Source organism: Acinetobacter sp. YH12142, assembly GCF_013418435.1.
GTDB classification, from domain to species: domain Bacteria; phylum Pseudomonadota; class Gammaproteobacteria; order Pseudomonadales; family Moraxellaceae; genus Acinetobacter; species Acinetobacter amyesii.
The window spans coordinates 173,015-230,685 of sequence record NZ_VPCB01000007.1 but is presented as its reverse complement, the minus strand read 5'-3'; the positions used below and the strand labels follow the sequence as shown (position 1 = coordinate 230,685).

The following is a 57,671-nucleotide window of genomic DNA, read 5'->3' as shown; positions in this document are numbered from 1 at the left end:
AAACGTACAGGTGAACAAGGTAATCGGACGAAGGCTGCTCAATCGCGTCCTTCAAATACCAAGAAGCGTCCTGAGCGTGGTCAAATTTTGACGCAGCATACTGGTCTGCCGCCGCGTGAAACGGGTGAAGCGAAAAAACCTTTTGGCGGTTCGAAACCCAAAGGAAAATCGAAGCCTAAATCACGCGCTTAAAATGATGAAATAAAAAAAGACACTTCGGTGTCTTTTTTTATGGCTGATATGCTCGGCAGCATCAGACAGTTTGCATTTTTATATGTTGTTACAAGCTTAATGCCATATGTGCGTCGGTTATCTCAATGAAATACGAGCAAAATTTGACAGCTTATCGGAATTGTCAGACAGTGAGAGGAAATGCACTTGCTGTCGTTTTAGCGAATGATCTAAAGTATCAATATATAGCAATGGATGCTATTACTCTGAACGAAGTGGCATGTGATGTTTGACGCTTTAAGTTTGCAACTTTTTGTCAGTTTAAATACGTATTGTGTGAAAGTTAGAGTTATTTTTTTTAATAGGAAATTAAAAAAATAATACTGGTTGTATACTTCGTATTCATAAGAAGTATGTCAAAAACCAAAAATATAAGAAATATAAAGGATTATGAGATGACTATATACATAGTAATAGGGAGTATTTTACTCTTCTGTGTGCTCATAATGGCTTGGAAAAGTTTAGAAGGTGATTCTAAGCAACAAGATAGCGCATTGAAACAACGTGCTATTTTCAACATTAATGAGCAATTAACCTACACGCGTTTAAAAGAAATTTTGCCTAAGCATACGATCCTCGCGCATGTGTCTTTTGATGCACTGTTGACCACGAAATATTATCGTACGCGGAACAAGTATCGAAATATGGTGGCGGACTTTGTCGTCTTAGATGAACAGCATCAGATCTTGGCGATCGTCGCTTTAGATGATCCAATGGTGCTAAAACGGATGCAGCAGTCGCAATATCAAGATGCTTTGCTTGCTTTGGCAGGCTATCGGGTCATTCGTTATGATGATGTGCCTGAGTACGTTCAATTACGCGAAGATTTCTTAAATGAGCAGCGTGTACAAGCGCCATTTGTACCGGTTAATGATTTGAAAAAATATCATTTATATTCAGATTTGGAACGTAAAAAGATCAAAATTATTGGATCTTAGGGATTCAAAGAGCAAAGCCTTTTGCAAAAAAAAGCGTGTCTTTAGACATGCTTTTTTTTAATGGTTATTTAGGCTTAATGATTATTCAGGCTTAACGGCTACGACGGTTAATTCTACCAGTACACGCGGGTCGTATAATTTGGCTTCAACACAAGTTCTGGGTAATGCTTCAATGTCTGACACCCACGCATCCCATACTTCATTAAATGCTGCATAATCCTGTTCAATATCTTTCAGATAAATGGTCACTGACATAATCTTGCTTTTATCTGTACCGGCATCTGCAAGAAATTGATCAATGATCTCAAATGTTTGCTGTGTTTGTCCTTTGATGTCTAAATCAAGGTCTGTTGCCAATTGACCTGCCAAATGGACCAATTGACCAGAAATAGCGATTTCGGAAAAGCGTTTTGAAACATGCAGGCGTTGGATGGTCATGTGGAATATCCTGAAAGCAAAAAGGTCACTTAATCTTGAGTTTTAGGCATTGTAGCGGCAACAAAGGCCGTCAATAAACAGCCGACAGCAAGGTAGATTGCCACATAATGCCATGAACCATCACCCAAAATCACCAAAGCTGCTGCAATCATTGGGGTAAAGCCACCACCGATAATACTGGCCACTTGATAGCCGACACCTGCGCCACTATAGCGATAGGCGGTACCAAACAGGGAGGTGAAAATCGGTTGGTGTACACTCACCACCATATCATGGGCAATATTGGCAAGGAAAATCGCACCGACAATAATTAGCCAAGTATTTTGTGCATCAAGGGCCATGAAGAAGGGAAAAGCTGAAAGCGCACCAATCAATCCACCCAGCACGCACATTTTACGATGATCAAATCGATCTGCTAGCCACGCAAAGAGGGGAATGCTGAAACAGCTAATGGCACCAACCATTAAGGTGATATTGAGGAAGAACTGTTTGTCCATGCCCAATTGAGCGGTGGAATAATTCAGTGCAAAGTTCGTCACCAAATACATGGTGAGTAACTCGGTCAGGCGCAGCGCAATAATGTAGAAAAAGGCTTTGGGGTGTTGGCTAATTGCTTGCAGAATCGGTAATTTTTGCGGCGTTTGTTGAGCTTTGACCACATGGTCGACGAATTCTTGAGATTCGTCTTGATCACGTCGAATCCACATCGCGATAGCCAGCAAGATAATACTGGCAATAAAGGGAATTCGCCATGCCCAATCAGCAAAAGCATCTTCGCCCAAAGTGGCAATAATCAAAGACACAGCGCCTGTTGCAAGAACAAGTCCTACGCCATAGCCAATTTGTACACCACTGCTGTAAAAGGCTTTTTTGCCTTTCGGGGCATTTTCTACAGCCATCAGGGCAGCGCCGCCCCATTCTCCACCAACCGCAAAACCCTGTATTGCTCGAAGTGTCACGAGCAGGATCGGGGCCCACCAACCGATGGCCGCAAAATTGGGTAATAAACCAATGCCGACCGTCGAAATACCCATCAGGATGACGGTGAGCACCAACATTTTCTTACGACCCAGCTTGTCACCAAAATGTCCAAACACAATGCCGCCTAAGGGGCGGAACAAGAAGCCAACGCCAAAGGTCGCCAAGGCAGCAAGTGTGCCCATATTGTTGCCAATACTGGGGAAAAACTGATCTTTGAAAATGAGTGCGGCAACAATGCCATAAAGTAAAAAATCGTACCAATCGACTACGGCACCAATGAAGCTACTTAATGCGGCTTTACGAGCGCGTTGTTCTTGATTTTGTGAAATATTTTGAGGATTTGGAGCAGATTTTTCAGAAGGCATACAGCGGGGTATTCCATGATTGACAACAGAGTTGCCCTGTAATATTCGGATTTGATCGTCACGCCAATCACAGGACAGCATGCTGAAAGTAAAGGTGATTTTCAGCATCTCAGCGCATACACGGATAATGTAGTGCGCTGATAGAGTACTCTAATTTTAGGCTTTGTGAATAGCTAATTGCTTTAATTTTGTTCTTCTGCCTAAATCTTAAGCAAATATGATCTTCTTGAAGTTTTTAGAGCAGCGAAAGTTGTGCTTCTTGGTTTTGCGCACTTAATTGATAGACCCCTACGCCAATCAGGCGAAATTGATCTTCCTCAGAAATATGCATTTCATGCAGTAATTGCTGTAACACCTGCGCAAGGTCTTCACGATGATTCAGTGACGTTTTAAAACTCTTACTGTGCTGTAGCACTTGGAAATTCTTCAGTTTTAATTTGGCCGATACACCACGTGCGCTTAACTGCTTTTTTTCTAAACTAGACCAAACTTGGTCAATCAGTTTGGGCCAATAGGGCCGACATTGGCTCAGGGTGAGATCATCATCAAAAGTGGTTTCTTTGGAAATCTGTTGACGCTCGCGGCTAGATTGGACCGGTCGTTCATCAATCCCTTGCGCATACAGATAGAGTTGCCGTCCATATTTACCGAAATGATGAATCAGAACGGCTTCTTCAATTTGTTGTAAATCACCCAATGTATTGAGTTGCATGGCTTTTAATTTTTCTTGAGTGACTCTTCCCACACCGGGAATTTTTTTCAGTGCCAAGTTATGGATGAAATGCAGAACTTGTGATGGTTTGATAATACAAATGCCATTGGGTTTGTTCCAATCAGAAGCGACTTTAGCCAAAAATTTATTGGGCGCGACACCTGCGGAGGCAGTTAAACCAGTTCTTTGTAAAATCTCTGCCTGAATTCGCATAGCGACTTCGGTGGCGCTCGGAATGTGTTGTAAATTTTCTGTGACGTCCAAATAAGCTTCGTCTAAAGATAGCGGCTCAATCAGAGACGTATAGCGTTGAAAAATGGCATGAATTTGCGCCGAAACAGCACGATATTTTTCAAAATTAGGTTCGATCACCACGACCTGTGGACAGAGTTTACGGGCCTGTGCCATTGACATTGCTGAGCGTAAACCAAATTCACGTGCAGGATAGGACGCGGCACAGATGACCGCACGAGGGTGATGTGAAGACACAACAACAGGAAGCTGTTTGAGTTCGGGGCGTTCCCGCAGCTCTACTGATGCAAAGAATGCATCCATGTCGATATGTATGATTTTCCTCATGCCTAGATAAATCAGTGCCTAAAAATTGAATTTCAGTATCGCACAGTCAATCCAGCGCTTTCCTCAATTTTTTAACTCGAACGACACAGGTTGACTGAGTAAAACCACCTTGGTGTTTTGAGCTGCTGCCGACTGTATCAATAGATTTAGGCTTTGAGGAGTGTCATCGGCAAAGCGAGGTAAAAATTCGAGCTCTGGATTCAGTGGTTTGAAAAAATTATCCCAGTGAATTGGAATCACGGTGCTGGGTTTAAGAGTCGCTAAGGTTTCTTTGAAATATTGCTGTTGAAATGCTGCCGTTTGCTTGGAAAGCTGAGCGATGCCTAAAAATAAAGTATTGACTTTTAGTTTTTGCAACTGTTTGGGCACAGCACCTGTACTGGCTTTGACTAAACTGTAATGTGGCCCATGTTGGATGAGATAGTCATATGATCCACCTTCTTTAAACTGACTAAAATGTGCAGGGAGTTGCAGTGGCTGCGAAATTTCTTCCCCCAAATCATCATTAACGGCCGTTGGCGGAGTATGTTGCGAGGGGATGGCAGTAATGGTGAATTTACCGATTTGCATCGGTTGCCAAGCTTGAACTTCGTGTAATTGTGATTCAGCGATTGGCATCGCCCGTGCAATATTTAAGGTACTTTTAGAGCCGACAATCATGGCTTTAGGGAGCTGGTGGGCCAACATTGGAATATCGAGCGCATGATCATAATGTGAATGAGTCACGAAAATAGCACGAGTGCGTTTTAAGTCGTATTGGTCGATATAGCTATGTAATAAAGGCTGATCACTTTGGATTTGAGTAAATACGGTCCGACTGAGTGAAGGTCGACTAAAGAAGCCGTCTATGAGAATTTGCTCTTGGCCATCGTCAAAAAGTAAGGTGGAAACGCCAAAGAACTTCACGTGATAGAGCGCTGCTGAGTGTGTATATGTAGTGCTTTGTGCGGGATGTTGATAATGCCACGTTTTAAACACTGCCAAGGTCCCTGAAGGTTGGATCAAATATGCCAATATCCCGATGGCGAGGATCATAAAGACTGAAAATATAATAAGAAAAATTTTTAAAATACGCATCCTGCGACTCAGTTTTCATGGATTATTTGCTTCGATGTTGTCCTGAGTCGGTGAATAAATCAATGGGGTTTGATCGGGAAAACGCCATTTTTGTCTAAAAAATCAGTCCATGCCTTATCATCACCTGAAAATACATTTAAATCGACAGTGGTCGAGATACCTTGAATTTGTCCTTGATTGGTATGTTGCCAAATCAGCCATTTCGGATTGTTTTTTAGATCGGGTGGGCCTTTATACTCACGGACCCACAGCGGCGTCTGTTTAAACTCGCCAGCTAAGACAATATTATAAAAAGACTTCGAGGTATAAAAAATCGGTTGTTTGCCATAATGGTGGTGCAAGCGATCATGCATATAAGTGATTTCTTTGAGTAACTGCTCTTTGCTGTAGGTGTTAATGCAGTTGGTGTCATATTCCAAATCAATCACGGGAGGAAGGGCATCGGCTTTTTTCGGCACGGAAGCAATAAAATTTTCTGCCTGAATTTTGCCATCACGGCACAGACGGTAAAAATGATAGGCCCCAACTAAAAAGCCGTTTTCCCGTGCTTGTAACCAGTTATCTTGAAATTTCCGATCTTTAAAATCACCACCCTCTGTGGCTTTAAGATAAACGAATTGGTATTTTTTAGGTGAAATTTTTGACCATTGAATATCTTTTTGATGATGGGAAACATCAAAGCCTTTTACGGGATATTCTTCTGCAGACGCAGGGCGATGCGGCATAACGGCTAAATAACCCAGTCCTGCCACCACCAAGACGCCGCTGATAGCGCTGAGTGCAATAATCGGGCTGTATTTTTTGAGTGAACTTTTTGTGGTACGTGATTTGGCTTTTTTAGGCATGAAAATGTATCCAAGTATCTCTTTTATCATAACCCTTTAATGGCTGATCTGTCATAGATTTGCCCGATGACACGGATTTAGACATCCACATGTTTAGGAATCTGCCAAAAAATCGCTGCGGTAATCAGGTTAATGCAGCCGAGTAAAATCAAGGTGCTATGGAATGCTGTTTCGATTTGTGCAGCACCATAATAGGCCGTAAACACGTTGACTAAAGTCCCAGCCAAAGCCACACCGATACTCATCGACACCATCATAATCATCGACAAGAAACTGTTGCCACTGCTGGCATCTTGTTGGGGTAAATCTTTGAGGGTTAAGGTATTCATCGAAACGAATTGCAGCGAATTTAAAATACCAAAAATAAAAAAGTGTAAGGCACGTAACCACGTGGGGGTCTCAGCCGTAGAGAGCGCAAAACTGCAAATACAAGCGCCGACCAAGAAGGTATTTACCAATAACACTTTGCGATAGCCAAAGCGTTGAATAATTTGACGAATAATCGGTTTAGATGCCAATGAGCCGAGTACAGTCGGTATCATCAATAACCCTGTGATAAATGGCTCAAAGCCAAAAGCCACTTGTAGCATTAAGGGAATCAAAAATGGCATGGCATTGCCGCCAAGGCGGGCAAAGAAGTTGCCGATAATGCCGATGGCATAGATCCGATTTTGAAATAATTTACTGCGAAACAGCGCATTGGCGTGGGTATGTGCATGAAAGGCATAGATCAAACTGGCGATGATCCCCGCAGCGACTAATAGCAGGCTCCACCATAGCGGCAGATGCGGGCTGGCAAAGTTTTCAATGCCTAACGATAAACCCACCATGGCGATGACCAATAAGAAAAAACCCATAAAGTCGAAGCGTTGTACGCTCGGTTCGGTCACATTGGGCATGGCTTTAAAGGTAATAAGTACTCCTAACAGTCCCATTGGAATGTTTATTAAAAAGATCCAATGCCATGTTGCGACTTCCACCATCCAACCGCCAAGGGTAGGACCAATTAAGGGGCCCATTAAACCAGCAAGGCTCATCAGACTCATAGCCGATAAAAACTGTGTCCGAGGAATCACTTTGAGCATCGCCAAACGCCCAACAGGCAGCAGTAATGCGCCACCTATACCTTGAATTACCCGATAAACCAGCAGCTCATTCAGGCTATTGGCCATGCCGCAGCCTAGCGATGCTAACGTAAAAATAATAATGGCTGTGAAATACGTATTTCGTACACCAAAACGATCGGCCAACCAACCACTTAAAGGAATACACGCCGCAACGGACAAGACATAGGCCACGACCACACTATGCATTTGTAGCGGGTCTTCGCCCAAACTTCTTGCCATCGCTGGGATTGCTGTATTGACGATGGTCGTATCCAGCCCTTGCATAAAAAAGCCAATAGAGACCAATAGCACAAGAAGTCTAAATTCGGGTTGTAAAGCCTGATGCGTTGGCGTGCTATTCATAAGTCAATAAAGCTGAGATTTTTAAACAGTTTAAATGAATATTGCCATTCGGATGTAGTAAAAGCTTTGCATAATTGAGCCAAAAAATTGCAAGAAAAATGCAATGAAAGTTTCATCTCTATGCAACCTAATGTTTATAAATTGGTCATATTTTAATAAAAGACGAATGAAAACATGAAACTACAAGTTTCGGCACTGATGTGGTTAAACAAGGCGATTTAGGGCCCGAAGGTCTGATTTTTATTGCGGCCAAAGATTCGCCCAATGCTCAACCTTTGTTGGTGGTTGGAAATGAAGTGAGCGGTAGCACGGCGGTTTATCAGATTAAATTGAAATAATTAAAGTTTAAAGCAATTGTTTTATTTGAGGTTTTTATTTTAGTGTCGAGAAAAGCACGGCACGAAATTGTATGAACGCCAGATAAACTGTCATAATGCGCTCAAGTCCTTCATTTATTGGAGGGCTTTTTCTTTATGGCAAAGGTGTTTTGTTTTCATGACAATCGAAATTCTGATGGTCATAGGCTTCTGTCTCGCGGCCTATTCTATTGTCGGTAATGATGTGCCACAGACATTGGGAACCTTTATTTCATCCAATGCGCATCGCCCTTGGTGGCTGTTGTGGATCTATGTCAGCAGTATTCTAGCCATTGTATTGGTTTATGGTTGGTACAGTTCTGGCGTGGGGGATGCATCTTATGGTCGTTTAGAAACGATTCCATTTCCCGCAGAAGGGGTAACGTGGCTCTATATTGTGCCACCGATCTTACTGATCATTTTGACTCGCTACGGAATCCCGGTCAGCACCACATTCTTAGTGTTAACGATTTTCTCTCCGAGTAGTCTCGGGTCGATGTTAACCAAGTCCATGATGGGTTATGCGGTAGCTTTTGTTGTCGCAATTATTGTTTATCGTTTTGTGATTAAAGGCATCTCGGTTTATTTCAGTAAAACACGTGATGAAACACCCTCGAATATTTGGGTGGGACTACAGTGGGTTTCGACGGCATTTTTATGGAGTCAGTGGCTGATTCAGGATTTGGCCAATATTTTTGTCTACGTCCCTCGTCAGGTGCCGCTGGAGTTCCTGATTTTTGCAATTGTGGTGTTTATCGTACTACTTGGGATCATTTTGTACCAACGTGGTGGGGCGATTCAGGGCATTATCGACACCAAAACGGGTGTGGCTGATATTCGCTCGGCAACCATTATTGACTTTATGTATGCCTTGATTTTATTGGTGTTCAAAGAGTGGAGTAATATTCCAATGAGTACCACTTGGGTGTTCTTGGGCTTACTTGCAGGACGTGAATTTGCCATGTCCATGCATTTACATGAAGTGAATAAATATCGAACTTCACGAAATGTCAGCAAAGATGCGATGAAATTGATGCTTGGTTTGTTGATGAGTATTTTCTTAGCGACAACCTTGCCATGGTTCTATCGTGTGGTGTCGGGTTAAGTCGGCACGATATAGATTTGAAGTAGGACATCGAGTAATAAAAAAGGGGAATGATTTATTCCCCTTTTTGACATTCAAAATACAGTTAGACCACGAAATTTTTCGGGCAATCTAAATTTTTCAGTGCACTAAAGATCTGCTTCGAAGAATTACATACGATCAGTTTGGCACGATGCTGCGGCGGCAAGAAACCTTCAGCGACCGCATGGTCTAATTGTGCAATCAGTGCATCATAGAAGCCATTGACGTTATAAAGCATCATCGGCTTTTGGTGTTGATTCAACTGTCCCCAAGTGGCGATTTCTAAAATTTCTTCGAATGTACCGAGACCACCGGGCAGGGCAACAAAGGCACTGGCACGTTCTGCCATCATGGCTTTACGCTCATGCATACTGCGCACGACGTGTAGTTCAGTCAAATGATTATGTGCAATTTCATAATCCAACATAAACTCAGGAATCACACCCACGGCTTCGCCGCCATGTTCGACCACAGCATCAGCGACTTGCCCCATTAGGCCAATACTGGCGCCACCATAGACCAGACCAAAACCATGTTCAGCCAAGCCTTGCGCTAATGCGATGGCTTTTTCTTGATAAATTGGATTGTTACCAGAGCGGGAGCCGCAATACAGTGCGATTAAAGGTTGTGTTGTAGCAGGAGAAGGATTACCACGTTTTTCTGTCATTTTTAATCCGCTATTCATTACGTTTTAATTTTACCTTAGCATGTTATTTTTTATGACACTACATTGGCAGCTAAATATGACAATTTAATGTCATCATTGGGTTTAAATTCTTCCATACAGAGATTGTACTTTGGTAAAAAAGGGTGAATTTTTACCTTAACTTGCTATACTTAAAACTTCATTTTAAGCTAAAGAACCGTCATGGGTAGTGGTTGTTGTCACTCAGCACACATCAAAATATTAGAAAGAACGCCATTAAAAGCGTTTGCGCATGTCCAATGCATTTCATTTTCAAATCAGCATGATCTACGTGTGAATAACATTCAGGAGATACAACCATGATCTTTGAATGGATGTCCGATCCTTCTGCATGGGTGGGTTTATTAACACTGGTGGTGCTTGAGATTGTTTTAGGTATCGATAACCTGGTTTTTATTGCGATTCTTGCGGAAAAATTACCGCCAGAACAGCGTAATACCGCACGGATTGTCGGCTTATTGCTTGCACTGTGTATGCGATTGGTCTTACTGGCCTCAATTGCATGGGTGGTGACTCTAACCAACCCACTGTTCCATATTTTCGACCATCCATTTTCCGGTCGAGATCTAATTTTACTGTTTGGTGGGGTGTTCTTGCTATTTAAAGGCACCATGGAACTGCGTGAACGTCTTGAAAACAAGCCGATGCTAAAGGAAGAAAATCCTGTGCATGCGACGTTTTGGATGGTGATTGTGCAGATTGTGGTGCTCGATGCCGTGTTCTCGCTCGATAGCGTGATTACCGCTGTCGGGATGGTGAAACACCTTTCTGTCATGATGATTGCGGTCATTATTGCTGTCGGCATTATGCTGTGGGCATCTAAACCACTGATGAACTTCGTGAACCGTCACCCAACGGTGGTGATTCTGTGCCTGTGCTTCTTGATGATGATTGGTTTCTCGCTCTTAGTCGAAGGCTTTGGTTTCCACATTCCAAAAGGCTACTTATACGCAGCCATTGGTTTCTCCGTCCTGATTGAGTTCTTGAACCAAACCATGCGTCATAATCAGGAAAAAATGGTGACAACCACAGACTTACGTTATCGCACTGCCTCAGCGGTGATGCGTATGCTCGGTGGGAAAAATGTTGCAGACAATCAAAATGAAAATGAAGATGTGCTTGCAACACGTGCCTTTGCTGATGAAGTCTTTGATGAAGACAACGGTGTTTACCACAGTGTCATGGTGCAAGGTGTACTGGGTTTATCTGAACGTCCAGTGAAGTCGGTGATGACACCTCGTCCTGAACTGGAATGGATTGACTTGGATGAAGCGCCTGAGGCGATTCGTGCTCAATTACTCAGTACCACGCATTCACGTTTGATTGTGGCACACGGTGAGTTAGACAATATCGCGGGTGCGGTACTGACTCATAAAGTCATGAATGACTATATTGAAACAGGCGTACTCGATTTTGAAAAGCATCTCCGTGAGCCTGTGGTGGTACATGAAAATGCACAAGTCTTGATGGTGATGGAGCAACTGCGTCAAGCGCCGTTACAAATGGCCTTAGTGTTGAACGAATACGGTTCAATTGAAGGGATTGCTACACCGATTGATGTCTTAGAAGCGATTGCTGGTGAGTTCCCCGATGAAGATGAACCTGAGACGGCAGCAGAAAGTCTCGATGATGGTTCATTGTTACTCGATGGCTCAACCGACATTCGTCATGTGTCTTTATTGTTGGGTCGTGATTTGGTGGATGATGCTGAACAGTATTCAACTCTGTCCGGATATATCTTATTCCATTTGGGTCGTTTACCAGCCAATGGTGAAAAATTCAAAGCGGATGAACACATTTTTGAAGTGGTTACGATGGATGGTCATAAGATCGAAAAAGTGCATGTCATTCCCATGCCAACTGAAGATTAAGTTGCGTATCGGGGGGTAATCTATATAGATCACTGATGTTACGCACGTAAAAGTAATTACGCATTTTTAAAATGATTTTTAAGTCTATTCGACGGAGTCTTACATCTAGGGTTTAAATAAAGGGATTAGCCTTCGGCTGGAGGTACTTTTGTTTCGGCAAAAGTACCCAAAACCATTGTCATCCGCAAAACTCGTTCACTACCGTCAAATTATTCAAAGCATTGCAAAAACATTTTTGATTAGAAGTAGTCCTGTCTCAAACACTTGCGGATGACCTTACCGTGTATCATTCTTTTATTTGAATCGATACGGATCTACTGATGAAAATTGTGTGGAAAGATCCGTTAAAATAGCCTGCATTGTCAGGCTATTTTTTATGGAAACAAACATGTCACAAGTCCAATGTCCATGTGGCAAAGGTGAGTATGCCAACTGTTGTCAGCCCTTACATGCGGGGCGTGAAAATGCACAGAGCGCAGAGCAGTTGATGCGTTCACGTTATAGTGCTTTTGCACAGCATGAGATTGATTATATTGTACAAACAACTGCGCTTGGACAGCAGCAAGCCTTAGATGTCAGTGCCATTGCAGCGTGGAGTCAGGCCAATCAGTGGTTAAAGCTTGAGGTTGTCCAAGCCCAAGAAAAACTCGATAAAAACCATGCTCAAGTTGAATTTAAAGCCCATTATCACGATGGGCAGCAAGCGCAGGTACATCATGAAATTTCACACTTTGTGAAGTTCGAGCAACGCTGGTATTTCCTTGATCCGACCACAGAGATGCAAATCACCATGAAGCAGCCGTGTATTTGTGGTTCTGGACGAAAATTTAAACAATGTTGTGCGCAATTTTTATAACATTTGAGCAGATTTAGCTTAGAATAGCGCGCATCTCAACCCTCAGTGGAAGAAGGGCGATGTTACTTACCGTTATTTATATTATCGCAATCACGGCAGAAGCAATGACAGGTGCATTGTCTGCGGGTCGGCGGAGTATGGACTGGTTTGGGGTAACATTGATTGCCTGTGTCACGGCACTGGGGGGCGGTTCGGTTCGTGATGTGCTACTTGGGCACTATCCACTGACGTGGGTTAAGCATCCTGAATATCTCATGCTGACCTGCTTTGCTGCATTTGTCACCATCCTGATTGCAAAGTGGATGCGTCATCTGCGTAATATCTTCTTGGTTCTCGATGCCTTGGGTCTCATTGGTTTTACCATCATTGGCTGTCAAATCGCTTTAGAAATGGGACATGGTTTTGTCGTTTCTGCGGTAGCAGGGGTACTAACGGGCGTCTCTGGCGGTATTTTACGAGACATCCTGTGTAACGATGTCCCGCTGGTGTTCCGTCGTGAACTTTATGCCAGTATTTCTTTTGTGTCCGTGATTTGTTATTGGCTCTGCATTGAGATTGGCTTATCGCTAGAATTGACCGTCATTGCGACGCTCATTTTCGGTTTCACCTTACGTCTGATCGCCATTTACTTTGGCTTAGAAATGCCTAAATTTATTTATAAAGATGATGATGATCAGTCAGTATCTTCAAAAGATTTGTCATAGCCGCGTTGCTATAACATCACATTAAAATGCTGAAAAGGCGGATCAATGGTCGGTCTTTTGCATGGATCTATACTAAAAAACGCAAAATCATACATCCTGTTGGGAAAGCAGTGTTCATCCTTCCACCAGTTCAGAGATCTTGTTATGGACTTAGTCTCACGTATACAACGCTTACCCATCGGTAAGTTTCACTACACTTTACTTTGGGTTATTGGCCTTGGCTGGATGTTTGATGCCATGGATACGGGACTCATTTCCTTTATCTTAGCGAAAATGGCTGAAGATTGGGCCATGACGCCAAATGATAAAAGTTGGGTGGTTTCGATTGGTTTTGTTGGGATGGCGATCGGCGCGGTGTTTTCTGGAGGACTGGCAGATCGCTTCGGCCGAAAAACAGTCTTTGCATGGACATTGGTGATTTATAGCTTAGCCACCGCTGCATGTGCGTTTGCACCTAATCTAACTTGGTTGTTGGTATTTCGTTTTATTGTCGGCTTAGGTTTAGGTGGACAACTCCCAGTCGCGGTGACTTTGGTCAGTGAATATATTCCAGCGCATGTGCGTGGCCGTTTTATTGTCTTACTAGAAAGTTTTTGGGGACTGGGCTGGTTGGTTGCTGCATTGGTCTCACGCTTTATTATTCCTGATTTTGGCTGGCATGCAGCGTTCTTGATTGGCGGTATTCCTGCGTTATATGCGATCGTGATTTGGAAAATGGTGCCCGAATCGGTGCCTTATTTGATTAACCGTGGACGTTTTGATGAAGCACATGCATTGGTGAAAAAGATTGAAGCCAAATGTGGTGTGCAAGTGGTTGAAATCTTTGAGGTCAAACCGGTTGCAGAAAAGCACAACATCAGTTTTTCACAGTTGTGGTCAGGCATTTTTGCACGTCGTACTTTAATGCTGTGGCTCATTTGGTTCGGTATCGTCTTTTCTTATTACGGTATTTTTACGTGGTTGCCAAGTTTATTGGTTAAAGAAGGCTACACCATTGTTCAATCCTTTGAATATGTTTTGGTCATGATTTTGGCACAATTACCGGGTTATATTGCAGCTGCATGGTTGGTCGAAAAATTAGGTCGTAAAGCTACGTTGGCGGGCTTCATTGGGATGTGTGCCATTTCGGCATATTTCTTCGGTCAGTCTGGCAGTGTGACAGAGATTGTGATTTGGGGCTGTTTAATGTCCTTCTTTAATCTCGGTGCTTGGGGCGTACTTTACACCTATACACCAGAACAATACCCGGCCAATATTCGTGCCTTTGGTTCGGGCTGGGCGGGTGCCATTGGTCGGATCGGGGGCATTGCCGCGCCTTTTGCTGTGACACATATGATGGATATGGATCATGGTTTTAGCTATGTCTTTATGATGTTTACTGCAGTCTTAATTGCAGTTGCTGTGGTGATTTTGGTTTTAGGTGAAGAAACCAAGGGCAAAACTTTAGAATCCATCGGTCTATAAAGACTGTTGAATTTTTAGTTGATCATGGTGAATAAAATGGATATTTTTACGCCATAAGACACAATTTGTCGCAGAGTGTTAGATCATCCCCTTGTATAGGGGACACCTGCGACATAGCATAAGAACCCAATAAAGAACGAACAATTTAGGATTACAGGTTGTTATGACAAGCCTTGCGCATCATGCGACAGAAAACCGTTCCGTAGCAGAATTTACCGAACAAGCATATCTCAACTACGCCATGTACGTGATTATGGATCGTGCATTGCCACATATCAGTGATGGTCTAAAACCCGTTCAGCGTCGTATCGTCTATGCGATGAGTGAACTCGGGTTAAAGCCAACGGGTAAGCCAAAAAAATCTGCACGTACGGTTGGTGATGTACTGGGTAAATACCATCCTCACGGTGACTTAGCTTGTTATGAAGCCATGGTCCTCATGGCGCAGCCGTTTAGTTATCGCTATCCATTTATTGAAGGTCAGGGAAACTGGGGCTCACCAGATGATCCGAAATCCTTCGCAGCAATGCGATATACCGAAGCAAAACTGTCTGCGTATAGTGATTTATTATTGTCTGAGTTAGGACAAGGGACTTGTGATTGGCAGGATAACTTTGATGGTTCGATGAAAGAGCCAGTGAATTTACCGGCACGTGTTCCAAATATTTTACTCAACGGCACAACGGGTATTGCAGTGGGTATGGCAACCGATATTCCACCGCACAACTTACGTGAAGTGGTGAAGGGCACCATCGCCTTAATTCGCAATCCAAACTTAACCGATGAGAAAGTCGCAGAATATATTCCTGCACCTGATTTGCCTACACGTGCGGAAATTATTAGTTCTCCAGAAGAATTACTTAAAATTCAAACCACGGGTCGCGGTAGTTATCGAACTCGTGCTGTGTACAGTATTGAGAAAAATGAAATCGTGATTACGGAGTTACCGTATCAGGTTTCAGGTTCGAAAGTGATCACGCAGATTGCAGATCAAATGCAGGCGAAGAAGTTGCCATTGGTCACGGACTTACGTGATGAGTCAGATCATAAAAACCCAACACGTTTAGTGATTGTCCTACGCTCAAACCGTATTGATGCTGAATCGGTGATGAGTCATCTATTTGCAACCACCGATCTAGAGTCGAGCTATCGTGTCAATATGAACATGATTGGCGCCGATGGTCGTCCGCAAGTGAAATCGATCCGCCGTATTTTGTTGGAATGGATCGAAATCCGTAAAAATACCGTAACACGTCGTTTGACTTATCATCTGAATAAAATTGAAAAACGATTACATATACTTGCAGGCTTGATCATTGCCTATCTGAATATTGATGAAGTGATTCGTATTATTCGTGAAGAAGATCAGCCTAAACCTGTGTTAATGACGCATTTTAATATCGATGAAATTCAAGCCGAAGCCATTTTAGAACTCAAGTTACGTCATTTGGCAAAACTTGAAGAAATGGAAATGCGCCGTGAACAAGAAGAATTGGAAGCCAAAGCTGCCATTATTCGTGAACAACTGGCGAATCCTGAATCATTAAAAGCCTTGATCATTAATGAACTGAAAGAAGATGCGAAGAAATTTGGTGATGACCGCCGTTCTCCAATTGTGAAACGTGCAGAAGCCCATGCGATTAATGAACAAGATATGCTTCCTGCAGATCCTGTGACTGTGGTGTTGTCTGAAGCGGGTTGGATTCGCTCGGCGAAAGGTCATGAAGTCGATGCTGAGAACTTAAATTTCCGTGCAGGTGACCAATATCTCAGCCATGCACAAGGTAAATCAAATCAACGTGTTTATGTCTTAGATGATGCCGGTCGTAGCTATGCTTTGGGCATCAATACTTTACCATCCGCGCGTGGTTTAGGTGAGCCTCTGAGTTCTAAGCTTGCACCTGCAAGTGGTGTTGGCTTTAAACAAGTGTTTATTGCTGAAGATGAAACAGAAGTCTTGGCAATGAGTAGTAAAGGCTATGGCTTTAAAACCCAAGCGAAAAATCTCGATACCAATGCCAAAGCGGGTAAAGCCTTCCTTAGCTTGTCTGAAGGGGCGGCGGTTATGAATTTAACGGCGATTGAGAATGGAACACATCTTGCACTCCTCAGTTCTGCGGGGCGTTTGCTGTTGGTTGAACTTGATGAATTACCAGTGCTGAATAAGGGTAAAGGTAATAAATTGATACAACTTGAGGCAAAAGATCAAATTGTATCCATGACAACTTTGAATTTAAATGAAATAATTCAAGTGCTTGCAGGTAATCAACAATTAAAGCTTAAAGGCGACGATCTGCAAAAATATGTGGGCAAACGTGCATCGAAAGGTGTGTTGTTACCACGTGGATATCAAAAAGCAAATAAACTGTTCATTCAAAGATAATACTAGCATCCATGGAACGAAATACGTTATATATGCTGTTATTCGTGAAATGGATGCAATATTAAGCACAAACAAGTTAAATAATGACCGCTTAATATTGAAAAAAAACAGTTGGATTATTAAGGATTACGACAGGAGAATTGGGCGTTATGGAAAAGATTTGGTTCGCTGAATACCAAAAGACAGGGATTCCAGAAACTGTAGAATTACCCGCAGAAAATACCTCATTGGTCGATATTTTTGAGCGTAATTTCCAGAAGTTTGGCTCAAGAGATGCCTTTATCTTTATGGATAAAGTCTTAACTTTTAAAGAACTTGATGAAGCTAGCCGTAAATTTGCAACTTATTTGCAAAGTTTAGGTTTGGCCAAAGGTTCACGCGTTGCAGTCATGATGCCGAACGTTCTTCAATATCCTGTTGTCGCATTGGGTGTATTCCGTGCTGGCCTGGTATTGGTCAACGTGAATCCACTGTATACCTCTCGTGAACTTGAGCATCAATTGAATGACTCTGGAACAGAAGCTCTTGTTATTATTGAAAACTTTGCATCTGTTTACCAAGCGATTATTGGTAAAACCCCAGTAAAACACGTGATCGTGGCATCTGTGGGTGACATGCTTGGTACGCTGAAAGGTACATTGGTTAACTTTGTATTACGTTCAGTACGTAAACAAATTCCAGCTTGGAACATTCCAGGTCATATTCGCTTTAATGCAGCAATGTCTAAAGTGAGTGCAAACAATTACAAACGTCCAAACTTAACTTTAAGTGATACTGCTGTACTTCAGTATACCGGTGGTACAACTGGCGTATCTAAAGGCGCAGAATTGACCCATCGTAACCTTGTGTCAAACATGTTGCAGTGTGATGGTATTTTCCAAAGTAAATTTGGTCAGCAAGATGGTCAGCCAGATGATCGTATCTTCTGTGCATTACCGCTGTATCACATCTTTGCATTTATGGTGTGTGCACTTTACGGTATGTACAAAGGTCAGGCAAACGTATTGATTCCTAACCCGCGTGACCTACCTGCGGTAATGAAAGAATTACGTAAATACCAACCTTCATTCTTCCCAGCAGTGAACACATTGTTCAATGCTTTGGTGAACAATGAAGAGTTCAAGCAACTTGACCACAGTAAGCTAAAAATGGCGATGGGTGGTGGTATGGCAGTGCTTCCTTCGACTGCAGAAGCGTGGAAGAAAGTTACAGGTACCAATATTATCGAAGGTTATGGTTTATCAGAAACTTCACCTGTTGCAACCGCAAACCCTCCAGCATCAATGGAATTCAGCGGTACGATTGGTATTCCATTGCCACTGACTGAAGTTGCTATTTTAGATGATGATGGCAATGAAGTTGCTCAAGGTGAGCAAGGTGAAATTTCGATTCGTGGTCCTCAAGTCATGAAAGGCTATTGGAACCGTCCAGATGAAACTGCCAAAGTAATGACGGCGGACGGTTTCTTCCGTACAGGTGACATTGGTGTCATGGATCCACGCGGTTATGTGAAGATTGTAGACCGTAAAAAAGACATGATTTTGGTGTCTGGCTTCAACGTTTATCCTTCTGAAATTGAAGAAGTTGTTGCAAAACATCCAAAAGTACTAGAAGTTGCTGCGATTGGTGTTCCTGATGAAAAATCAGGTGAAGTACCTAAATTATTCGTTGTGAAAAAAGATCCATCTTTAACGACTGAAGAAGTTTTGGCATTCGCAAAAGAAAACTTAACTGGCTATAAGCGTCCACGTTATGTTGAATTTATGGATGAATTACCAAAATCGAACGTTGGTAAAATTCTACGTAAAGATTTGCGTAAAACCGCATAATACGATGCATAAAAAAAGCGCCTTCGGGCGCTTTTTTTATCGCTTTAAATTTAGATCATTAAATTTTACCTTTATTCATCGACCAGCGATCAAAGTAGCGACGTCCTACACCAAAAACACCCAAGAAAATAAACATCGCGCCGAACTGACGACTAAAGCCGGATTGGTTATAGCTGCCATAGGTTAAAATATTGTCAACTAAGCAATATAGGGCAATGACAATGACCCAATGCCAAAGGGGAAGTTGCTTGATGGAAACTGCATAGAATGCAATCCACATGATGACAAAGCTGAATACAGTCGACCAGACATTTAAGTTGGCGCAAATCACAGCAAGTAAAAATGCAGTCACTGGAATGACGATTTTTAAGACACGATCGACGCGAAGCTGATGGCGTTTTTGCTCTTCAAGAACTTCAAATAATTGATCTTGATCAGAAGTGCTCATAGAGGATCCTTTCATCTGCCGATTATAAAAACACTATATTTAACAAAAATTATTCACGAAATGCCATGGTATTATAGCAGCCATAAAATCTTCCTGAGAAAAAACACATGCACAGCATCAGTGGGATCATCTATCTCATTTTGGCCGCTTGTTTATTGCCATATGTATTTACATTTATTGCGAAGCGAGCTGCAGGTTTTAAGTCGAGTGATAATCAAAATCCACGTGAAGTTTTAGCGCGCTCTACAGGATTGGCGAGCCGCGCACATGCAGTGCAGCAAAATAGTTTTGAAAGTTTACCTTTATTTATTGCGGCTATTCTAATGGCTGAATACATGGTGATTCATCAACAATACATCATGACCTTTGGGATTGCCTATCTCGTTTTACGCGTTATTTATGGGCTATGTTATTTAGCCAATTGGGCAACTTTACGTTCAATTATTTGGACCTTGTCGATGTTATGCCCAATTTGTCTGATGTTATTGGTCATTAAATTAAGCTAAATGTTCTGCTTGATGATTAAATTATCAGCATGATCGCTAAAATCACAAAAAAAGCGATAAAACCGTTATAATTGTGCCGGATTAAAAGATTTAACTTTGTTTAAAGAGTGATGCTATGAGCTACAGCAATATCCCAGCGGGTAAAGATGCACCAAACGACATCTATGTCATTATTGAAATTCCTGCAAATGCAGCACCAATCAAATACGAAATCGATAAAGATTCTGATGCGTTATTTGTAGACCGTTTCATGGGTACTGCAATGTTCTACCCAGCGAACTATGGTTATGTTCCAAATACATTATCTTTGGATGGTGACCCACTAGACGTACTTGTGGTAACTCCACATCCAGTAGAGCCAGGTTCTGTAATTCGTTGCCGTCCTGTTGGTAAATTGAACATGGAAGATGACGGTGGTGTTGACGCAAAACTCGTTGCGGTTCCACACGACAAATTGACTCCGCTTTATAAAGATGTTCAAGAATATACAGATCTTCCTGCATTATTGATCAATCAAATTGAACATTTCTTCCAACACTACAAAGACTTAGAACCTGGTAAATGGGTTAAGTTAAGTGGTTGGGAAGGTGCTGATGTTGCGAAACAAGAAGTACTTAGCTCAATTGAAGCTTACAAAGCTGCGAACAAATAATATTGTTTTAAGCTGAGCATCGTTTTTATATGAAAACGATGCTCATAAAAAAAACCTGCACAGTGTGCAGGTTTTTTTTCGCTATCTTAGAGTAGCTGCGAAATTAAAATAATTTCACAGGGATGTCTAAGAATAAACGCCATTCGTTTGTATCACCGATATAGTTACCAGCTTGGTAGTTATCACTTGCGCGGTAGTAAGAATGACGTACACGTAAGCTTGCTTCCTTAGCAAAACCAGATTGAACAGTATATTTCACTTGGTTAAAGAATTCGCGCTCTTGACCTTCTTTTGCTGAATTGTTGACTTTAATATCCCAGCCATAAACGAATGCAGAAGTCCAGTTCAAGCCTGGCACACCATAATCAGTAAAGTTTAAGTTATATTGAACTTGTGCCGATTTTTCATGGTTCCCCACAAAGTCAGATAAGTATGAGTTAGCTACATAGATTGACTGTGCGCCATCAGCATTTTCGCCATAGTCATAACCAGTGTTGCCTGTATTTTGTTGGTAAGCCAGCATGACTGAGTGAGCGCCTTGGTTTAATGTACCTGCAAGAGACCAGATGCTATTGCTGCGGCCGTCAATATTTTTATTACCAATTGTTGAAGAATAAGTTCCAGCTTGCTCGTCCCATTCAGTATGGTAGCCATTGAAGTCTACATTTAAAGAGCGTTTTTCAGCTAAAGGCAATGTGTAGTTTGCATTGATGTAGTGACGTTCAAGCGCATCTTCACTGTCTAAGCCATAGTAAGATGCATTAAGCTGATCGTTAAATTTGTACTTTGCACCCCAAACGATTGCATTATCTAGATGACGGCCATCAGTATTGATTTGATCTGAATATTGATTCTCTGTGAATTTACCAGCAACCAATTCTAGATTTTCAATTTCACGGCTTTTCGCAAGAACACCAGTGAAATATTCTGGAACCATACGTGCTGTATTAGACGCAAGTACAGGAAGATCTAGAACTTGGGTACCGTATTCAACAGTTGTATTTGATACTCGTGCTTTAACGCTAGCTCCGCCACGCGCCCAATGGTTATAGGCGTCTACATCACCATTTGCATCTTTAGCTCCGCCGTTATGAAGCGGAATCATGCCATTGCCAGCATTATCATTGCTGCCTAATTTGAATGAAGCATCGCCAGTAACATTGGCACCAAAACCGATAATACCTTTTGTAAAACCAGATTCAAGTTTTACAATCGCAGACTGAGCAGCTGAGCTGGTATCTGTTACTCGTTTTACTGCACCAGTATCATTGTCAATGTAATTGGTTTTGTCACGGTTGATGTAACCTGTACGGAATAATACAGAGCCTTCGGCATCTTCCACAAAGCCTTTAGATTCGCTTTGTTCGCTAGCAAAAGCAGTAGAAATAAGAGCAGCGTTTACTAATACTGCAAGTGTTAGTTGTTGAGCTTTAAGCATTGGGAGAGAGCCTCATGCAAATTTGGTTAATATGTAGTGCGATTGTATATTTTTTCTTAAAAAAATCACTATTTTTAATGCGCTTATTACACTAAAGTTAGAAAACATTCAGATCATCGGTCAATCTGTAATAAGCAAATGTTTCGTATGTTATTGTTGTTTAACAAATAGTTTATTTAAATTGAATATATATTAAGCTAAAGAGAAGTTTCTTCATTGCTTATCATAAAAAAATATAAAAAACGGTAAAAACTTTCATTTAACTTGCTGATTTATCATTACTCTTCGCGACAATTTGTGCTGAATCTAAATTCGTATTTTGATCAAAAAGTATAAAAACTGCTGAGGTGCATGGCATCAATGTTCAGGCTAAGTAAGCACTGTTGGCGTATTTTTAGTAAATAGAGAATGACTTTTAGCGAAGTCGTCAGAAATGTTTTCCTTAAAAATCTAGCTCAATAAAAGATGATAATAATCGTGATAAATACATATAAATTAAAACATTAAATCATTGTTAAAGACTGGAACACGATAAAAGATATTTTATGAATCAAAAGCTTATTTTTTACTATTTTATATAATCTTAGCTTTGTTTTTAAATGATTTAATTGATCAAAATAAGAAAAAAGGGGCTATACAGTGCGGTAAAATCGATTAAAATCGGCGCTAAATTTTACTCAACCCAATCCACGATCGATCCGATGTGGGGACTAAACATGATTCAATTTTATAAAAAAGCAATTTTAAGTATTTTAGTGACCCTAGGTACAGTCCCTGCATTTGCAGAACAAACTGAACAAGCCACAACTGCACAAGGGAATTGGTCTGGAAGTTTGGGCGTGGTAAACAAATATGTGTACCGTGCGAGTGAAGAAAATGATCAAGCGGCATTACAAGCCGGACTTGAATATGCACACAACAGTGGGCTGTTCGCGGGCTATTGGGGTTCTACACTCAACTATGACCCTACGAACGACAGTCAGTCACATGGTTTTGAACATGATTTCTATGTTGGATATGGACGTGAACTGAATGAAGATTGGAGCTATAAGTCACAAGTGATGGCCTATGTCTATCAAGGTGGCGGTTCAGTGTATAACGACGACCGCTCTGAAAAGCGTCGCACAACGGGCGTCGAATTTATTCAGGACATAAGTTATAAAGATTTAACTGCAAGCATGGCTGTATTGTTGTCTGATGTTAATTATGGCAACGCAGGAGATGTATATCTGAATGCTACTTATAGCTATGCATTACCTTATGATGTTTCATTAAATTCATCGCTTGGTGTTTCTGTTTTTAATGACAGTCGTGATGACAGCCTATTAACAACTACAGAAGATGTGGTGTTCACTGAAGCACGTTTAGGCTTGAGTAAACCGATTGTAGATACTGGGTTTGAAATTGCTGCTGATTATGTATGGGGCGGTAAAGATCGTGAAGGCGAGCAATTAGACGATAACGTTGTGGTTGGATTGACCTATTCTTTCTAACATTAACGAGTTGACCGTATTTGGTCATATTCTTGAAAGTGCATAATGGTGATTGTGCACTTTTTTTATGCATTTTTGAGATCGGTGTAGAAAAAATATACTCAAAAAAGCGCATTTTTAAAATCCTGTTACAACTATCAACCCGAAGATTTAAATAATCTGAATAGTTAACAATCGGCATTCTAAAAAAAAATTTAGAGAAAAATAGTTAAATAGAGTAATTAAAAAATAACAAATAAAAACAGTATCTTATATGTTTTATGAAAGCCAAAATCGTGACCTTTATAAAAAAAATATGTGTATATTTTTAAACATGGCACAGCGCTTGCTAATACCTCATTGAGTTCAACGAAATAACCAAAAAATACGTCGTCGCACGATGTGGGGGAACAAACCATGAAATTTGCACTTAAAGCTTTATCAATCGCTGTACTTGGAGCAGCATCGACGTTTACATTTGCTGAAGCACCTGCTTCAGAGCATTCTGTATCTGGAAATATCGGCGTACTGTCTAGCTATAATTTACGTGGTATTACCAATGTGCCTGAAAATAAAGATGCGACAATCCAAGGTGGTTTGGATTATAGCCATGCATCAGGCTTCTATGCAGGTTGGTGGGGTTCAACATTAAACTATGGTGATGACCTACCGAATGGTTTTGAAAATGATTTTTATGCGGGCTATAACGGTTCAATTAATGATGATCTTGGTTACACAGCAGGTCTAACTTACTACTATTACTATGATATTGATACAAGTGATGCAAACGGTTTAGAAACAATGCTTGGGCTAAGCTATAAAGATTTTGGCTTAACAGCGCAAACTTTGCTTGAAGATGTTTCATGGGGTAATGCAGGTGATACTTATATCAAAGCATCATATAGCTATGCACTTCCTAAAGACTTCAGTCTAGATACCGCGCTTGGTTTATATGCATATCAAGATTCAGGTGATTTTGAAGATAATTTAGGAACAACAGAAAGCTTTGGTTTCCGTCACTTTGATATTGGTCTAAGCAAGCCTTTAGCAGATACAGGTGTTACCGCAAGCATGAATTACACAGTTGGTGGTTATGACCGTGCGGATGAAAAACAAAAGAATAAAGTCGTATTTGGTTTGAAATACGAATTCTAATTTTAAAGAGCATTAAAAATGGCGACCTTAGGTCGCCATTTTTTTAAGTATTGAGCTGGCTTCGATAGGACAGCGCTTCAGAAACGTGCTGAGCTTGAATGTGTTCACTTTGAGCCAAGTCGGCAATGGTTCTGGCAACACGTAACACCCGATGATAGGCACGCGCAGATAAATTCATTCTCTGCTGGGCTAACTGTAAAATATTCTGTGCAGTAGCATCCAAAACTGCTTGTTGCTCCAATTGCGTCGGCGTCAGTGCCATATTGGATTTTTGCTGACGTTCTATTTGTAACGCATAAGCTTGTATAACACGATGCCTAACCGTACTTGAGCTTTCAACCTCTTGCGAACTTTGTAATTCATGCGCTGCCAGTGGCGGGACATCTATATGTAAATCAATACGATCTAATAATGGACCTGAAATACGGTTTTGATAGCGTTTAATACTTTCAGCACTACATTGACAGCGGCTGTCTTGGTTGAAGGCATAGCCACATGGGCAAGGATTCATCGCCGCAATCAGTTGAAAATTTGCAGGGAAAGTGATTTGACGAGAAGCCCTTGAAATCACAATTTCTTTGGATTCGAGTGGTTGCCGTAATACCTCCAACACCTTTCGATCAAATTCAGGCAGCTCATCTAAAAATAAAACCCCTAAATGTGCCAAGGTGATTTCACCCGGTTTAGGATTTGATCCTCCACCGACGAGGGCAATCGCAGATGCCGTATGGTGTGGCGCACGAAATGGACGTTGCCCAAAATGATGATTTGCACCTGCAATGGAATAAATACTCGCGACTTGCAAATTTTCTTGCATATCTAAGGGGGGCAGAATACTAGCCAAACGCGAGGCGAGTAGAGTTTTGCCTGTGCCCGGAGGGCCACGAAATAGTAGGGAGTGACCGCCTGCAGCCGCAATTTCTAAAGCACGACGTGGTCTGAGTTGACCTTTCACATCAGATAAATCAAAGGGATAACTGTGTTGATTGGCTGACGATGTCGAGGGATGGCTACTGATTAAGGCTGAACGACTTAAATGTTCACACACATCCTTAAGATGCTGTGCAGGAAAGACTTGGAACTCCGGCAGTTGTGCCGCTTCATCGGCATTGGGTGCCGGTAGAATCAGATGATGCCCGATATGCTGACAGGCAATGGCTATACTTAAGATGCCACTGACAGGTCGTAAATAACCATCAAGTGCCAATTCTCCAATAAATTCAAAACCATCTGTTGCATTTTCAGGAAGTTGTCCCGACGCGATCAGAATCCCTAAAGCAATGGCGAGATCTAAACGTGAACCATCTTTGGGTAAATCTGCGGGTGCTAGATTAATGGTCAGACGTTTGGTCGGAAACTGAAAGCCGCTATTAATAATCGCAGAGCGGACACGGTCTTTACTTTCACGGACGGCGGCCTCAGGTAGGCCCACAATGGTCAATGACGGTAGGCCTTGGCTGACATGAACTTCAACTTCAATTTGGGGTGCATTTAAGCCGAGCAAACCCCGAGTATAGATTTTGGCAAAAGACATATTATTGTTCCGTTATGGTGCATTATTTTTAATCGTTATGCGTCTTTTGTTGCACTAAAAAGGTGCTTATTTTTTGTTCTGAATTTTTTGTTCGAGTTCTTCGACGTGTTTCAACAATTCATTTAAACGTAAATTGGCATTATTCAGTGCAGTACGTTGGCGTTCGATTTCTTCTTTAGATACGAGATCCATTTTGCTCACAGCTTCATTGAGTAAGCTGCGAAGATTATGTTCGACGTCTTTTTTCGGCTGATCGATTTGTTCTAATATCGCTTGTAATAAGGTTTCAATCATTGTTTTGACCATCCTCAGTGAATTGGTGGCAGCAGTTTAACATCGCCACATTCATGACCATAGTGCTTTTATTTAAATATGCGTTTAATCGATCAGTAAAATCGTAATTCTTCTAGTAAAAACGTCTATTTTTATAAGCATACGCAAGATTATCCGTATAAAATAGGTTATAAAGAAATCTCATGCTGGGCTGACTATTTTCCCCCGACTGTAGTCATATTGGCATGAAAATTGAACATAAAACCTTACAGGTGAAATAAGCCGAAGGAAAACAAAACATGAAGCTCGTAACTGCAATTGTAAAACCTTTTAAATTAGATGACGTGCGTGAAGCACTCTCTGAAAATGGTGTTCAAGGGATCACTGTCACTGAAGTTAAAGGCTTCGGTCGCCAGAAAGGTCACACTGAACTTTATCGTGGTGCTGAATATGTGGTTGATTTCTTACCAAAAGTAAAAATCGAAATCGCAATCAGTGATGAAATGGTCGATACCGTAATTGAATCAATTACTCGTGTTGCAAGCACAGGAAAAATTGGCGACGGTAAAATTTTTGTAAGCAATCTGGAACAAGTCATCCGTATCCGTACTGGTGAAACAGGTGCAGATGCCGTTTAAAAAATTGGCATGAAGTTTGCTGAGTAGCTAATAACTCAGAAAATCAGGTCGGGGGATACGAATGAAAAAAATGCTAATTGCACTCGGCTTGTCCAGTGCACTTTTAGGTGGTTCTGTTGCGTGGGCTGAAGAAAGCGCAACAGCACCTACAGAAGAAGTCACAGTAGTTGATACTGCAAATACAACAACGCTAAATACAACAGAAGCTGCAGTTCCAGTTGAAGCAGCGCCAGCACCTGCAGAACCAGCACCTACAGAAGAAGAACCTAAGCTCGATACAGGTGATACAGCATGGATTTTAGTATCCACTGCACTTGTTCTACTTATGACAATTCCCGGTTTAGCATTGTTTTACGGCGGTATGGTCCGTAAGAAAAATGTACTCAGCACCATGGCACACAGTTTTGTTGCTGCGGGTGTCGTGAGTTTAACGTGGGTGATTGTGGGTTATACCTTAGCATTTGGTGAAGGCAATGCCTTTATCGGTAGCTTAGACAAATTTATGTTGTCGGGTATCACTACAGAAGCGTTGACGGGTACGATTCCAGAGATTCTTTTTGTTATTTTCCAAATGACATTTGCCATTATTACCGTTGCCATTATTAGTGGTTCGATTGCAGAACGTATGAAATTCGGTGCTTTTGTTGCGTTCATCGCAATTTGGAGTGTCGTGGTTTATGCACCAATTACTCACTGGGTATGGGGCGGTGGTTGGTTAGGTAACGACGGTGCGCTTGATTTTGCGGGTGGTACAGTAGTTCACATCAACTCGGGTGTTGCGGGTCTCGTTGCAGCGTACATGCTTGGTAAACGTATGGGGCTTGGCCGTGAATCTATGGCGCCACATAACCTAACTTTAACCGTCATCGGTGCAAGCCTTGTATGGGTAGGTTGGTTTGGTTTCAACGGTGGTTCTGCACTGGGTGCAAATGGTTCCGCTGGTTATGCATTGGTGGTAACACAAGTTGCAGCAGCGGCAGCAGCAGTGGCATGGTTAATTACTGAAAAAGTGGTTCGTGGTAAAGCGTCTGTTTTGGGTGGTGCTTCTGGTGCAGTAGCAGGTCTTGTGGTGATTACACCTGCGGCAGGTTTCGTAACAGTTGGTGGTGCTTTAGCGATGGGTCTGATCGGTGGTGTGGTTTGCTTCTGGGGGATTACTGCGCTGAAACGTGCGTTGAAAGCGGATGACTCTTTGGATGCGTTTGGTCTACATGGTGTCGGTGGTATCGTGGGTGCGATCCTTACAGCATTCTTTGCCAGCGAATTCATCATGGGTGATAAAGCACCGAGCGACTTAATGCATCAATTATGGGTTCAAGTCGAAGGCGTACTAGCGACTATTGCTTACTCAGCAGTGATGACATTCATTATCTTGAAAGTGATTGATCTAGTGATTGGCATCCGTGTTGAAGCTGATGACGAACGTATGGGTCTAGACTTAAGTCAACATGGTGAACGTGTAGAATAATAAGATCACAGTAAATCAATATATTGTGTAAAACAGCCCGAAAGGGCTGTTTTTTTTCCATATCTAGCGTAAAGCTCTACAAATTTCAAAATTTTTGCTACACTCTAAATCCATTCGGATTTGTTCAATTTAACCGCTATGCATTGTCCATTTTGCAACGCTGAAGACAGTAAAGTGATTGACTCACGTCTTGCTGCTGAAGGCTGTCAGATACGCCGCCGCCGTGAATGTATTAGTTGCGGTGAACGTTTTACAACTTTTGAAAGCTATGAAGTGGTGATGCCGCGTGTCATCAAGTCTGATTCAAAGAGTGAACCTTTTGATGAAGCCAAGCTCCGCCGCTCGCTCATGCATGCCTTGCAAAAGCGTCCAGTAACGCAAGAGCAAATTGAAACGGTACTCAGTGATATTCAATTGCAAATTCGCCGTTTGGGTGAACGTGACGTGAAATCACGCACCATTGGTGAAATTGTCATGCAGTCTTTGTTTGCTTTAGATCATGTGGCTTATGTACGTTTTGCTTCTGTGTATCAAGACTTCCAAGATGTAGAAGCTTTTCGTCGTCAAATTGAACAAATGCAGCAGCGTGAGCACTAATGCACATCTGCTTCCATTTTTATCATGAGTGATTACATGTCTGAGTTAGATCAAGTGCCTTTGCAGCAGCATCAACAGTGGATGCGGCGCGCAATTGCATTGGCACAGCAGGGGCAATACAGCACTCGTCCCAATCCCAATGTGGGCTGTGTAATTGTCAAAGACGGTCAATTGGTTGGTGAAGGCTTTCATCCCAAAGCGGGTCAGCCGCATGCCGAAGTCTTTGCAATGCGTGATGCAGGTGAGGCCGCACGTGGCGCAACCGCTTATGTGACTTTAGAGCCTTGCGCACACTATGGACGTACGCCACCTTGTGCCAAAGGTTTGGTAGAAGCAGGTGTTGCTCAAGTCGTTGTAGCATGTCCCGATCCGAATCCATTGGTTGCGGGTAAAGGTGTACAAATCCTACGTGATGCTGGCATTGAAGTGATCACAGGTATTTGTGAAGCAGAAGCGCATCAATTGAACTTGGGCTTTTTAAAAGCCATGGCGACGGGCATGCCTTATGTCCGGCTCAAAGTCGCATCGAGCCTGGATGGGCGTACTGCCATGGCCTCGGGTGAGTCTAAATGGATTACCGGTGCAATGGCGCGACAAGATGTACAGCATTGGCGTGCGATCTCTGGTGCCGTAATCACTGGGATTGAAACTGTATTAGCTGATGATTGCTTACTCAACGTACGTCAGCTCGATGACGATGTTGACATGCGTAACGTGGTTCAGCCGAAACGTATCGTGCTAGATCGTCAAGGCCGCTTGCCATTAACCGCAAAAATATTGCAGCAACCTGAAACCGTGATGGTCATGGGGCCATATCGTCAGGAACTTGCTGACTTGGGCGTGGTACAATTTGAAATTCAGCCCTTGGCCGATCTGTTAGCAGTTTGTGTTCAACAGTTCCAAATTTATGATGTCCTTGTGGAAGCTGGTGCGACACTTTCGACCGCTTTCTTACAAGAACATTTGATCGATGAAATGATCAGTTATGTTGCACCGACCTTGTTGGGTCAGTCAGCACGTGCGATGTTTAATGCGGAATTTGACCGCATGGCAGAGCAGCTTCGATTTAAGCTGAAAGATGTCACTCAATTGGGTGATGACATTCGCTTAAGGTTAATCCCTTCTCAAGAGACGCTATGAATTCAGAGTCTACGGTTTATCACAAACGTCGTCATGCGGCTCGTACCACAGACGAATATCTTTTCCATCAGTTGGTTCCTTATTTGGGAAACAAACGCCGCCTATTACATCTGATTTTAGAAGCACTTGAGCAAACGGGAACCTTAAAACGCGAAGATGGTCGTGCGCCGATATTTGCAGACTTTTTTGCAGGTTCGGGTGTGGTATCACGGTTGGCTCGTCAAAACGGCTATCGTGTTATTGCCAATGACTGGGAACCCTACAGCCATGCCTTGAACAGCGCGATTCTCTCTTGCGTTGAAGCACCTGCTTTTAAAGAGTTGGGTGGCTATCAGAAAGCGATTGATTATCTGAACCGTTTGCCAGAAGTTAAAGGTTGGGTGACCCATAACTTGTGTCCACGTAATGATGAAATCTACGATCCTGCACGTGACCGTTTATTCTTTAAACGTCGTAACGGCATGCGTATCGATGCGATTCGTCAGCAAATTGCAACTTGGCAGGCTCAAGGCGCGATTGATGATGTGGAAATGAGTGCTTTATTAGCGCCGTTATTGTATTCAGCAAGTTTTGTCAGCAATACCAGCGGTGTATTCAAAAGTTTCCATCATGGTTGGGGCGGTAAAACCCAAGCAGCCTTGGATCGTATCGGTTCTTTGTTATGGCTGACTCCAAGTCGTTTTTGTGAAATTGGTGATCCGAAAAAACCCGCCGCTGAAATGTGGTGTGTCGACGCACAGCATTTGGCTAATCAAATGAGTGGCTTTGAAGTGGATGTGGCTTATCTCGATCCACCGTATAACCAGCACGCTTACAGCAGTAACTACCATGTGTTGAATGCTTTAACGTTATGGGATCAGGTGGATTTACCAACACCAGACACCAAAGGCTTTAAGAGCGGAATCGATCGTGCATGGCGTAAAGAACGTCCAAGTCCATATAATTCTTCGAAGCATGCGAAAGAAGCTTATGAAAAATTATTAGAAACCATCAATGCACGTTACATCCTGACGAGCTATTCAACCGATGGTAATATCAGCGCCACAGATTTGTTACAAGCCAATTTAAAACGTGGCCGAGTAAGCTTATTGACGCAAGATGTACCACGTTACCGCGTGAGTAAGCAGCGTCAGTCTGAACGTGCACGCGTACTAGAGTTTATTGTCATCACGGATACGCATGCCAAATCAGGTCCACCGATCCGTCAGTTGTTGAGTCAATTGCACCATTTTGCAGAATTGGGTGGTGTCGATACCTCTGGTGTGAGTACGCAACTTGATTTGTGGTAAAAATCATCGCCCCATATTTTTCAGGGATTGAACATGTTTACAGGCATTATTGAAAGTCTAGGTAAAGTTGAAAGCATTCAAAACGTGGGTGGCGATGTCCGCTTACGTATCCAGACAGATTTAGACATGTCGGATGTGCATTTGGGGGATTCTATTGCCACCAATGGCATTTGCTTAACCGTGATTGACTTTGGCAGTAATTGGTATGCAGCCGATGTTTCACGTGAAAGTTTAAATCGGACCACCTTGGAGCACTGGAAAGCAGGGCAGGCGGTGAATGTGGAAAAAGCCATGTTGCCGACTACGCGTTTTGGTGGACATATTGTCAGTGGTCATGTCGATGCCGTGGGTGAAATCACTCAAGTTCGTTCAGATGCGCGTTCTATTTATTTTGAAGTGACCGCACCGAAAGAAATTGCACGCTATTTAGCGGAAAAAGGCTCTGTGACCGTGGATGGTATTAGCCTGACAATTAACCATTTACGTGGCAATGTGCTGAGCTTAAATTTAATTCCGCATACGGCGGAACGAACCAATATCGGTACGTGGAAGGCTGGGGCTAAAGTGAACTTAGAAGTGGATGTTTTAGCACGTTATATTGAGCGTTTATTGCTTGGTGATAAAGCCGCTGAGACCACAGCGCAATCTAAAATTAGCTTAGATTTTCTCGCTGAAAATGGCTTCTTGAAATAAGTTGATACCGAAGAAAACCAAACAGTCTGATTGAAAAATTAGACTGTTTTTTTATTTTTGGTGATAATGCGTCGCGGAATGACATATATGATGAATAATCAGACAGGTGATAATGATTGATTTCTTACTGAATCTGGAACAGTGGTTACCCATGTTATTGGAAAATTATGGTGTGTGGATTTATGCCATTTTATTTTTGGTGATATTTTCAGAAACGGGTTCAGTATTTATGTTCTTCCTGCCAGGAGACAGCCTGTTGCTTGCCATCGGCGCATTATGCTCAACAACGGAAGTGGTGCATTTACACACCATGGGGCTGATGTTATTTGTCGCATCGGTCTTGGGCTACTGCGTCAATTACTATACGGGCAGCGTGTTAGGTATTAAGTACTTTAATAAGCACACACGTTACTTTAAGCCCGAATATATGGTCAAAACCAATAAATATTTTATGAAGCATGGCGGTAAAACGATTTTAGTCGCACGCTTTGTACCTTTTGTACGTTCTTTTGCGCCTTTTGCCGCTGGGTCTGCGCGCATGAGCCTCGGTACATTTATGTTCTATAACGTGCTGGGTGGTTTCATCTGGATTGGATTATTACTTGGTATTGGTTATTTCCTAGGACATACCGTTTCTGCAGTTGCAGATTTGGTCTAAGCTAAACTTAGACATAAAAAAAGCCCACAGTTGTGGGCATTTTTTATGGAGTCGATGACGATTTAGTGTTTTGTAACGGTCACCACATCAAGGGTTTGAAAAAGCGAGCTGCGGGGCAGGTGCTGAATGCTAAAACCGCCTTTTTCTGATTCTCGGCTGAGATAAACCGAAATACTGTGAAAGTCTGAATGACTCAGCCAAAGATCTTTGGCACGAATGTCCCATTGTTCTCCAGCAGATAGAGAGGATATTTTCTGGGTAATCTGGTGAATGATGTCCATATTGAATTCCCATCTGGATGCATGATTATATTTTTAGGATGCCTGAAGCATTGTATTTTGAGGGACAATGCTTCAGCCATATGAACATCATGTTGCAAATACATGTCAGTTTAATGACAGTGACCAGATTTCGATCGACAGCTTAAGATGCTTCGGACGATGTAGATTCTGTCGAAAAATTAGAGTTTTCTAAGATATAGTCAATTTCTTCTTGTGCGGCTGCTTTCAATTTTGCACGGAAATCACTGACGGCCATCTCGATTTGCGTTTCTGCTTCAAGTTCCAAACGCACGCGTACACTTTCGAGTTCTGACAACATCTGTCCTTCGCTGACCGATAAGCTTTGACTTAATCCCGCTAAACTCGTTTCAGGGTTTTTATGATAGCGAGCGGCATAGTGTTGTACTTCACGATCAAGATTATGCTGCATCATGGTGAGCGCTTGCGTTTGTGCAGCAAAGCGTAACTCTTCGTCGCGTCTCAGTTGTTCTGCATAGGCTTGTTCAGCTTCACGTTTTTCTTCTAAGGCTTTTTCTAAAGCCAATTGTTTGCGAATACGAGCATCTTCAATCAGCTGTGCTTTCAAATCTTCATAAGCAGACTCAATTTTGTCAAAAGACACTTGCTGTTGCTGTTGGTCATTGACCAGCCATTGTTGAATGTCTGTACTGGGATTGAGTACATCGCAAACGCGACCAAGGTCATCAATAAAGGTCTGACGAATAGCTTCAGGTACTTTTAACCAGCGCTGTTTAAAGTCTGGACCGACATTCAATGCCATGGTGCATCTCCTTGCAAATAGGGTAAAACCAATATCACGTTAAAGTTTATGGGTCTGTGGTTGAACGCCCAAACGTCGATATTGTTTATATTTTTCACGCCCGATAATTTTAGCGGGTTCGTTATTTTCAATAATTTCGATAATGTGACTAAAACTCGCGAACTGTTCAAGTGCTTGATCGTTAAAATTAAACACAATCCAGTCGGCTTGCTCAGGCAATTGGGCAGAAATACAGACCGTTGCCTCGGCTTGATCGATACCATGGGGAATGAAACCTGTGTGATCGAAACTCCACAGGCGTTCATCAAGTTGTTGCTGTAAGTCTGGGTCAGCACAATGTAGCCAAATACGTACAGGCTGACGCAGGATCTTACGGCATAAACGACAAGTGCTTTCGACTTGTCGTTCAGGACTTTTTTCAAATAAATAAAAGCTAACTTTAGCCATTCGCTTGAGCACGATTCGCTAAGAATTGCATTAATAATGGCACAGGACGACCTGTTGCGCCTTTATTTGCACCTGAGTTCCATGCAGTACCAGCAATGTCTAAATGCGCCCAACGATATTCACGCGTAAAGCGTTGAAGGAAACATGCAGCTGTTACAGAACCTGCTTTTGGACCACCAATGTTGGCAATATCTGCAAATGGAGAATCAAGTTGTTCTTGATAATCTTCAATTACGGGCATGCGCCATACGCGGTCAAAGCTATGTTGACCTGCAGCAGTCAATTCAGCCGCAAGTTCATCATCCGGAGTGAACATACCAGTAAGGACTGAACCCAATGCCACAACACATGCACCAGTGAGGGTTGCAATATCAATCACCAGTGCAGGGTTAAAGCGTTTTACATAGGTCAAGGTATCGCACAGAACCAAACGACCTTCGGCATCGGTATTTAAAATTTCAACGGTTTGACCGCTCATGGTTGTCACGATGTCGCCCGGGCGAGTGGCATGACCAGACGGCATGTTTTCTGCAGCAGCAATTGCGCCGACCACATGAATCGGTAATTTCGCTTCACACAGCGCACGGATGGTACCCAAAACTGATGCAGAACCGCACATGTCGAATTTCATTTCGTCCATGCCCGCACCTGGTTTAAGTGAGATACCACCAGTATCAAAAGTCACGCCTTTACCAACAAGCACCACTGGCGCTTCTTCACGGTTTGAGAGGTATTCGATGGTAATAATACGGCCTGGACGGTCAGAACCTTTGCTCACAGCAAGGAAAGCACCCATACCGAGATCAGCCATTTGCTGTTCATCGAGTACAGTCACTTTGAGTTGATCTGGGAATTCAGCTGCAAGTGCATGAGCTTGTTCGGCTAAATATTCAGGAAAACAGATATTGCCCGGACGGTTACCTAAGTCACGAGTAAAACTTTGACCTGATTGCACTGCAGAAATTAATTCAAGCTGTGCAGTGGTTAATGGGCTTTCAGTAGCGATTAAATGGATCTGCTCCAAAACAAATTCATTTTTTTTAGACTTGTATTCATCAAACGCATAAGCCGCTTGGGTCAGGCTAAGTGCAAATAAATAATGTTGTTCTTGTGGTAGAGCAGAGATATCGACACTGATCTGTTTGAATTTTTTTTGTGACGCTTTAATAATGGTTTGTGCAATTTTTGCAAATTTATTGACCTGTAATTCAGCAACTTTGCCGAGGCCTAAAAGTGCGCTATTGCGACAAGCGGCAATGTTCGCCACCAAAGGCAGGCTTTCATTGAGTGCCGCTTTAAATTGAGTCGCGTCAATTAAATTATCTAAATCATTGATTTGATATGAAGTAGCTGCATTTTTAACGTGCTCAGAATCTACTAATATCAATAAATATTGGCTGGACGCATTCGCTTGGAATGACGTATTAATAGAAAGTTTCATGTGCGGTATTTATGCCTTTTTAAATTTATAAACCATTAAACCATTGAAACATTTATATGAATAGAGTTTCAATGAGCAACAAGGGTATAGGTTTTATATTTTCTACATTCGGGTAAACTAACGCTAGTTTTTATTGGCCCTATTTTTGGAAGAATTAATTTGATTATTCGGCGTTATCTGGTCAAGCAAGTGGTGTCGACATCACTGGTTGTGATTGCCTTATTGACCTTGATCATGATGGGTGGTCGTTTGATCAAGTACTTTGGTGTGGCGGCGCAAGGTCGTTTAGATGCAAGTATTTTATTTAGCATTATTGGCTACCGTTTGCCTGAATTTTTAACCTTAATTCTTCCGCTCGGTTTCTTTATTGGTCTGATGTTGGTCTTTGGTCGTCTGTATGTCGATCATGAAATGGCTGTGCTCAATGGTAGTGGTGTCAGTCGAAATCAATTGTCACGTTTATTGGTGCCGATGACTGTGGTCTTTATGGCTGTTCAAGCATTTTTGATGCTGTGGGCTTCGCCTTGGGGCATCCGTCAGTTTGAAGCATTAACGACTTCGCAAGCGGTACGAACAGGCTTTGACTTGGTTCGACCCAAAGAGTTTATTTCCTCTGGGCCCTATACCATTTATGCAGGGGACTTGTCAGAAGACCGTAAAAACTTAAAAGATATTTTCTTCTATCAGCGTGCAGAAAAAGAGGGTAAGCCTGATGTCATTATTTTGGCGAAGGAAGCGACCCGCGTCGAAGTGCCCGATGATAATGCCAATGTGGTGGATTTGGTTGAAGGCCGCCGTTACGAAATCTATCCGGGGCAACCGCGTTATTCTCAAGCTGAATTCCAAAGTTATCGTTTACGTTTAGAAAATGATAAAGAAGCAAAATTTGAAAGTACCGAAGTAGAAGCTTTACCAACCTCGAAGTTATGGGATAACCGTCATGATCCTGTGGTTGCCAGTGAACTCGGTTGGCGAATCTTTGTGCCGTTCGCTATTTTGGTAGCGTTATTGCTTGCAACCGCTTTGTCTGAGGTAAGTCCTCGTCAAGGGCGTTACCTGAAACTGTTTCCTGCATTACTTATTTTTGCCAGTTTAATCGTGGCTTTAATGGCGATCAAAACGCGGATCAGTAAAGATGAAATGGGGATTTGGGCTTATCCACTGGTCTTAGTGATTTACGGCATTGCAGCGGCATTGTTCTCGCGTAAACAAAAATTAGCGCCCAAAATTAAGAAACAAATTCAGCGAGTGAGGTCTTAAAATGTTGGCACGTCGTATAGTTGCAAAACATGTGACCAAAACTACTGCTTTAGCCATGCTTGGTGCGACCGCGGTATTGGCTGGCTTACAAGTGCTTTTTACTTATTTAGGTGAATTGGGCTCGCTGAAAGAAGGCTATAACGCATGGAATGCTTTGCAGTATGTATTATGGAGTTCACCGAATTATTTATATGAAATTTTGCCGATTTCAGCCTTGATTGGTGCAGTACTGGGTTTAGGGACTCTAGCTTCAAACAGTGAATTGATTGTGATGCGTTCGGTCGGCATCAGCCTATGGCGGATTGTGGGCTGGGTGATTCGTTCGGCACTCATTTTGGTGGTTTTATCCTTTGCATTAAGCGAATGGGTCATTCCCTATACCAATGAACAAGCCAAAAGCGTCAAAAGTCACCGCACTGCGGCTGAACTGGGCGAAGTCAAAGGCTATTGGTCACGTGAAGGCCAGCGCTTTATTTATATTGACTATGCCAATTCGCAAGGTCAAATTAAAGATGTTCAGGTTATTGATTTTGATGAAAAATATCGTTTGCGAGGCACTTTGGATGCTGAGCAAGGGAATTTTGTCAAAAATGGTTCTTGGTCGCTGCAAAATTCAACCCAAGTGGATCTATTAGCGACGGGTGATGCTGTAGCGAAGCAAAATGCTGAACAACCGCTTTCATTGGCCTTGCAACCCAAATATGTGCATATGGTTACCATTGACCCTGAAGATTTATCACCAAGTCAATTGGTGAGCTTTATGAGCTATATGCATGAATATAGCCAAGTCCCGAAGACCTACCAATTGGCATTTTGGCAAAAGTTTGGTTCGCCCTTTGCTTTAATTGCCTTAGTGGTGATTGCGTGTTCATTTATTTTTGGACCTTTACGTCAACAGTCGATGGGTTTCCGCTTGGTGATTGCCTTATTTGCTGGACTGGGCTTTTACTACTTACAAGATTTCTTGGGTTATGCAAGTTTGGTGTACGCTCCATCGCCTGCATGGTTCGTCTTTATACCAATTATTTTGATGTTTGTAGCGGGTGGCTATCTGCTGCACCGCGCACGTTAAGTGCATGCAAGATTGAGTAAAACAATGTTGATGACCTAGATAAACCATGGTTGTCACATAGAGTCTTCACCGAAAATTCGGTAAGATAGTATGATTAATTTATAAACGAAAGAGTGTTCATTATGACGGATGCAACTGCTGGCAAAATCCCACACGTATTAGTAATTATGGATGGTGTGGGTCATCGCGAAGCGGTCGAGGACAATGCCTTTTTAGCAGCAAAACGACCAAACTTGACTGCAATGCAGGAAAAGCATCCGCATGGATTGATTTCAGGCTCTGGCGAAGACGTTGGTTTACCTGATGGTCAAATGGGTAACTCTGAAGTGGGTCACATGAACCTTGGTGCAGGACGTGTGCTGTATCAAGACTTTACTCGTATTACCAAAGATATTCGTACCGGTGCGTTCTTTGAACATGACGTTTTAGTCGATGCGGTCGAAAAAGCCAAAACAGCAAATCGTGCTGTACATATCATGGGCTTGTTGTCTGAAGGTGGTGTGCATTCACATGAAGATCACATTGTGGCGATGGCTGAATTGGCATTAAAACGCGGTGCAAAAGTGTATCTTCATGCATTCCTTGATGGTCGTGATACACCGCCAAAAAGTGCACAACCTTCGCTTGAAAAATTAGATGCGCTGTTTGCTCAGTATCCGGGTCAAGGTCGTATTGCCACCATGATTGGTCGCTACTTTGCAATGGATCGTGACAACCGTTGGGATCGTGTTGAGCAAGCCTATCGTCTTTTAACTGAAGGTGAAGCAGTGCGTACAGCAGCGACTGCTGTTGAAGGTCTAGAGCAGGCTTATGCTGCTGAAGAATCAGATGAATTTGTGAAAGCGACGCGTATTGGTGATTTAGCACCGATCCAAGATGGTGATAGCGTTGTCTTCATGAACTTCCGTGCTGACCGTGCGCGTGAAATTACCAAAGCTTTTGTGGAAAAAGATTTTGCAGGTTTTGAACGTAAAGTGGTTCCCGCTTTATCAAAATTTGTCATGTTGACACGTTACCAAGCGACAATTGATGCACCTGTGGCTTATATGCCAGAAGCGTTACATAACTCGATTGGTGAATACCTGTCTAATTTGGGTAAAACACAACTGCGTATTGCTGAAACTGAAAAATATGCACACGTGACCTTCTTCTTCAGTGGTGGTCGTGAAGATGAATATCCGGGTGAAAAACGTATTTTGATTCCATCACCAAACGTCGCGACTTATGACTTAAAACCAGAAATGAGTGCTTATGAAGTCACTGATGAATTGGTTGCCGCAATTAATTCAGGTGAGTACGACTTACTGGTTGTGAACTATGCCAATGGTGATATGGTTGGTCATACTGGTGTATTTGATGCAGCAGTCAAAGCGGTTGAAGCCGTAGACACGTGCCTAGGTCGTGTGTATGAAGCTGTGATGGCAAATAAAGGTCACATGCTCGTGACCGCCGATCATGGTAACGTAGAGCAAATGCAGGATTATCAAAGTGGTCAGGTGCATACTCAACATACCACTGAACTTGTGCCGTTTATCTATGTTGGTCCGACCAATGCAACAATTGCAGAAGGTGGTGTTTTGGCTGACGTAGCGCCGACACTTTTAACGCTTATGCACATTCCTGTACCAACAGAAATGCAAGGTCGTAACTTGATTACTCTTGAAGCTTAAAATGTAAGGAAGCATGAATGACTAAAGCACACTGGATGTCAGTTGTAAGCCTTACAGCCTTGCTGCTGTGTTCTAGTCATTCGACATGGGGAGCCGACAAAGCAAAGTCGGCTTTCGATGAATTTGATGGCAGCTATGAACAAAGTTATGCCGAAGTACCTGTCGAATCAATCCAACAATTTGTTCAGATCTATGGCATTGTCAAAGAAAATTATGTCGTTGAAAAAAATGACGATGCATTATTCCAACAAGCCATCAAAGGCATGGTCAGTGGTTTAGACCGCTATTCACGATATCTTTCACCTGAAGACTATAAGCAGCTTTTGCAATACACTGAAGGGGATATTGCGAGTGTCGATTTCAATTTGCGCTTTGATGTAGGTTTACAGCAATGGGTCATCACCAATTTAAAGCCTGATGCCGATTCAGCAAAGCTAGGTCTGAAAAATGGCGCGGCGGTGTTTAAAATTGATGATCAAGAACTCAAAAAACTCAATCAAGATCAAGTGCGACACCTGCTCACCGGCAGTATCGGCTCGACGCTGAATCTACAGCTGATAACTGCAAGTCAACCGGTCAATTTGGTCAGAAACACTAAAGTTGAAACAGATATAGAATCTAAATTATTAAATAATCAGGTTTTAGTTTTACACGTTAAAGTTTTTCAACAAGATACAGCCAATGAAATAAAGCGTTTGATTGAAAGTCATGGTTCGCGTGTCAAAGCGGTATTGTTTGATTTAAGAAATAACCCTGGGGGGTTACTGTCCGCAGCAGTAGAGTCTGCCGATTTATTTTTGAATCAGGGCATTATTGTGTCGACTCGAAGTCGATCTGAGGGTGACCAACAATTTCAGGCTTTACCAAGTTTTGAATTTCAAAATATGAAAGTCGGCATCTTAATCAACAATCGTTCTGCTTCTGCCGCAGAGGTCTTTACCGCAGCATTAAAAGAGCATAAACGTGCATGGGTAGCGGGTGAGAAAAGTTATGGTAAAGGTGTGGTTCAAAAACTATTTCCATTGAGTAATGGTGCGGCTTTACAAATGACTGTGTCGCAATATCTGACACCGAATGGCAAAATGATTGAAGGAATTGGGGTGCAGCCAGACTATAACTATCCGCTGCAACATGATGCACGTGAAGATCACTATGTCGATCATGTTGCAGAGTTATTGCTGAATCAAAAATAAACAGCAATACGCTGGAAAGCTTTTACTCTTCGTCTTCGGTATCTAAACCGAATTTTTTCAAACGATAGCGCAATGAACGGAATGACATGCCTAATTTTTTTGCGGCAAGGGTTCGGTTCCAGTGGGTGATGTTCAACGCATTCATGAGCACTTCTTTTTCGATATTTTCTAAAAAGAGCTCTAAGCCTTCTTCAGGTAGTTTGCGAGGGACCACACTTTGTTCGTTGCTGTTTGCAGCAAGCTGAGCAGAATCATTCGTTGTTGGAGCGGAATTGAACTGAGCACTTGGTTGTCTTAATGGCGCACTTTGCAGATGTTGAAGATCAATTTGATCATCATCGCAGAGGGTCATGGCACGTTCGATAATATTGCGTAGTTCACGAACATTACCCGGATAATATTGGCTGAGTAGGAAACTTTTCGCACGTTCAGTCAGAGGCTTAGTGGCAATTTCCCATTCATGGCTAATTTTTTGAATAAAATGTTGCGCCAATAAGAGGATATCGTCGCCACGTTCACGTAAGGCAGGCAACACTAAATCCATCACATGGATACGGAAAAATAAATCTTGGCGGAATCGACCTTGTTGGACAAGAGCTTCTAAGTCCTGATGACTGGCACTGATCACACGGAAGTCGACATCAATTTCACAGTCTGAACCTACGGGGCGAATACGTTTTTCCTGTACCGCACGTAGCAGTTTAACTTGCATGGCTAAAGGTAATTCGGCAATTTCATCCAGAAATAAGCTACCACCATGTGCAGATTGAATCAGACCTTGCTTGTCTTGGGTGGCACCACTAAAGCTGCCTTTTTTATGGCCAAAAAGTTCACTTTCCATTAACTCGGTCGGAATTGCCCCGCAGTTAATGGCAATAAAGGGCCCTTCATTACGGTTGCTTAAACGGTGAACCAGATTGGCCACGACCTCTTTACCCGTACCAGATTCACCCGTAATAAAAACAGGTGCTTGTGAACGTGCAATTTTCTTTAGAGTTCGACGCAATTGCTGGATTGGAAGCGATTCACCAATCAACATTTTATGTTCTAAAGCATCTTGCGAAGTAATGTCTTCAGCCAATGGCTTATTCAGGGCTTTTTGTAGCAGTTGTTCAAGATGTTTGGGATTGATCGGTTTGCTGACAAAATCGAATGCTCCCGCCTTTAATGCGGCAATGGCAATGTCCATGTTGCCATAGGCTGTTAGCACAGCAACAGGAAGTGTAGGACAGTGTTCATTCATCCAATCTAAGAGCTGTAGACCATTACCATCGGGTAAGTTGAGATCGGTTAGGCAGGCATCGTAGCTATAGGTAGACAAGGCTTTTTTAGCTTCGTCGAGGCGATGTGCAACATGCGTTTTAACCGCCATCCTTGATAAAGACATTTGCATCAGCATACATAAGTCTTCTTCGTCATCAACTAACAATACCAGTGGTTGTGAATCCACAGTTTTCCCCTAAAAACAATTAAATAACAGCTTGTAAGCACTCAATCCTAAAGCAAGCTCCCTGTTTTTGTTCTACATAGGAAAGCTGTGCTTGATTCGCTTCACAGAAGCTATGAGCAAGATATAATCCTAAACCAGTTCCAGTAATTTCGGTACTAAAAAATGGTTGAAATAACTGTGTGCGGTTTTGTAAAGCAACCCCATGACCGAAATCTCGGACATCGATCTGGACTTTTTTCTGATCCGTCCGCGCTACCACTTCGATATACGACATGTCCGGATTGTTATGGCGAATCGCATTACGAATTAGGTTGATTAAAATTTGTCTGAACTGTGCCTCATCAAAATCAATCAAGGTTTTGGCTTGCACATTGAGCCGAATGTTCTGTTGAATGTCTGCTAGATCTTCTTGTAGGAACAGCGGTAAAAATTGCTCTAGATTCAGACGAGTCGGATGGGTTTCCTTATTGCGCACCATATTTAGGGTGTCTTGAATAATTCGGTCAATCCGCACCGCTTGACGTGAAATCATATGATTCAACATGTGCTGTTGTTCGGTATCACTTTGCGGATATAAATCATTGGCATGCACAATCGCCGCTAAAGGATTACGAATTTCATGTGCAATACTGGCGGAGAGTTGCCCTAAAGCGGCTAATTTTAGTTGTTGCACTTGCTGATTGAGTTTTTGTGCATCTTGTAAAATCAGCAAGGTCAGCATTTGATGCGGCACAACGAGTTTTTGTACGAGTACCTGAATGTGGTATTGGCTTTGTTGGGATTCAAATTGGAATTTTTCACCGCTTTTTAAATCTTCAAATTTGAGTAATTCAAATAAATCGGGCTGCGTGGTATACAGTGGATATTGATCATGATGATAAAAATTTGGCATGCCGAGTAAATGGCAAGCAGCAGGATTACTCAGCACCACATGACAGTTTTCATCCAACACCAAATAGCCCGTATCAATCTGCTCCAAGATATAGCGGTTAATGTTTTGTAGTCGATGTAGCTCTAAGGATTGCGAAAAATTCAGATTTTCTAGTAACTGGAAACGTTTCACGGCAATTTGCGCACTGCCATACACCACACAAAATAAAAAAGCCAAAATCGCACTGTTGGTTAAATTTTTGAGTGAGGTAAATTCAAGAATTGAACCTAAAAACAGTTGATACACCACGCAAATCACAGCGATGAGGGTGATGACCAAAGCTTTTTGGGCATCTAATAACAGGGATGCTGCAAAAATCGTAATCACAAACAGCAAACTCAAATGTAAATTAGGTCCATCGATGGCTAAGGTCAGTAAGCTCAGCGAAATGACATCTACAATGAATAACAGTAGTAACTGGTTTGGGATCCGGACTTTGAAACGTCCAAGTGACATGAATTGAATGCTGGTAAACAGCAAATAAATCGTCAATACATATAGGTATAAACGTGGGTATTCATAATCTGAACTGAATTGAGTGTAGGTCAGTAAAAAGACCAGTAACAGACAGGCACTGATGATAAAGCGATAAGCACTGTACCAAAGGCCCAAATGATACTGGTTCAATTCACTATGGATTGAACGCTGTGTCATAAGTAACAGGATGTACGTTGTGTTAAGGTTTGATTAACCCGTAGCGAATCGCCAAGTGAGTTAGTTTGACATCACTATCAATATTCAGTTTTTCAAAAATGCGGTAACGGTAGGTGTTCACTGTTTTAATGCTAACGAATAATTTATCGGAAATTTCTTGTGCGCTAATACAATTGACCACCATCATGGCAACTTGCATTTCACGCTCAGACAGGGCGTCAAAAGGTGATTGTTGGGTATCAGACAAATATGAGCTAGCCAGTTGTTCCGCAATGTCTGCACTGAAATATTTGCCACCTTGCATCACTTTATTAATCGCACGGACCATTTCAGTAACTGGTGCACCTTTGGTGATATAGCCTTTGGCACCTGCTTTTAACAATAAAGACGGGTAGGGTTCTTCAGCAAGTCCACTGACTGCGAGGACTTTTGTATCTGGCGCTGTTTGAAGTAGGCGACGTGTGGTTTCTACACCTCCGATCCCCGGCATATTGACATCTAATAGAACGACATTTGGATGGTGTTGGCGAACAAGTGTAATCGCATCTTCACCCGATTCGGCTTGTCCAATGACTTGGACATCTGCATGGTCTTCGAGCATACGGCAAATACCAGTACGGACTAATTCATGGTCATCTACCACCAAAACTGTGATCACCTACACTCTCCCTCAAATCAAAATCTGTTTTTTTTGTTACATAAAGCAAAATAAGCTTGCAATGAAACGACAAAATTAGCAATCCTATTCTTATATGAAATGAAAAACTTCATACACAATGTGTGAGCAAAAAATGTTCGTAGTTGTGACCAATGTACGGCATATTGCTGGTCTTGCGCAAATGTTTAGTATCCTGAGTTGAGTGAGCAATGGTGAAAAAATTAAATAAATCCTTCATGCACGTTTTGGGCATGTCAATTTTATTCAGTATGAGCAGTTTCAGTTCTGCTGAAATTGTGATGAATAGTGCTGCAAATCAGCAGTCAAATATTAGCTGGTCATCTGAAGATGCAAACCAGTTACTCAACGGTGACGTGTCTTATAGCGCTGAAGAGCCATCTCCTCAAGGGTCAACGAAAGTGACTACTTCTGTACGTAGTACAGGCGGTGTGGTACAGACAGCACCATCGAAAACGGTCCGTATTATTGATACCAATCAATACGCAGGACAGCCCTCTGTAAATGCGCGTGCAGCACTGGTTATGGATGGTCAAACTGGTGAAGTGCTATATAGCAAAAATAGCAATACCGCTTTACCGATTGCATCAATTACCAAACTCATGACAGCAGTAGTGATTTCAGATGCCCGATTAAACATGTCTGAAAAGATTACCTTACAACAGTCTGATTTCTCATGTTCAGGCTGTAAAAGCTCAAGTTCAACGCTGCGTGCTGGCGACAGTATGAACCGCGCAGAAGCTTTGCTATTTGCTTTGATGAAATCTGAAAACCCAGCGGCTTCGGCATTAGCACGTACTTATCCAGGTGGTCGTTCTGCATTTATTTCAGCGATGAATGCGAAAGCACGCTCATTAGGGATGAACTCGACTCATTATATGGAATCGACTGGCTTGCACCCAGGCAATGTCGCTTCGGCACGTGACTTGGGGATTTTGGTGAATACCGCTTCGCAGTATGGTTTGATTCGTCAATTTTCAACCACACCAAGTTATGACTTTAATTTGGGCTACCGCGTGTTGAAATCAAACAATACTAATGCTTTAGTGCGTAATGGTGGTTGGAATATTAATATTTCAAAAACAGGATTTATTAATGAAGCAGGGCGCTGTGTTGTGATGCATACCACACTGAATAACCGTCCAGCGGTGGTGGTGTTATTGGGTGCGGATTCTTCAGTGGCACGAACCAATGATGCGACTCGTTTAATGAACTGGGCGAGCCAGTTACCAAAACGTATTTAACAAGATTTCAGATTTTTCATTCTTTCAGTATTTAGATTTACTCAACGTTTAAATGCTGAAGTGAATGCAAGATATAAAAAAAGCCCTGCAAGAGCAGGGCTTTTTTTTATTCAGTCAGCATATAAATTACATATTTGACAGAATTGAATCACGAACTTGATCCATAGTTGCATCAATTGACAACATCACGGCATCTTGGCATTGCTTGATGGCAGTGTCAGGATCTTTTAGACCGTTACCTGTTACAGTACATACGATCACAGAACCTTCAGCAATTTTACCTGCTTTGATGTCACGAATCGCGCCACCGATAGAAGCTGCAGAAGCAGGTTCTACGAATACACCTTCGTACATAGATAGTAGACGCTGTGCTTCTAAGATTTCAGCATCTTGCAGTTCGTCAAACCAACCTTCTGAGTCGCGGACTACGGCTTTAGCATGGTTCCAGCTTTGTGGATTACCAATACGGATCGCAGTTGCTACAGTTTCAGGGTTTTCTACAGGTGCGCCGCGTAGGAATGGTGCCGCGCCAGCAGCTTGGTAACCCACCATTGTTGGTAGACCCGCAGGTTTTGGACCTGTGAATTGATCAGTTTCAGGATCATAAACTACTTGTACAAATTCTTCTTTAGGCTGATTCGCCACAGCTTCGGTATAACCCATCCAGTGTGCTGTGATGTTACCCGCATTACCTACAGGTAGGCAGTGGTAGTCTGGTGCACGACCTAATTCGTCAACGATTTCGTAAGCAATGGTTTTTTGACCTTGCAGACGGTATGGGTTGATTGAGTTTACAATCGTAACTGGTGCTTGATCCGCAACTTCTTTTACAAGACGCATACCGTCATCGAAGTTACCGTGGATTTGCATTGTTACTGCGCCATACATCATCGCTTGTGCCATTTTACCCATGGCAATTTTGCCTTCTGGGATGAGCACAAAGGCTTTAATGCCTGCACGTGCAGCATAAGCAGCCGCTGCAGCAGATGTATTACCTGTAGATGCACAGATAATTGCTTTAGAGCCTTCTTCCACTGCTTTTGTTACAGCCATGGTCATACCACGGTCTTTAAATGAACCAGTCGGGTTTAAGCCCTCGTACTTCACATAAATTTCAACATTTTTGCCAATAATGCGTGGAATGTTCTCAAGCTTAATCAGTGGCGTATTACCTTCGCCCAAAGAAATTGCGCGAGTAGTTGCAGATACGGGTAAACGGTCGCGATAGCGGTCAACTAAACCAGTATAACGATTGGCATTAGACATGATGATGTTCCAATTGTGTGTAGAGCTTGGCGAGAGGAACTGAAATATTCCCCTCGACCCGATTAATTATCAAGCGATTCTAAACGAATTCGTACAATTTCGCCATGAATGACAGGCAATGCTTGAATTTGTTGAAGGGCTTCATCCATTTTAGATTCTTTGACTGGATCAGTCAGAATCACGATAGGAATAAGGTCTTTTAAGCGCGGCTGTTGCATGATCGCATCGATGCTGATTCCTGCACGGCTTAAAATCGTAGTGACATCAGCAAGAACGCCAGTTTGATCTTCGGCATTAATACGGATGTAGTATCCTGTGGTCATTTCTTCACGTGGAAGAATTGGTAAATCGGTCAGTGCTTCAAAAGCAAGCTGTGGAATTGTACCAGCGCCATCTTCGGTATATGAGATGTCACGGACAATATCGACAACGTCAGCAACCACCGCTGATGCTGTCGGGCCTGCACCTGCGCCTGCGCCATAGTAAAGCGTTGGACCAACAGCATTGGCTTGAACCAATACAGCATTTTTAACGCCATTTACATTGGCAATCAGTTGGTCTTCAGGGATCAGCGTTGGATGAACACGAAGCTCAATACCCGTTGCAGCACGACGTGCAATACCTAAATGTTTAATACGGAAACCAAGGTCTTCTGCATATTTGACATCTTGCGCAGTGACTTTGCTGATGCCTTCAGTGAAGACTTTGTTAAACTGGAGTGGGATACCAAAAGCAATAGAAGCCAGCAATGTTAACTTGTGCGCTGCATCGATTCCTTCGACGTCGAAGGTTGGATCTGCTTCGGCATAACCGAGTTCTTGCGCTTCTTTGAGAACGTCTGCAAAGGCACGACCTTTTTCACGCATTTCAGTCAGGATAAAGTTACCTGTACCGTTAATGATGCCAGCCAGCCAGTCAATTTTATTCGCCGCCAAACCTTCACGGAGGACTTTAATAATTGGGATACCGCCTGCGACAGCTGCTTCATAGGCAATCTGAACGTGATGATCATCGGCCAATTTAAATAATTCATTGCCGTGTTCAGCCAATAAAGCTTTGTTGGCTGTAACCACTTGTTTGCCATGAACGATTGCTTCACGAATCACTTCATACGCAGGGTGAATGCCGCCCATAACTTCAACCACAACATCTACATCGGGTTGACGGACGATATCCAATAAATCAGCACTTTGCTTCACTGAAGCAGGTAGTTCTAAATCAGGACGAGGGCGACGCGTACCCACATGGGTAATTTCAATTTCACGACCGGTGCGACGTTTAATCTCAGCAGCATTTTCTTTTAGTAGTTTAAGGGCACCACCACCCACAGTACCAAGACCGAGGATTGCCAGACGAACTGGTTTCACGTCACACTCCATTTATTTCATCATTGCTTTAAGTGAGTTTAGATCATAGCTAAAAAAACGTTCGGACTCTAGGGTAGAAATCACTTTATTCCTACCCATAAAAAACATTCATTTAGCCTATAAAAATTAGTTATTTAAGCGCACTTTCAAGTTCGGAAGCCGACATGTAAGCACCGATGTGTTTGCCTTCTGCGTTATAGATCGCTGGCGTACCATTCACACCAATATTTAGACCCATTTCATACATGCTGCGCACTGGGTTTTTACATGATGCTGGCTCGATTTGCTCACCGGCAATGGCTTTATCAAATGCGGCACGACGGTCTTTGCTACACCAGATAGTTTCCATCATTGGCATGTGTTGTTCACCACGTGGCCAAGCGATGTAACGGACTTCAATGCCACGGGCATTAATATCATCCATTTGTTCATGTAATTTGTGGCAATAAGGACAGCTGACATCGGTAAACGCATAAACCACGTGTTTGGTTTTACCTTTGGCTTTATAAATCAGTAGGTCTTCAGTTTTTAATTGATCAAATAATTTTTTGTTGGCCTCTGCTTGTAGTGTATCGCCTACATTAAAGAGTTGTTTTTCACCTAAACGAACCACGTCGCCTTGGAAAATGTATTTACCATCAGCTGTAGCATAGACCGCTGGCATGCCTTCAAAGCTTACCCAAAACAAATTAGGAACTTCAGTCGCTTTCACCCCAGTGACTTTGGCATTGATATTGGCTTTTTGCAGATTGGATTGCAAAGTATCAATTAAACGCTGCTGAGCATTACGTTCAGATAAATTCGAAGCTTCACCAGTTGCAGGCGTACTTGCCGTTAATGTCGCATCTTTCTTTTCGTCATTATTTGAATTAGAACAAGCCACTAACGCCATACTGGCAACAAGTGTCGATGCGAGAAAAATTTTTGAACGGGTAAATAACATAAACAACCCTTTTCTTTTAGCTTTATCAAACAGGTGAGTAAGCATAGCAAAAAATATCGGGCACAATAGAACTTCTTGGTCTGATATTTCCTGCCGTTAAGCTCTCGGATGATAATCTGAATGTAATTTTTGCATACGAACCTGCGCGACATGGGTATAAATTTGAGTGGTAGACAAGTCACTGTGGCCGAGCAGCATCTGCACGACACGTAAGTCGGCACCGTGGTTGAGCAAATGCGTGGCAAAGGCGTGGCGTAAGGTATGTGGTGATAATTCGGCTTGAATGCCTGCAATGAGCGCATAGCGTTTAATCGCGTACCAAAAGTTTTGGCGACTCATCATTCCACCGAGTTGAGTGAGAAATAAAGCATCGGTTGCGCTTTTGTATAAGACGGGGCGTGATTCGGCTAAATATTTCTCGATCCATTCCACCGCCACTTGTCCTAAAGGGACTAAGCGTTCTTTATTGCCTTTACCAGTAATCCGTAAATAGCCTTGTTTCAGATTGATCAGTTCTAATCTTAAATTTAATAACTCAGAGACACGTAAACCACAGGCATACAGCACTTCGAGCATGGCACGATCACGTAGACCCAATGCGGTGCTGAGGTCAGGGGCATTAATCAGTGCTTCGACATCTGCTTCAGATAAGTCCTTTGGTAGGGCACGACCCAATTTGGGTGTTTTATGGATTGCAACAGGATTGTCGCTGCGTATTTTTTGTTCGCGTAAGAACTTGAAAAATGAACGCAGTGCAGAAAGTGAGCGGGCGATCGAGCGTGGACTTTTTCCTTGTTTAGTCAGGCTAAGCAAGACATCTGAAATGTCGTCACTGCTCCAATCAGTCATGACATGCGTATGACACTCACTGCATTGAATTAAATCAGATAAATATGCATTTCGAGTGTGTGGACTGACGGTTTGAGCTATTAAATCATCACGATATCCGTGTAAAAAACTGAGTGATTCTGGAATTTGGACTGGGGTCGGGATTCGTGGTTTTTTATTTAACATGTGCCGCTCATTTTTGAAATTAAACCAAGAAATCACAATGGTTTAATGCAATGTAATTTAAAAAAATAGTCGTGTCGATGCTAGATTGTTAAATGAGAATTGAAATCGAATCCGATTTGTTAATTATTCTCATTTGTTTGTATAATGTTCAAAATTTTTTAGGGTTAGTTGCGTGCGATTATCTGATTTGAAAGTGAAACAAAGCGCAGTCATTCATAAGGTACATCGTAACCAGAATGGCAACAATGCTCCGGCTGATTTAGTCGCTAGCCGTTTAGAGACTTTGGGTTTTGTTCCTGGAACAAAAGTACAGGTGATTACCAAAGGTATTTTTGGTGGTGACCCGATTTTAATTCAAGTTGGGTTTACTCGTTTCGCACTGCGAAAAGTAGAAGCTGAAAAAGTGGAAATAGCAATGGAAGGGGCATCAGCATGAGTGATGCGTTACGTATTGCCCTCGTTGGTAATCCAAACTGTGGTAAAACTTCATTATTCAATCATTTAACGGGTACACGTCAGAAAGTTGCGAACTATGCTGGGGTAACGGTTGAGCGCAAGGTTGGTCAATTTACGTTGCCATCGGGTAAATCTGTTCGAGTTTTGGATTTGCCGGGGACGTATAGCTTAGAAGCGACGAGTCCTGATGAAGCCATTACGCGTGATGTCGTGCAAGGTAAAATTGCAGAAGAAGGGCATCAAGATGTCTTTTTATGTGTAGTTGATGCGACAAACTTAAAATTGCACCTCGGTTTGGTCATGGAAATGATCGATTTGGGTCGTCCAATTTTACTTGTCCTCAACATGATGGATGAAGCACGTCGTCGTGGTATGCAAATCAATACCCAAAAGCTGTCTCAGCGTTTGGGTGTGCCTGTCGTAGAAACCGTTGCTGTACGTAATGCGGGTATTGAAAACTTAATGGGTGCTTTGGATGCTGAAGGTTTCAGAAAACCAGATGCGTCATTAAGTGATACCAATCTTTCTGGGACTAACCACGAAAAAATTGAACAAATTTTAAAAGACGTGGTGGTGTTTGTTGATCATGAAGATAAACGCTCAGACTTCCTCGATAAAATTTTTCTACATCCAGTCTTTGGTTTAATTACCTTAGCGGTGATGATGTTTATTATCTTCCAAGCGGTGTTTGCATGGGCTGCGCCGTTTATGGACGGTATTGAAACCTTCTTCGGTTGGTTCGGTGAATTGGTTGGTGAACACATTTCACATCCACTACTGAACAGCTTGGTGGTTGATGGGATCATTGCGGGTGCAGGTGGTGTGGTGGTGTTCTTGCCGCAGATTTTAATTTTATTCTTCTTTATTTTGGTTTTAGAAGAATCAGGTTATTTACCACGTGCAGCATTCTTGCTAGATAAGCTGATGTTTAAAGCCGGACTGAGTGGTCGTGCTTTTATTCCTTTGCTGTCGAGCTTTGCCTGTGCTGTACCGGGCATCATGGCAACTCGGAGTATTCAAGACCCCCGAGATCGTCTGGTAACGATTTTAGTTGCGCCATTGATGACCTGTTCGGCACGTTTACCGGTTTATGCCTTGCTGATCTCAGCATTTATTCCACAGCAAATGGTCTGGGGCGTCTTTAACTTACAAGGCTTGGTGCTATTTGCATTATATGCAGCAGGGATTGTGAGTGCCTTAATTGTGGCAACAGTGCTGAAATTCTTCCAAAAAGATAAATCACAGCATGCCTTATTGATGGAACTTCCAAGCTACCGTTTCCCAGATATTAAGAGTGTTTGGATTGGTTTACTGGACCGTGCCAAGATTTTCTTGAAACGTGTCGGTGGCATCATTTTCGCTTTATCGATTTTGTTATGGTTCTTGTGTACCTTCCCGCAACCGCCAGAAGGCGCAACCTTGCCGGATATTGATTATTCATTGGCAGGTATGCTTGGGCATGTATTACAACCGATTTTTGCACCATTAGGGTTTAACTGGCAGATCTGTATTGCCTTAATTCCAGCGATGGCGGCACGTGAAGTTGTTGTAGCGGCATTGGGTACGGTGTATGCCTTGTCTGCAACAGATGACGATGCCATGTCTCAAGGCCTGGCAAATTTAATTAGTAGTGATGGGTCATTGGGTTGGTCATTGGCAACCGGTTTATCATTATTGGTGTGGTTTATTTATGCGCCACATTGCTTGGCGACACTGGCGACAGTTAAACGTGAAACTGGCTCCTTGAAAACGGTGAGTTTCATGACCATCTATTTATTTGGTTTGGCTTATTTAATGGCATTCATCACGTATCAATTTGCAACACGCTATTTTGGATTCTGAATTGTGAATGGCAAAAGCTGAACAAAGGAGAGAGACATGCTTGAATCAATAATTATTGCGGTATTGGTGATTTGGAGTGCTGTCGTGGTGTTTAAGAAGGTATTTCCAAAAACATCGAACTCAGTCTTCACAACTTTATCTGAGCACTGTGCAAACCGTGGTTGGAACAGTCTAGCCAAATGGTTAAAGCCAAAAATGGCAGCAGGCTGTGCAGGCGGTTGTGGATGTTCAGCTTCGGATAATTCATCTGCAAAAAAAGCTGAAGTACAAGCGGTGAAGTGGAAATAAGCTCACCGCCCGTTGCGTGAAGAAACCGCCCGAGATGGGCGGTTTTTTACGAGCGGACACAAAAAAACTGCGAGAAAGTGAAAACATAAAAAGCATTCAAAACAGCAAAGTGCTAACATTTTGTCAGATTTAAAAACCGACCAAAAAATGGGGCGAAAATGTTAATACAGCGTGGTGGATTGAAGGTTGTTGCCGGATTAGGGATTTCTGGTGTTTCCGCAGTGAATTTCTTACATAGCCATGGCTACCGCGTTGCAGTCACCGATTCACGAGCAGTCCCACCGGGTCATGATCAAATTCCAAGTGATGTACAAACCAGTTTTGGTCAGTTGGATCAAGATTTATTACTCCAAGCAGAAGAAATTATTATCAGCCCGGGGCTAGATCCAAAATTACCGCAAATTCAGGCGGCCATTGCAGCCAATATTCCTGTGGTTTCTGAAATTCAAATTTTACGTCGTGCGACAGATAAGCCAATTGTCGCGATTACAGGTTCGAATGCGAAAAGTACCGTAACAACTTTATTTGGTCTTATGGCAGCAGATGCAGGCAAAAAAGTGGCAGTGGGTGGTAACCTGGGTCGACCGGCTTTGGATCTCACCAAAGATGATCCTGAGCTTTATGTTTTAGAGCTTTCAAGTTTTCAATTAGAAACCACGTCGAACTTGGCAGCAGAGGTTGCTGTTGTGTTGAACATGAGCGAAGACCATTTGGACCGTCATGGCGATATGATGGGCTATCACACTGCGAAGCATCGTATTTTCCAAGCGGTGAAAAAAGTGGTGTATAACCGTGATGACTCATTAACACGTCCATTGGTTCCAGATGTCACCCCAATGCAAAGCTTTGGCTTAAATGCACCAGATATGAATCAGTTCGGTATTCTGCGCGATACTGATGGCACAATTTGGTTGGCGCGTGGTCGTGAGCGTTTACTGAAAAGTGCGGACATGTATATCCAAGGGACTCATAATGTGGCAAACGCCTTGGCATGTTTGGCTTTGGGTGAAGCGATTGGTTTGCCACTAGAAGGCATGTTGGAAACCTTGAAAACCTTTAAAGGCTTAGAACACCGTTGTGAATTTGTCAAAGAAGTGCATGGTGTTCGTTATTATAATGACTCTAAAGGCACCAATATTGGTGCGACTTTAGCTGCAATTGATGGTCTTGGTGCTGCGATTGAAGCCAAAGGCGGTAAAGTGGCGATTATTTTAGGTGGTCAAGGCAAAGGGCAGGACTTTACTGCGCTGCGTGATTCACTTTCAAAATATGCCAAAGTTGCGGTATTGATTGGTGAAGATCGTCCAATTATTGAAAAAGCGATTGAAGGGACAACCACGCTGATTCATGCTGAAAGTTTGAAACAAGCGGTTGAGCTGTGCCAACAAAATGCGGTAGCCAATGATGTGGTGTTATTGTCTCCAGCGTGCGCAAGTTTTGATATGTTTAAAGGTTACAGTGAGCGTGGACACCAATTTGTTGATTGTGTGAATGCACTCGTTTAAAAGAACGATAAGGAAAGTTGTATGGCTGGGTTAGCTCAGACGACCATAAATAGAATAAATGAAGTTGTAGAGCGTTGGATTCCTCGGTTACCTGCCGAGGTCAACGTGCGCAATGTTTTAATGTTCTGTGTTTTGGCATTGTTGTGTATTGGGTCGATCATGGTGGCATCTGCTTCGATGCCTTATGCAGAGCGCATGCATGAAAATGCCTTCCATTACATTTCACGACACGGGATTTCGATTGCCGCTGCCGCCATGGCTGCGTATATCGCCTATAAAGTGCCGTTAAATGTGTGGTTTAACAACACCTTCTTTTTATGGATTGTGACCATTGTCCTGTTAGCTGCCGTTTTGGCGGTAGGTACTGAAGTCAATGGTTCTAAGCGTTGGATTCGGATCGCAGGTTTTACCTTACAGGCTTCGGAAGTCGCCAAAGTCATGATGGCGATATTTACCGCAGACTATGTGGTACGGCGTGCCGAAGAAGTCCGCAATAACATCAAGGGCTTGGTACGTTTGGCAGTGATTATGGCTGCAACTGTCGGTTTGGTCATGGCTGAGCCCGATTTAGGGGCGACGGTGGTGATTGCCTTAACCATGCTAGGGGTATTCTTCCTCGCAGGAGCACCGTTGATTCAGTTCGCAATTGCCTTTGGTGCGATCATCATGGCCTTTGTGTTCTTGATTTTATTTGAACCTTATCGTTTAGAACGTTTGATGTCCTTCTCAAATCCATGGAATGATCCATTAGGCGCAGGCTACCAGTTGTCGAATGCATTAATGGCTTTTGGTCGCGGTGAATGGTTTGGTGTCGGCTTGGGTCATAGTATTCAAAAAATGTCGTATTTACCTGAGGCTCATACTGACTTCATGTTGGCGGTTTTGGGCGAAGAATTTGGCTTCTTTGGGATTTTGACCGTATTGACGCTGTCATTTGTGATGTTGATCTGCTGTATTCGCATTGGTCATCGTGCTTTACGTCATCAATACTTACGTGCAGGCTACTTGGCTTATGGCATTAGTATTATCTTCTTGCTGCAAATTTTGGTGAATGCCGGCATGAACATGGGCATGCTTCCTACCAAGGGTTTGACCTTACCGTTTATTAGTTATGGAGGGTCTTCTCTGATTATCTGTGCGGTTATGGTGAGTCTGATCTTAAAGATCGATGCGACGACCAAAGAAGTGAACCCAAGTAAAGAAGAATCAAGCTTCTAAATTCGTATCTCGTTGCGGATCGGGAGATGCATGGTGGAGTACACTCGCCGGCATCTCCGTTCCACAATGGAGACATTTGACCAAGCTCGCCTTGGCTTTAGATAGTGGAATCAATGGAATAAAAAATAAAGAAAAATAATTACGTTGCTGTTTCAACTCATACTGAGTTCTGCTGCGGCAGACAGGGCAAGTAAATTGGCTCTTTTCAATGACTTTGGTTTTCGGACCAACTCCAAAAATAAAAAACATTAGGCTCTCCAATGGTCAATTGATCACTTTATTAAAGCATAATTCAATTGAATATCGAGTGATTGGCTCAGATAGGGATGTGGGTTTATTGATAGATTTGAGGCAATGCTGTGCCATGGGGAATTTGTTGAATATCCCACTGCGCAATCGCCTGTTGTAGCATAATGCGCGGCGTGTCTAAGTCGACTGGCGGTTGATGTAGGGCCTGCAATGCTTGTTGCAATAAAGGTGCTGCTTGGTTTAAATCAAGAGCTTGAGCCATATTCTGTTTTGACAGTTTTTGTCCCTGATTATTCATTGCCAATGGCAAGTGCATGTATTCAAGGCGTGGATAACCCAAAACCTGTCCGAGCCAAATTTGACGTTCGGTATTGTCCAAAAGATCAGCTCCACGTACGACATGGGTCATCCCTTGTAGGTAGTCATCCACCACGACAGCAAGTTGATAATTGATAATGCCATCACGGCGTTTTAAGACGAAGTCGCCCAAATCTTGTTGCAGATTGGAGCAATGCGTCCCTTGTAAGCGGTCGGTAAAACAAATGTTCTGTGCATCGACTTTGATTCGAATGGCCTGATCCTGAAGGGGAAGGCCAAGATTACGACATGTGCCTTGATAGATATGATTTGAACCAAGCATTTTTCGGGTGCATTGACAGGCATAGATCAAGTCTTGGGAATACAAATGTGCAATGACTTGCTCATAGATTTCGAGGCGGTCTTTTTGGAAAATGATCTCGGTATCTGGTTCGAATTGAAATGCATCAATACAACGTAAGATGTGTTCTTCGCTGCCGGGGAATATACGTGGAATGTCGGTATCTTCGATACGAACGACCCATTGCCCCTGATGGGCACGGGCATCGCAGTAGCTTGCGACTGCTGTAATTAAAGAGCCAAAATGCAAAGGGCCGGTTGGCGATGGCGCAAACCGACCCACGTAATGCTCTGCAACTTTCCCTCCCTTTTTTAAAGGGAGGGCTAGAGAGGAATTACTCAACACAGAATTAACCGTTATTTTGCTTCTCTTTGATCTCTGCAAGTGTTTTGCAGTCGATACATAAAGTTGCTGTTGGACGTGCTTCTAGGCGACGTAAGCCAATTTCGATACCACACGTTTCACAGAAACCGTAGTCATCATTTTTGATCGCTTCAATTGATTGTTCAATTTTACGGATCAGTTTACGTTCACGGTCACGTGTACGAAGTTCAATCGCAAATTCTTCTTCTTGCGTTGCACGGTCGTTCACATCTGGAAGCGCAGTATTTTCGTCTTGCATGGTATTCAAAGTACGGTCTACTTCAGACATTAACTCAGCTTTCCACGCCAATAAGATGTGACGGAAATGCTCAAGTTGCCCTTCAGACATGTATTCTTCATTCTTTTTAGGCTGATAAGGTTCAATACCAAATAAGCTTGCAGTAGAACCACCTTCAGTCGCCTTTGGCTTTGATTTGCGCACGCGTTTGGTAGACTTTTCGTCTACTACATCAGTTTGTTCGTCTAAGACTTGATTTTGGTTGTCATTCGC

At 42.6% G+C, this 57,671-nt stretch carries 56 protein-coding genes (2 of these 56 running past the window's edge); 31 read left to right on the top strand and 25 right to left on the bottom strand.

Translation table 11 applies throughout. The annotated features are described in order from the left end of the window. Both FTU77_RS07945 and FTU77_RS07940 read left to right on the top strand, forming a co-directional pair. A protein-coding gene (locus FTU77_RS07945) for a YgiQ family radical SAM protein (protein WP_180055481.1) crosses the window boundary here: on the top strand, positions 1-192 show its 3' end. The gene continues 2,220 nt to the left of window position 1, outside the view; 192 of the gene's 2,412 nt are visible here — the last part of the coding sequence; the start codon falls outside the window, past its left edge; it ends in the stop codon at positions 190-192. A gap of 434 nt (positions 193-626) precedes the next feature. After that, on the top strand, positions 627-1,169 hold the full coding sequence (locus FTU77_RS07940; protein ID WP_078189487.1) for a DUF2726 domain-containing protein: 543 nt from the start codon (positions 627-629) through the stop codon (positions 1,167-1,169). A gap of 81 nt (positions 1,170-1,250) precedes the next feature. Here FTU77_RS07940 and FTU77_RS07935 read toward each other — a convergent pair whose 3' ends face one another. From FTU77_RS07935 to mdtD, 6 genes are all read right to left on the bottom strand, one after another. Then, entirely contained in the window at positions 1,251-1,607 is a 357-nt protein-coding gene (locus tag FTU77_RS07935; protein ID WP_180055480.1) for a RidA family protein, read from the bottom strand. A 29-nt stretch (positions 1,608-1,636) separates the two neighbouring features. Continuing rightward, positions 1,637-2,953, bottom strand: a complete 1,317-nt coding sequence (gene shiA / locus FTU77_RS07930; protein WP_180055491.1) for a shikimate transporter — start codon at positions 2,951-2,953, stop codon at positions 1,637-1,639. Positions 2,954-3,188: 235 nt separating this feature from the next. Then, positions 3,189-4,244, bottom strand: a complete 1,056-nt coding sequence (dinB, locus tag FTU77_RS07925) for a DNA polymerase IV (protein WP_180055479.1) — start codon at positions 4,242-4,244, stop codon at positions 3,189-3,191. A 63-nt stretch (positions 4,245-4,307) separates the two neighbouring features. Further along, positions 4,308-5,321, bottom strand: a complete 1,014-nt coding sequence (locus FTU77_RS07920) for an MBL fold metallo-hydrolase (RefSeq protein ID WP_180055478.1) — start codon at positions 5,319-5,321, stop codon at positions 4,308-4,310. Positions 5,322-5,380: 59 nt separating this feature from the next. Further along, the gene (locus FTU77_RS07915) at positions 5,381-6,166 is read right to left on the bottom strand and encodes a GH25 family lysozyme (protein ID WP_180055477.1); all 786 of its coding nucleotides are present in this window, start codon (positions 6,164-6,166) and stop codon (positions 5,381-5,383) included. Between the two features lie 77 nt (positions 6,167-6,243). After that, positions 6,244-7,635: a multidrug transporter subunit MdtD gene (gene mdtD, locus FTU77_RS07910; RefSeq protein ID WP_180035938.1), complete on the bottom strand. Its 1,392-nt coding sequence runs from the start codon at positions 7,633-7,635 to the stop codon at positions 6,244-6,246. A 200-nt stretch (positions 7,636-7,835) separates the two neighbouring features. Here mdtD and FTU77_RS07905 point away from each other — a divergent pair, with 200 nt between their 5' ends. Together FTU77_RS07905 and FTU77_RS07900 are read left to right on the top strand one after the other, a co-directional pair. Beyond that, positions 7,836-7,973 carry a hypothetical protein gene (locus tag FTU77_RS07905; RefSeq protein ID WP_180026514.1) on the top strand — a complete coding sequence of 46 codons (138 nt, stop codon included), beginning with the start codon at positions 7,836-7,838 and terminating at the stop codon, positions 7,971-7,973. A 157-nt stretch (positions 7,974-8,130) separates the two neighbouring features. Then, positions 8,131-9,096: a hypothetical protein gene (locus tag FTU77_RS07900; RefSeq protein ID WP_078189479.1), complete on the top strand. Its 966-nt coding sequence runs from the start codon at positions 8,131-8,133 to the stop codon at positions 9,094-9,096. 85 nt (positions 9,097-9,181) lie between these two features. On the opposite strand, the gene FTU77_RS07895 is transcribed toward FTU77_RS07900, so the two are convergent. After that, positions 9,182-9,802 carry a TIGR00730 family Rossman fold protein gene (locus tag FTU77_RS07895; RefSeq protein ID WP_078189478.1) on the bottom strand — a complete coding sequence of 207 codons (621 nt, stop codon included), beginning with the start codon at positions 9,800-9,802 and terminating at the stop codon, positions 9,182-9,184. Positions 9,803-10,122: 320 nt separating this feature from the next. Here FTU77_RS07895 and FTU77_RS07890 point away from each other — a divergent pair, with 320 nt between their 5' ends. The 6 genes from FTU77_RS07890 (at position 10,123) to FTU77_RS07865 (ending at position 18,930) form a co-directional block, all read left to right on the top strand. Next, complete coding sequence (locus FTU77_RS07890) at positions 10,123-11,694, top strand: TerC family protein (RefSeq protein ID WP_168378245.1); 1,572 nt, start codon at positions 10,123-10,125, stop codon at positions 11,692-11,694. A 388-nt stretch (positions 11,695-12,082) separates the two neighbouring features. Beyond that, positions 12,083-12,550, top strand: coding sequence for a YchJ family protein (locus tag FTU77_RS07885; protein WP_168378244.1), 468 nt, complete (start codon positions 12,083-12,085; stop codon positions 12,548-12,550). A 59-nt stretch (positions 12,551-12,609) separates the two neighbouring features. Further along, on the top strand, positions 12,610-13,254 hold the full coding sequence (locus FTU77_RS07880; RefSeq protein ID WP_078189475.1) for a trimeric intracellular cation channel family protein: 645 nt from the start codon (positions 12,610-12,612) through the stop codon (positions 13,252-13,254). Positions 13,255-13,398: 144 nt separating this feature from the next. Next, complete coding sequence (locus tag FTU77_RS07875) at positions 13,399-14,718, top strand: MFS transporter (RefSeq protein WP_168378243.1); 1,320 nt, start codon at positions 13,399-13,401, stop codon at positions 14,716-14,718. A 163-nt stretch (positions 14,719-14,881) separates the two neighbouring features. Next, a complete protein-coding gene (gene parC / locus FTU77_RS07870; RefSeq protein ID WP_180055476.1) occupies positions 14,882-17,101 on the top strand; it encodes a DNA topoisomerase IV subunit A in 2,220 nt (739 codons plus the stop codon). Positions 17,102-17,250: 149 nt separating this feature from the next. Then, complete coding sequence (locus tag FTU77_RS07865; protein ID WP_180008091.1) at positions 17,251-18,930, top strand: long-chain-fatty-acid--CoA ligase; 1,680 nt, start codon at positions 17,251-17,253, stop codon at positions 18,928-18,930. A 58-nt stretch (positions 18,931-18,988) separates the two neighbouring features. On the opposite strand, the gene FTU77_RS07860 is transcribed toward FTU77_RS07865, so the two are convergent. Beyond that, positions 18,989-19,378: a hypothetical protein gene (locus FTU77_RS07860; protein ID WP_180026516.1), complete on the bottom strand. Its 390-nt coding sequence runs from the start codon at positions 19,376-19,378 to the stop codon at positions 18,989-18,991. Positions 19,379-19,485: 107 nt separating this feature from the next. Here FTU77_RS07860 and FTU77_RS07855 point away from each other — a divergent pair, with 107 nt between their 5' ends. After that, entirely contained in the window at positions 19,486-19,884 is a 399-nt protein-coding gene (locus FTU77_RS07855; RefSeq protein ID WP_078189470.1) for an MAPEG family protein, read from the top strand. Between the two features lie 115 nt (positions 19,885-19,999). Then, positions 20,000-20,536, top strand: coding sequence for an inorganic diphosphatase (ppa, locus tag FTU77_RS07850; protein ID WP_078189469.1), 537 nt, complete (start codon positions 20,000-20,002; stop codon positions 20,534-20,536). Between the two features lie 103 nt (positions 20,537-20,639). Here the strand turns inward: ppa and FTU77_RS07845 are convergent, their stop codons facing one another. Further along, positions 20,640-21,974: an OprD family outer membrane porin gene (locus FTU77_RS07845; RefSeq protein ID WP_180055475.1), complete on the bottom strand. Its 1,335-nt coding sequence runs from the start codon at positions 21,972-21,974 to the stop codon at positions 20,640-20,642. Positions 21,975-22,690: 716 nt separating this feature from the next. On the opposite strand from FTU77_RS07845, the gene FTU77_RS07840 reads away from it, so the two are divergent. Then, entirely contained in the window at positions 22,691-23,467 is a 777-nt protein-coding gene (locus tag FTU77_RS07840) for a TorF family putative porin (protein ID WP_168378237.1), read from the top strand. A gap of 396 nt (positions 23,468-23,863) precedes the next feature. Continuing rightward, a complete protein-coding gene (locus FTU77_RS07835; protein ID WP_180008086.1) occupies positions 23,864-24,601 on the top strand; it encodes a TorF family putative porin in 738 nt (245 codons plus the stop codon). 43 nt (positions 24,602-24,644) lie between these two features. Here FTU77_RS07835 and FTU77_RS07830 read toward each other — a convergent pair whose 3' ends face one another. Together FTU77_RS07830 and FTU77_RS07825 are read right to left on the bottom strand one after the other, a co-directional pair. Continuing rightward, positions 24,645-26,135: a YifB family Mg chelatase-like AAA ATPase gene (locus FTU77_RS07830; protein WP_180055474.1), complete on the bottom strand. Its 1,491-nt coding sequence runs from the start codon at positions 26,133-26,135 to the stop codon at positions 24,645-24,647. Positions 26,136-26,201: 66 nt separating this feature from the next. Then, positions 26,202-26,429 (bottom strand): accessory factor UbiK family protein, encoded by a 228-nt coding sequence (locus tag FTU77_RS07825; RefSeq protein WP_078189551.1) that lies wholly within the window; start codon positions 26,427-26,429, stop codon positions 26,202-26,204. 278 nt (positions 26,430-26,707) lie between these two features. Here FTU77_RS07825 and glnK point away from each other — a divergent pair, with 278 nt between their 5' ends. The 7 genes from glnK to FTU77_RS07790 all read left to right on the top strand — a co-directional run bounded on the left by glnK (position 26,708) and on the right by FTU77_RS07790 (position 32,891). Next, positions 26,708-27,046, top strand: a complete 339-nt coding sequence (gene glnK, locus FTU77_RS07820) for a P-II family nitrogen regulator (protein WP_067763174.1) — start codon at positions 26,708-26,710, stop codon at positions 27,044-27,046. 61 nt (positions 27,047-27,107) lie between these two features. Further along, the gene (locus FTU77_RS07815; protein ID WP_180004703.1) at positions 27,108-28,514 is read left to right on the top strand and encodes an ammonium transporter; all 1,407 of its coding nucleotides are present in this window, start codon (positions 27,108-27,110) and stop codon (positions 28,512-28,514) included. 138 nt (positions 28,515-28,652) lie between these two features. Continuing rightward, entirely contained in the window at positions 28,653-29,111 is a 459-nt protein-coding gene (gene nrdR, locus FTU77_RS07810) for a transcriptional regulator NrdR (RefSeq protein WP_067763170.1), read from the top strand. 36 nt (positions 29,112-29,147) lie between these two features. Then, positions 29,148-30,251: a bifunctional diaminohydroxyphosphoribosylaminopyrimidine deaminase/5-amino-6-(5-phosphoribosylamino)uracil reductase RibD gene (gene ribD, locus FTU77_RS07805; RefSeq protein ID WP_180055473.1), complete on the top strand. Its 1,104-nt coding sequence runs from the start codon at positions 29,148-29,150 to the stop codon at positions 30,249-30,251. Next, positions 30,248-31,540 (top strand): DNA adenine methylase, encoded by a 1,293-nt coding sequence (locus tag FTU77_RS07800; RefSeq protein WP_078189462.1) that lies wholly within the window; start codon positions 30,248-30,250, stop codon positions 31,538-31,540. Before ribD ends, FTU77_RS07800 begins: the two co-directional genes overlap by 4 nt. A 33-nt stretch (positions 31,541-31,573) precedes the next feature. After that, positions 31,574-32,233, top strand: coding sequence for a riboflavin synthase (locus FTU77_RS07795; RefSeq protein WP_078192598.1), 660 nt, complete (start codon positions 31,574-31,576; stop codon positions 32,231-32,233). Between the two features lie 112 nt (positions 32,234-32,345). Beyond that, a complete protein-coding gene (locus FTU77_RS07790) occupies positions 32,346-32,891 on the top strand; it encodes a VTT domain-containing protein (RefSeq protein ID WP_078189460.1) in 546 nt (181 codons plus the stop codon). A 62-nt stretch (positions 32,892-32,953) separates the two neighbouring features. Here FTU77_RS07790 and FTU77_RS07785 read toward each other — a convergent pair whose 3' ends face one another. The 4 genes from FTU77_RS07785 to FTU77_RS07770 all read right to left on the bottom strand — a co-directional run bounded on the left by FTU77_RS07785 (position 32,954) and on the right by FTU77_RS07770 (position 35,841). Then, positions 32,954-33,172, bottom strand: a complete 219-nt coding sequence (locus FTU77_RS07785) for a hypothetical protein (protein WP_180055472.1) — start codon at positions 33,170-33,172, stop codon at positions 32,954-32,956. A gap of 142 nt (positions 33,173-33,314) precedes the next feature. Further along, entirely contained in the window at positions 33,315-33,953 is a 639-nt protein-coding gene (locus FTU77_RS07780; protein WP_180055471.1) for a hypothetical protein, read from the bottom strand. 39 nt (positions 33,954-33,992) lie between these two features. Continuing rightward, the gene (locus tag FTU77_RS07775; protein ID WP_078189457.1) at positions 33,993-34,400 is read right to left on the bottom strand and encodes a DNA polymerase III subunit chi; all 408 of its coding nucleotides are present in this window, start codon (positions 34,398-34,400) and stop codon (positions 33,993-33,995) included. Then, on the bottom strand, positions 34,393-35,841 hold the full coding sequence (locus FTU77_RS07770; protein WP_180055470.1) for a leucyl aminopeptidase: 1,449 nt from the start codon (positions 35,839-35,841) through the stop codon (positions 34,393-34,395). Before FTU77_RS07770 ends, FTU77_RS07775 begins: the two co-directional genes overlap by 8 nt. Before the next feature lie 159 nt (positions 35,842-36,000). Between FTU77_RS07770 and lptF the strand changes: the two genes are divergently transcribed. The 4 genes from lptF to FTU77_RS07750 all read left to right on the top strand — a co-directional run bounded on the left by lptF (position 36,001) and on the right by FTU77_RS07750 (position 41,036). Beyond that, positions 36,001-37,101 carry an LPS export ABC transporter permease LptF gene (gene lptF / locus FTU77_RS07765; RefSeq protein WP_180022073.1) on the top strand — a complete coding sequence of 367 codons (1,101 nt, stop codon included), beginning with the start codon at positions 36,001-36,003 and terminating at the stop codon, positions 37,099-37,101. A gap of 1 nt (position 37,102) precedes the next feature. Beyond that, positions 37,103-38,173: an LPS export ABC transporter permease LptG gene (lptG, locus tag FTU77_RS07760; protein WP_078192591.1), complete on the top strand. Its 1,071-nt coding sequence runs from the start codon at positions 37,103-37,105 to the stop codon at positions 38,171-38,173. A gap of 122 nt (positions 38,174-38,295) precedes the next feature. Then, positions 38,296-39,843, top strand: a complete 1,548-nt coding sequence (gene gpmI / locus FTU77_RS07755) for a 2,3-bisphosphoglycerate-independent phosphoglycerate mutase (RefSeq protein WP_180055469.1) — start codon at positions 38,296-38,298, stop codon at positions 39,841-39,843. Positions 39,844-39,860: 17 nt separating this feature from the next. After that, positions 39,861-41,036 (top strand): S41 family peptidase, encoded by a 1,176-nt coding sequence (locus tag FTU77_RS07750; protein WP_168378227.1) that lies wholly within the window; start codon positions 39,861-39,863, stop codon positions 41,034-41,036. Between the two features lie 22 nt (positions 41,037-41,058). On the opposite strand, the gene FTU77_RS07745 is transcribed toward FTU77_RS07750, so the two are convergent. The 3 genes from FTU77_RS07745 to FTU77_RS07735 are packed head-to-tail and all read right to left on the bottom strand — an operon-like array spanning position 41,059 to position 44,729. Next, on the bottom strand, positions 41,059-42,486 hold the full coding sequence (locus FTU77_RS07745; RefSeq protein WP_180055468.1) for a sigma-54 dependent transcriptional regulator: 1,428 nt from the start codon (positions 42,484-42,486) through the stop codon (positions 41,059-41,061). A 19-nt stretch (positions 42,487-42,505) separates the two neighbouring features. Beyond that, complete coding sequence (locus FTU77_RS07740) at positions 42,506-44,071, bottom strand: PAS domain-containing sensor histidine kinase (protein WP_180055467.1); 1,566 nt, start codon at positions 44,069-44,071, stop codon at positions 42,506-42,508. A 22-nt stretch (positions 44,072-44,093) separates the two neighbouring features. Further along, on the bottom strand, positions 44,094-44,729 hold the full coding sequence (locus FTU77_RS07735; RefSeq protein WP_180055466.1) for a response regulator: 636 nt from the start codon (positions 44,727-44,729) through the stop codon (positions 44,094-44,096). 212 nt (positions 44,730-44,941) lie between these two features. On the opposite strand from FTU77_RS07735, the gene FTU77_RS07730 reads away from it, so the two are divergent. Next, positions 44,942-45,991 (top strand): serine hydrolase, encoded by a 1,050-nt coding sequence (locus tag FTU77_RS07730; RefSeq protein ID WP_180004717.1) that lies wholly within the window; start codon positions 44,942-44,944, stop codon positions 45,989-45,991. A 126-nt stretch (positions 45,992-46,117) separates the two neighbouring features. Here the strand turns inward: FTU77_RS07730 and thrC are convergent, their stop codons facing one another. From thrC to xerD, 4 genes are all read right to left on the bottom strand, one after another. Further along, the gene (thrC, locus tag FTU77_RS07725) at positions 46,118-47,257 is read right to left on the bottom strand and encodes a threonine synthase (protein ID WP_078192584.1); all 1,140 of its coding nucleotides are present in this window, start codon (positions 47,255-47,257) and stop codon (positions 46,118-46,120) included. A 62-nt stretch (positions 47,258-47,319) separates the two neighbouring features. After that, on the bottom strand, positions 47,320-48,624 hold the full coding sequence (locus FTU77_RS07720) for a homoserine dehydrogenase (RefSeq protein ID WP_180008061.1): 1,305 nt from the start codon (positions 48,622-48,624) through the stop codon (positions 47,320-47,322). Positions 48,625-48,754: 130 nt separating this feature from the next. Further along, positions 48,755-49,567, bottom strand: coding sequence for a DsbC family protein (locus FTU77_RS07715; protein ID WP_180022066.1), 813 nt, complete (start codon positions 49,565-49,567; stop codon positions 48,755-48,757). Between the two features lie 96 nt (positions 49,568-49,663). After that, the gene (gene xerD / locus FTU77_RS07710) at positions 49,664-50,581 is read right to left on the bottom strand and encodes a site-specific tyrosine recombinase XerD (protein WP_180055465.1); all 918 of its coding nucleotides are present in this window, start codon (positions 50,579-50,581) and stop codon (positions 49,664-49,666) included. 172 nt (positions 50,582-50,753) lie between these two features. Here xerD and FTU77_RS07705 point away from each other — a divergent pair, with 172 nt between their 5' ends. From FTU77_RS07705 to ftsW, 5 genes are all read left to right on the top strand, one after another. Continuing rightward, positions 50,754-51,017: a FeoA family protein gene (locus FTU77_RS07705; RefSeq protein ID WP_078189444.1), complete on the top strand. Its 264-nt coding sequence runs from the start codon at positions 50,754-50,756 to the stop codon at positions 51,015-51,017. Then, the gene (gene feoB / locus FTU77_RS07700; RefSeq protein ID WP_180055464.1) at positions 51,014-52,879 is read left to right on the top strand and encodes a ferrous iron transport protein B; all 1,866 of its coding nucleotides are present in this window, start codon (positions 51,014-51,016) and stop codon (positions 52,877-52,879) included. The genes FTU77_RS07705 and feoB overlap by 4 nt, the downstream gene beginning before the upstream one ends. A gap of 36 nt (positions 52,880-52,915) precedes the next feature. Then, entirely contained in the window at positions 52,916-53,167 is a 252-nt protein-coding gene (locus FTU77_RS07695; RefSeq protein WP_180008057.1) for a DUF6587 family protein, read from the top strand. Positions 53,168-53,325: 158 nt separating this feature from the next. After that, positions 53,326-54,672: a UDP-N-acetylmuramoyl-L-alanine--D-glutamate ligase gene (murD, locus tag FTU77_RS07690; protein ID WP_078192580.1), complete on the top strand. Its 1,347-nt coding sequence runs from the start codon at positions 53,326-53,328 to the stop codon at positions 54,670-54,672. A 21-nt stretch (positions 54,673-54,693) separates the two neighbouring features. Then, a complete protein-coding gene (gene ftsW, locus FTU77_RS07685) occupies positions 54,694-55,890 on the top strand; it encodes a putative lipid II flippase FtsW (protein ID WP_180035957.1) in 1,197 nt (398 codons plus the stop codon). Here the strand turns inward: ftsW and FTU77_RS07680 are convergent. From FTU77_RS07680 to dksA, 3 genes are all read right to left on the bottom strand, one after another. Next, the gene (locus FTU77_RS07680) at positions 55,879-56,139 is read right to left on the bottom strand and encodes a zinc-ribbon domain-containing protein (RefSeq protein WP_078189439.1); all 261 of its coding nucleotides are present in this window, start codon (positions 56,137-56,139) and stop codon (positions 55,879-55,881) included. The two genes, ftsW and FTU77_RS07680, sit on opposite strands and share 12 nt — an antisense overlap. Before the next feature lie 85 nt (positions 56,140-56,224). Beyond that, positions 56,225-57,142 carry a tRNA glutamyl-Q(34) synthetase GluQRS gene (gene gluQRS / locus FTU77_RS07675; RefSeq protein ID WP_373685816.1) on the bottom strand — a complete coding sequence of 306 codons (918 nt, stop codon included), beginning with the start codon at positions 57,140-57,142 and terminating at the stop codon, positions 56,225-56,227. Positions 57,143-57,146: 4 nt separating this feature from the next. Continuing rightward, positions 57,147-57,671, bottom strand: the 3' portion of a protein-coding gene (gene dksA, locus FTU77_RS07670) for an RNA polymerase-binding protein DksA (protein ID WP_078189438.1). Its footprint extends 3 nt past the window's final position; the window shows 525 of its 528 coding nt (coding positions 4-528); its start codon lies off the right edge, out of view — the gene reads right to left on this strand; the stop codon is at positions 57,147-57,149.

Bases quoted from the DNA above. Each gene is read 5' to 3' on its own strand.
- FTU77_RS07900 (WP_078189479.1), top strand. From the start codon at position 8,131: ATGACAATCGAAATTCTGATGGTCATAGGCTTCTGTCTCGCGGCCTAT.
- FTU77_RS07795 (WP_078192598.1), top strand. From the start codon at position 31,574: ATGTTTACAGGCATTATTGAAAGTCTAGGTAAAGTTGAAAGCATTCAA.
- FTU77_RS07780 (WP_180055471.1), bottom strand. From the start codon at position 33,953: ATGGCATTGAATGTCGGTCCAGACTTTAAACAGCGCTGGTTAAAAGTA.
- FTU77_RS07875 (WP_168378243.1), top strand. From the start codon at position 13,399: ATGGACTTAGTCTCACGTATACAACGCTTACCCATCGGTAAGTTTCAC.
- FTU77_RS07885 (WP_168378244.1), top strand. From the start codon at position 12,083: ATGTCACAAGTCCAATGTCCATGTGGCAAAGGTGAGTATGCCAACTGT.
- FTU77_RS07785 (WP_180055472.1), bottom strand. From the start codon at position 33,172: ATGGACATCATTCACCAGATTACCCAGAAAATATCCTCTCTATCTGCT.
- FTU77_RS07830 (WP_180055474.1), bottom strand. From the start codon at position 26,135: ATGTCTTTTGCCAAAATCTATACTCGGGGTTTGCTCGGCTTAAATGCA.
- dinB (WP_180055479.1), bottom strand. From the start codon at position 4,244: ATGAGGAAAATCATACATATCGACATGGATGCATTCTTTGCATCAGTA.
- ftsW (WP_180035957.1), top strand. From the start codon at position 54,694: ATGGCTGGGTTAGCTCAGACGACCATAAATAGAATAAATGAAGTTGTA.
- FTU77_RS07865 (WP_180008091.1), top strand. From the start codon at position 17,251: ATGGAAAAGATTTGGTTCGCTGAATACCAAAAGACAGGGATTCCAGAA.
- FTU77_RS07840 (WP_168378237.1), top strand. From the start codon at position 22,691: ATGATTCAATTTTATAAAAAAGCAATTTTAAGTATTTTAGTGACCCTA.
- gpmI (WP_180055469.1), top strand. From the start codon at position 38,296: ATGACGGATGCAACTGCTGGCAAAATCCCACACGTATTAGTAATTATG.
- FTU77_RS07815 (WP_180004703.1), top strand. From the start codon at position 27,108: ATGAAAAAAATGCTAATTGCACTCGGCTTGTCCAGTGCACTTTTAGGT.
- FTU77_RS07845 (WP_180055475.1), bottom strand. From the start codon at position 21,974: ATGCTTAAAGCTCAACAACTAACACTTGCAGTATTAGTAAACGCTGCT.
- FTU77_RS07835 (WP_180008086.1), top strand. From the start codon at position 23,864: ATGAAATTTGCACTTAAAGCTTTATCAATCGCTGTACTTGGAGCAGCA.
- FTU77_RS07775 (WP_078189457.1), bottom strand. From the start codon at position 34,400: ATGGCTAAAGTTAGCTTTTATTTATTTGAAAAAAGTCCTGAACGACAA.
- lptG (WP_078192591.1), top strand. From the start codon at position 37,103: ATGTTGGCACGTCGTATAGTTGCAAAACATGTGACCAAAACTACTGCT.
- parC (WP_180055476.1), top strand. From the start codon at position 14,882: ATGACAAGCCTTGCGCATCATGCGACAGAAAACCGTTCCGTAGCAGAA.
- FTU77_RS07940 (WP_078189487.1), top strand. From the start codon at position 627: ATGACTATATACATAGTAATAGGGAGTATTTTACTCTTCTGTGTGCTC.
- FTU77_RS07695 (WP_180008057.1), top strand. From the start codon at position 52,916: ATGCTTGAATCAATAATTATTGCGGTATTGGTGATTTGGAGTGCTGTC.
- FTU77_RS07750 (WP_168378227.1), top strand. From the start codon at position 39,861: ATGACTAAAGCACACTGGATGTCAGTTGTAAGCCTTACAGCCTTGCTG.
- shiA (WP_180055491.1), bottom strand. From the start codon at position 2,953: ATGCCTTCTGAAAAATCTGCTCCAAATCCTCAAAATATTTCACAAAAT.
- FTU77_RS07715 (WP_180022066.1), bottom strand. From the start codon at position 49,567: ATGTTATTTACCCGTTCAAAAATTTTTCTCGCATCGACACTTGTTGCC.
- thrC (WP_078192584.1), bottom strand. From the start codon at position 47,257: ATGTCTAATGCCAATCGTTATACTGGTTTAGTTGACCGCTATCGCGAC.
- FTU77_RS07800 (WP_078189462.1), top strand. From the start codon at position 30,248: ATGAATTCAGAGTCTACGGTTTATCACAAACGTCGTCATGCGGCTCGT.
- ppa (WP_078189469.1), top strand. From the start codon at position 20,000: ATGAGCTACAGCAATATCCCAGCGGGTAAAGATGCACCAAACGACATC.
- mdtD (WP_180035938.1), bottom strand. From the start codon at position 7,635: ATGAATAGCACGCCAACGCATCAGGCTTTACAACCCGAATTTAGACTT.
- FTU77_RS07680 (WP_078189439.1), bottom strand. From the start codon at position 56,139: ATGTTTTTTATTTTTGGAGTTGGTCCGAAAACCAAAGTCATTGAAAAG.
- FTU77_RS07740 (WP_180055467.1), bottom strand. From the start codon at position 44,071: ATGACACAGCGTTCAATCCATAGTGAATTGAACCAGTATCATTTGGGC.
- ribD (WP_180055473.1), top strand. From the start codon at position 29,148: ATGTCTGAGTTAGATCAAGTGCCTTTGCAGCAGCATCAACAGTGGATG.
- FTU77_RS07790 (WP_078189460.1), top strand. From the start codon at position 32,346: ATGATTGATTTCTTACTGAATCTGGAACAGTGGTTACCCATGTTATTG.
- murD (WP_078192580.1), top strand. From the start codon at position 53,326: ATGTTAATACAGCGTGGTGGATTGAAGGTTGTTGCCGGATTAGGGATT.
- nrdR (WP_067763170.1), top strand. From the start codon at position 28,653: ATGCATTGTCCATTTTGCAACGCTGAAGACAGTAAAGTGATTGACTCA.
- glnK (WP_067763174.1), top strand. From the start codon at position 26,708: ATGAAGCTCGTAACTGCAATTGTAAAACCTTTTAAATTAGATGACGTG.
- feoB (WP_180055464.1), top strand. From the start codon at position 51,014: ATGAGTGATGCGTTACGTATTGCCCTCGTTGGTAATCCAAACTGTGGT.
- FTU77_RS07770 (WP_180055470.1), bottom strand. From the start codon at position 35,841: ATGAAACTTTCTATTAATACGTCATTCCAAGCGAATGCGTCCAGCCAA.
- FTU77_RS07855 (WP_078189470.1), top strand. From the start codon at position 19,486: ATGCACAGCATCAGTGGGATCATCTATCTCATTTTGGCCGCTTGTTTA.
- FTU77_RS07935 (WP_180055480.1), bottom strand. From the start codon at position 1,607: ATGACCATCCAACGCCTGCATGTTTCAAAACGCTTTTCCGAAATCGCT.
- FTU77_RS07895 (WP_078189478.1), bottom strand. From the start codon at position 9,802: ATGAATAGCGGATTAAAAATGACAGAAAAACGTGGTAATCCTTCTCCT.
- xerD (WP_180055465.1), bottom strand. From the start codon at position 50,581: ATGTTAAATAAAAAACCACGAATCCCGACCCCAGTCCAAATTCCAGAA.
- FTU77_RS07890 (WP_168378245.1), top strand. From the start codon at position 10,123: ATGATCTTTGAATGGATGTCCGATCCTTCTGCATGGGTGGGTTTATTA.
- FTU77_RS07915 (WP_180055477.1), bottom strand. From the start codon at position 6,166: ATGCCTAAAAAAGCCAAATCACGTACCACAAAAAGTTCACTCAAAAAA.
- FTU77_RS07825 (WP_078189551.1), bottom strand. From the start codon at position 26,429: ATGATTGAAACCTTATTACAAGCGATATTAGAACAAATCGATCAGCCG.
- FTU77_RS07920 (WP_180055478.1), bottom strand. From the start codon at position 5,321: ATGCGTATTTTAAAAATTTTTCTTATTATATTTTCAGTCTTTATGATC.
- FTU77_RS07880 (WP_078189475.1), top strand. From the start codon at position 12,610: ATGTTACTTACCGTTATTTATATTATCGCAATCACGGCAGAAGCAATG.
- FTU77_RS07860 (WP_180026516.1), bottom strand. From the start codon at position 19,378: ATGAGCACTTCTGATCAAGATCAATTATTTGAAGTTCTTGAAGAGCAA.